This is a genomic window from Runella sp. SP2, assembly GCF_003711225.1.
Classification (GTDB): domain Bacteria; phylum Bacteroidota; class Bacteroidia; order Cytophagales; family Spirosomataceae; genus Runella.
Genome location: NZ_CP031030.1, coordinates 7,352,525 through 7,410,195 on the forward strand (window position 1 = coordinate 7,352,525; position 57,671 = coordinate 7,410,195).

Annotated in this window: 44 protein-coding genes (2 of these 44 running past the window's edge); 25 read left to right on the forward strand and 19 right to left on the reverse strand. The window is 46.3% G+C overall.

All coding sequences use genetic code 11. The annotated features are described in order from the left end of the window. Positions 1-14: the end of a hypothetical protein gene (locus DTQ70_RS29670; protein WP_122934158.1), read on the forward strand. 646 nt of this gene lie to the left of the window's left edge; the window shows 14 of its 660 coding nt (coding positions 647-660); the start codon falls outside the window, past its left edge; the stop codon is at positions 12-14. A gap of 41 nt (positions 15-55) precedes the next feature. After that, the gene (locus DTQ70_RS29675; RefSeq protein ID WP_122934159.1) at positions 56-1,669 is read left to right on the forward strand and encodes a GMC family oxidoreductase; all 1,614 of its coding nucleotides are present in this window, start codon (positions 56-58) and stop codon (positions 1,667-1,669) included. A gap of 190 nt (positions 1,670-1,859) precedes the next feature. On the opposite strand, the gene DTQ70_RS29680 is transcribed toward DTQ70_RS29675, so the two are convergent. After that, positions 1,860-3,017, reverse strand: coding sequence for a 2-isopropylmalate synthase (locus tag DTQ70_RS29680; protein WP_122934160.1), 1,158 nt, complete (start codon positions 3,015-3,017; stop codon positions 1,860-1,862). Between the two features lie 399 nt (positions 3,018-3,416). Between DTQ70_RS29680 and DTQ70_RS29685 the strand changes: the two genes are divergently transcribed. From DTQ70_RS29685 to DTQ70_RS29710, 6 genes are all read left to right on the forward strand, one after another. Beyond that, positions 3,417-4,265, forward strand: coding sequence for a glycerophosphodiester phosphodiesterase family protein (locus tag DTQ70_RS29685; protein WP_122934624.1), 849 nt, complete (start codon positions 3,417-3,419; stop codon positions 4,263-4,265). Between the two features lie 113 nt (positions 4,266-4,378). After that, a complete protein-coding gene (locus tag DTQ70_RS29690) occupies positions 4,379-5,875 on the forward strand; it encodes a GH3 auxin-responsive promoter family protein (RefSeq protein ID WP_122934625.1) in 1,497 nt (498 codons plus the stop codon). A gap of 155 nt (positions 5,876-6,030) precedes the next feature. After that, positions 6,031-6,612 (forward strand): LemA family protein, encoded by a 582-nt coding sequence (locus DTQ70_RS29695; protein WP_028522473.1) that lies wholly within the window; start codon positions 6,031-6,033, stop codon positions 6,610-6,612. Positions 6,613-6,734: 122 nt separating this feature from the next. Then, positions 6,735-7,166, forward strand: a complete 432-nt coding sequence (locus DTQ70_RS29700; RefSeq protein WP_122934161.1) for a TPM domain-containing protein — start codon at positions 6,735-6,737, stop codon at positions 7,164-7,166. 10 nt (positions 7,167-7,176) lie between these two features. Next, positions 7,177-7,947: a YgcG family protein gene (locus DTQ70_RS29705; protein WP_122934162.1), complete on the forward strand. Its 771-nt coding sequence runs from the start codon at positions 7,177-7,179 to the stop codon at positions 7,945-7,947. A gap of 106 nt (positions 7,948-8,053) precedes the next feature. Next, on the forward strand, positions 8,054-8,494 hold the full coding sequence (locus DTQ70_RS29710) for an NUDIX domain-containing protein (RefSeq protein ID WP_122934163.1): 441 nt from the start codon (positions 8,054-8,056) through the stop codon (positions 8,492-8,494). On the opposite strand, the gene DTQ70_RS29715 is transcribed toward DTQ70_RS29710, so the two are convergent. Further along, positions 8,438-9,853, reverse strand: a complete 1,416-nt coding sequence (locus DTQ70_RS29715; RefSeq protein ID WP_122934164.1) for a sodium:solute symporter family protein — start codon at positions 9,851-9,853, stop codon at positions 8,438-8,440. The two genes, DTQ70_RS29710 and DTQ70_RS29715, sit on opposite strands and share 57 nt — an antisense overlap. A 90-nt stretch (positions 9,854-9,943) precedes the next feature. Here DTQ70_RS29715 and DTQ70_RS29720 point away from each other — a divergent pair, with 90 nt between their 5' ends. Together DTQ70_RS29720 and DTQ70_RS29725 are read left to right on the forward strand one after the other, a co-directional pair. Beyond that, complete coding sequence (locus tag DTQ70_RS29720; RefSeq protein ID WP_122934165.1) at positions 9,944-10,783, forward strand: hypothetical protein; 840 nt, start codon at positions 9,944-9,946, stop codon at positions 10,781-10,783. Between the two features lie 9 nt (positions 10,784-10,792). Further along, positions 10,793-11,524: an esterase family protein gene (locus DTQ70_RS29725; protein ID WP_122934166.1), complete on the forward strand. Its 732-nt coding sequence runs from the start codon at positions 10,793-10,795 to the stop codon at positions 11,522-11,524. A 3-nt stretch (positions 11,525-11,527) separates the two neighbouring features. Here the strand turns inward: DTQ70_RS29725 and DTQ70_RS29730 are convergent, their stop codons facing one another. After that, on the reverse strand, positions 11,528-16,492 hold the full coding sequence (locus tag DTQ70_RS29730) for a C25 family cysteine peptidase (protein WP_122934167.1): 4,965 nt from the start codon (positions 16,490-16,492) through the stop codon (positions 11,528-11,530). Positions 16,493-16,656: 164 nt separating this feature from the next. Between DTQ70_RS29730 and DTQ70_RS29735 the strand changes: the two genes are divergently transcribed. Further along, positions 16,657-17,835 (forward strand): acetyl-CoA C-acyltransferase, encoded by a 1,179-nt coding sequence (locus tag DTQ70_RS29735; protein WP_122934168.1) that lies wholly within the window; start codon positions 16,657-16,659, stop codon positions 17,833-17,835. A 151-nt stretch (positions 17,836-17,986) separates the two neighbouring features. Here the strand turns inward: DTQ70_RS29735 and DTQ70_RS29740 are convergent, their stop codons facing one another. Both DTQ70_RS29740 and DTQ70_RS29745 read right to left on the reverse strand, forming a co-directional pair. Next, a complete protein-coding gene (locus tag DTQ70_RS29740; protein WP_122934169.1) occupies positions 17,987-18,370 on the reverse strand; it encodes a RidA family protein in 384 nt (127 codons plus the stop codon). Between the two features lie 96 nt (positions 18,371-18,466). Continuing rightward, positions 18,467-19,183 carry a pyridoxine 5'-phosphate synthase gene (locus tag DTQ70_RS29745; RefSeq protein WP_122934170.1) on the reverse strand — a complete coding sequence of 239 codons (717 nt, stop codon included), beginning with the start codon at positions 19,181-19,183 and terminating at the stop codon, positions 18,467-18,469. A gap of 146 nt (positions 19,184-19,329) precedes the next feature. On the opposite strand from DTQ70_RS29745, the gene DTQ70_RS29750 reads away from it, so the two are divergent. From DTQ70_RS29750 to DTQ70_RS29765, 4 genes are all read left to right on the forward strand, one after another. Beyond that, complete coding sequence (locus DTQ70_RS29750; protein ID WP_122934171.1) at positions 19,330-20,040, forward strand: esterase family protein; 711 nt, start codon at positions 19,330-19,332, stop codon at positions 20,038-20,040. Positions 20,041-20,116: 76 nt separating this feature from the next. Further along, positions 20,117-21,184: a RimK family alpha-L-glutamate ligase gene (locus DTQ70_RS29755; protein WP_122934172.1), complete on the forward strand. Its 1,068-nt coding sequence runs from the start codon at positions 20,117-20,119 to the stop codon at positions 21,182-21,184. A gap of 88 nt (positions 21,185-21,272) precedes the next feature. Continuing rightward, the gene (locus DTQ70_RS29760; RefSeq protein ID WP_122934173.1) at positions 21,273-22,370 is read left to right on the forward strand and encodes a carboxylate-amine ligase; all 1,098 of its coding nucleotides are present in this window, start codon (positions 21,273-21,275) and stop codon (positions 22,368-22,370) included. Between the two features lie 147 nt (positions 22,371-22,517). After that, positions 22,518-23,324, forward strand: coding sequence for a hypothetical protein (locus tag DTQ70_RS29765; RefSeq protein WP_122934174.1), 807 nt, complete (start codon positions 22,518-22,520; stop codon positions 23,322-23,324). An 18-nt stretch (positions 23,325-23,342) separates the two neighbouring features. Here the strand turns inward: DTQ70_RS29765 and DTQ70_RS29770 are convergent, their stop codons facing one another. Together DTQ70_RS29770 and DTQ70_RS29775 are read right to left on the reverse strand one after the other, a co-directional pair. Beyond that, on the reverse strand, positions 23,343-23,735 hold the full coding sequence (locus DTQ70_RS29770; protein ID WP_122934175.1) for an HIT family protein: 393 nt from the start codon (positions 23,733-23,735) through the stop codon (positions 23,343-23,345). Positions 23,736-23,791: 56 nt separating this feature from the next. Beyond that, entirely contained in the window at positions 23,792-24,532 is a 741-nt protein-coding gene (locus DTQ70_RS29775) for a DUF6089 family protein (RefSeq protein WP_122934176.1), read from the reverse strand. A gap of 277 nt (positions 24,533-24,809) precedes the next feature. Between DTQ70_RS29775 and fusA the strand changes: the two genes are divergently transcribed. The 4 genes from fusA to DTQ70_RS29795 all read left to right on the forward strand — a co-directional run bounded on the left by fusA (position 24,810) and on the right by DTQ70_RS29795 (position 28,247). Continuing rightward, positions 24,810-26,918 carry an elongation factor G gene (gene fusA, locus DTQ70_RS29780; protein ID WP_122934177.1) on the forward strand — a complete coding sequence of 703 codons (2,109 nt, stop codon included), beginning with the start codon at positions 24,810-24,812 and terminating at the stop codon, positions 26,916-26,918. Between the two features lie 131 nt (positions 26,919-27,049). Beyond that, positions 27,050-27,355 (forward strand): 30S ribosomal protein S10, encoded by a 306-nt coding sequence (rpsJ, locus tag DTQ70_RS29785; protein ID WP_028522456.1) that lies wholly within the window; start codon positions 27,050-27,052, stop codon positions 27,353-27,355. Between the two features lie 112 nt (positions 27,356-27,467). Beyond that, positions 27,468-27,872, forward strand: a complete 405-nt coding sequence (locus tag DTQ70_RS29790; protein WP_164490268.1) for a hypothetical protein — start codon at positions 27,468-27,470, stop codon at positions 27,870-27,872. An 18-nt stretch (positions 27,873-27,890) separates the two neighbouring features. After that, positions 27,891-28,247 carry a hypothetical protein gene (locus DTQ70_RS29795; RefSeq protein ID WP_122934179.1) on the forward strand — a complete coding sequence of 119 codons (357 nt, stop codon included), beginning with the start codon at positions 27,891-27,893 and terminating at the stop codon, positions 28,245-28,247. 12 nt (positions 28,248-28,259) lie between these two features. Here the strand turns inward: DTQ70_RS29795 and DTQ70_RS29800 are convergent, their stop codons facing one another. The 4 genes from DTQ70_RS29800 to DTQ70_RS29815 form a co-directional block, all read right to left on the reverse strand. Further along, positions 28,260-28,868, reverse strand: a complete 609-nt coding sequence (locus DTQ70_RS29800) for a dihydrofolate reductase family protein (protein WP_122934180.1) — start codon at positions 28,866-28,868, stop codon at positions 28,260-28,262. Between the two features lie 178 nt (positions 28,869-29,046). Next, complete coding sequence (locus DTQ70_RS29805) at positions 29,047-30,288, reverse strand: DUF4153 domain-containing protein (protein WP_122934181.1); 1,242 nt, start codon at positions 30,286-30,288, stop codon at positions 29,047-29,049. Between the two features lie 94 nt (positions 30,289-30,382). Further along, positions 30,383-30,721 carry a potassium transporter KefB gene (locus DTQ70_RS29810; RefSeq protein ID WP_122934182.1) on the reverse strand — a complete coding sequence of 113 codons (339 nt, stop codon included), beginning with the start codon at positions 30,719-30,721 and terminating at the stop codon, positions 30,383-30,385. Between the two features lie 170 nt (positions 30,722-30,891). Continuing rightward, positions 30,892-32,064 carry a hypothetical protein gene (locus DTQ70_RS29815; RefSeq protein ID WP_122934183.1) on the reverse strand — a complete coding sequence of 391 codons (1,173 nt, stop codon included), beginning with the start codon at positions 32,062-32,064 and terminating at the stop codon, positions 30,892-30,894. A gap of 258 nt (positions 32,065-32,322) precedes the next feature. On the opposite strand from DTQ70_RS29815, the gene DTQ70_RS29820 reads away from it, so the two are divergent. The 3 genes from DTQ70_RS29820 (at position 32,323) to DTQ70_RS29830 (ending at position 35,394) form a co-directional block, all read left to right on the forward strand. Continuing rightward, the gene (locus tag DTQ70_RS29820; protein WP_122934184.1) at positions 32,323-33,675 is read left to right on the forward strand and encodes a hypothetical protein; all 1,353 of its coding nucleotides are present in this window, start codon (positions 32,323-32,325) and stop codon (positions 33,673-33,675) included. 76 nt (positions 33,676-33,751) lie between these two features. Next, on the forward strand, positions 33,752-34,963 hold the full coding sequence (locus tag DTQ70_RS29825) for a serine hydrolase (RefSeq protein ID WP_122934185.1): 1,212 nt from the start codon (positions 33,752-33,754) through the stop codon (positions 34,961-34,963). Positions 34,964-35,013: 50 nt separating this feature from the next. Further along, positions 35,014-35,394, forward strand: coding sequence for a hypothetical protein (locus DTQ70_RS29830; protein WP_122934186.1), 381 nt, complete (start codon positions 35,014-35,016; stop codon positions 35,392-35,394). A gap of 104 nt (positions 35,395-35,498) precedes the next feature. On the opposite strand, the gene DTQ70_RS29835 is transcribed toward DTQ70_RS29830, so the two are convergent. Both DTQ70_RS29835 and DTQ70_RS29840 read right to left on the reverse strand, forming a co-directional pair. Beyond that, positions 35,499-37,001: an arylsulfatase gene (locus DTQ70_RS29835; protein WP_122934187.1), complete on the reverse strand. Its 1,503-nt coding sequence runs from the start codon at positions 36,999-37,001 to the stop codon at positions 35,499-35,501. Between the two features lie 48 nt (positions 37,002-37,049). Beyond that, entirely contained in the window at positions 37,050-40,379 is a 3,330-nt protein-coding gene (locus DTQ70_RS29840) for a VCBS repeat-containing protein (protein WP_122934188.1), read from the reverse strand. Positions 40,380-40,732: 353 nt separating this feature from the next. Here DTQ70_RS29840 and DTQ70_RS29845 point away from each other — a divergent pair, with 353 nt between their 5' ends. The 3 genes from DTQ70_RS29845 (at position 40,733) to DTQ70_RS29855 (ending at position 50,424) form a co-directional block, all read left to right on the forward strand. Beyond that, the gene (locus DTQ70_RS29845; protein WP_122934189.1) at positions 40,733-42,802 is read left to right on the forward strand and encodes a tetratricopeptide repeat protein; all 2,070 of its coding nucleotides are present in this window, start codon (positions 40,733-40,735) and stop codon (positions 42,800-42,802) included. Then, positions 42,799-43,551, forward strand: coding sequence for a LytTR family DNA-binding domain-containing protein (locus DTQ70_RS29850; RefSeq protein ID WP_122934190.1), 753 nt, complete (start codon positions 42,799-42,801; stop codon positions 43,549-43,551). The genes DTQ70_RS29845 and DTQ70_RS29850 overlap by 4 nt, the downstream gene beginning before the upstream one ends. A gap of 120 nt (positions 43,552-43,671) precedes the next feature. Beyond that, on the forward strand, positions 43,672-50,424 hold the full coding sequence (locus DTQ70_RS29855) for a hypothetical protein (protein WP_122934191.1): 6,753 nt from the start codon (positions 43,672-43,674) through the stop codon (positions 50,422-50,424). Here the strand turns inward: DTQ70_RS29855 and DTQ70_RS29860 are convergent. The 6 genes from DTQ70_RS29860 to DTQ70_RS29885 all read right to left on the reverse strand — a co-directional run. Beyond that, the gene (locus tag DTQ70_RS29860; protein WP_122934192.1) at positions 50,347-52,404 is read right to left on the reverse strand and encodes a SusC/RagA family TonB-linked outer membrane protein; all 2,058 of its coding nucleotides are present in this window, start codon (positions 52,402-52,404) and stop codon (positions 50,347-50,349) included. The genes DTQ70_RS29855 and DTQ70_RS29860 overlap by 78 nt on opposite strands. 21 nt (positions 52,405-52,425) lie before the next feature. Beyond that, positions 52,426-53,445: a FecR family protein gene (locus tag DTQ70_RS29865; RefSeq protein WP_164490269.1), complete on the reverse strand. Its 1,020-nt coding sequence runs from the start codon at positions 53,443-53,445 to the stop codon at positions 52,426-52,428. A gap of 59 nt (positions 53,446-53,504) precedes the next feature. After that, the gene (locus DTQ70_RS29870) at positions 53,505-54,110 is read right to left on the reverse strand and encodes an RNA polymerase sigma factor (protein WP_122934194.1); all 606 of its coding nucleotides are present in this window, start codon (positions 54,108-54,110) and stop codon (positions 53,505-53,507) included. 177 nt (positions 54,111-54,287) lie between these two features. Next, positions 54,288-55,319, reverse strand: coding sequence for a hypothetical protein (locus DTQ70_RS29875; RefSeq protein ID WP_122934195.1), 1,032 nt, complete (start codon positions 55,317-55,319; stop codon positions 54,288-54,290). An 18-nt stretch (positions 55,320-55,337) separates the two neighbouring features. Further along, positions 55,338-56,060 (reverse strand): hypothetical protein, encoded by a 723-nt coding sequence (locus DTQ70_RS29880; RefSeq protein ID WP_164490270.1) that lies wholly within the window; start codon positions 56,058-56,060, stop codon positions 55,338-55,340. Between the two features lie 238 nt (positions 56,061-56,298). Further along, positions 56,299-57,671, reverse strand: partial view of a T9SS type A sorting domain-containing protein gene (locus DTQ70_RS29885; protein ID WP_164490271.1) — the 3' portion only. It continues 154 nt past the right edge of the window; the window shows 1,373 of its 1,527 coding nt (coding positions 155-1,527); its start codon lies off the right edge, out of view; the stop codon is at positions 56,299-56,301.

Consider the following 57,671-nt stretch of genomic DNA (forward strand, 5'->3'; position numbering starts at 1 on the left):
AAAATTTACAATAAAAAATTGTACATTTCCTGCAAAATAAACCCTTTTCACGGAAATGACATTCGATTACATCATCATCGGGGCGGGCTCGGCGGGTTGTGTGCTGGCGCATCGTCTTTCGGCAAATCCAGCCATCCAAGTATTGTTGTTGGAAGCAGGAGGGCCTGACAAAAAAATGGAAATTCATATTCCAGCGGCTTATTCCAAACTCAATCGTACGGAGGTCGATTGGGGATTTGAAACTGAGCCTCAGCCCCATGTCCTGAATCGAAAAATGTATTTGCCGCGCGGAAAAGCATTAGGCGGAAGTAGTTCCACCAATGCCATGGCCTACGTGAGGGGAAACCGCGCCGATTATGACGAATGGGCAGCGCTTGGGAATGAGGGCTGGAGTTATGATGAGGTGTTGCCTTATTTTAAAAAATCAGAACATAACGAGCAGATTCACAACGAGTACCACGGGCAAGGTGGACCGCTCAACGTAACCTACGCGACGGGCTATCGTACTCCCGTGGCGGAGGCGTTTGTGAAAGCCTGTGCCGAAAAGGGAATTCCCGAAAACCCCGATTACAACGGAGCCGAGCAAGCAGGAACGAGCCTGTTTCAGTTTACCATCAAAGACCAAAAACGGTGGAGTACGGCAACGGCATTTTTGAAACCTATTTTGCAGCGTTCTAATCTGAAAGTCATTACGTTTGCGCACACAACTCAACTCATTTTGGAGAATGACCGTGCGGTGGGCGTGGAGTTTTTGACGGGAAAAAATACGACCGAAAAAGCGTTTGCCAACAAAGAAATCATCTTGTCGGCAGGAGCGTTTAATTCTCCTCAAATCTTGATGCTGTCGGGGATTGGCGACAAAGACGAGCTAAAAAGGCACGGAATAAAGGCTAAAAAACACTTGCCAGGGGTGGGTAAAAACTTACAAGACCACTTATTTACGGGGGTGAGTGCCTTGGCGAATGTGCCTACCGCCAACGATTATCTGTCGGTGTGGGGACAGGTGAAGGGATTAGCGCAGTACGTATTTATGAAAAAAGGGCCGATGACGATTAGTCCGTTGGAAGCCAATGCGTTTACCAAAATTCATACAGGCCCCGACCCAGTCGATTTTCAGTTTCATTTTGCGCCAGTTCACATGGGCAACGACGGGAAAGCTGATTTTTATAACATTGAAACCTTTCCACACACCAGTGGTTTTACCGTTTTACCAACGCTCCTCAAACCAAAAAGTGTAGGATTTGTAGGTTTACGTTCGTCAAATCCGTTGGATGCACCACTCATTGATCCTCGCTTTTTATCGGAGGAAGACGATGTGCTAACGCTGTTGAAGGGTACCAAAAAAGCGTTGGAGATTATGGATGCCAAGGCATTTGATGTGGTGCGAAAAGAAGTAATTCTACCACTTCAACGTAGTTCCGATGAGGCACTTATTTTGCACATCAAAACGCTATTGGAAACGGTGTATCACCCCATCGGGACGTGCAAAATGGGCAATGACGAAATGGCGGTGGTGAACAGCAAATTGCGGGTGCATGGCATCGAAGGGCTTCGGGTAGCCGATGCGTCGATTATGCCGCGTATCATCGCGGGCAATACCAACGCCGCCTGCATTATGATTGGTGAAAAAGCTGCTGATTTGATTTTGGGGGATATTCGTCATAGTTAATTGGGAAACACATAGCTCACAATAGAATTTTTCACAATAGGGTACATAGCTATATCTTATGTTTTCTATGTGTTTATTCTACTGTTTTCTATGTGTTTTAAAAAAATGACAAAACAAAACCCCCGCAAAAGTGATTCTGCGGGGGAGGAATGATTTTCGGATAAACAGATAATGGTTAACCAATAACTGTTTAATCAGCAACAACTAGCTCACGAGCAAGCTCTACTAAGTCTTTGTCGTTTACTTCTTTTTTGATGTCGGCTACGTCCAAGAACTGCTTGTAAATAACGTCCAACGTTGCTTTATCGAACGTATAACCCAACAATTCCAAACGGTGCTTCAACGCGTGGCGACCGCTACGAGCCGTCAACACAATCATTGATTTATCCACGCCCACGTCGGTAGGGCTCATAATTTCGTAATTGAGGGTATGTTTCAAGAAACCATCTTGGTGAATACCCGAAGAGTGTGCAAACGCGTTACGCCCTACAATCGCCTTGTTGGCTTGCACAGGCATACGCATCATTTTTGAAACCAACTGGCTAGTAGGGAAAAGCAATTGCGTATTGATTCCCGTTTCGTATCCTAATTCTTTGTGTACGTTGAGGGCCATTACCACTTCTTCCAACGACGTATTTCCAGCCCGTTCACCAATTCCGTTCATCGTTACTTCTACCTGACGTGCTCCGTTCATAATACCTGCCAAAGAGTTGGCCGTTGCCAAACCGAGGTCATTATGGCAGTGAATTGAAATGGTTGCTAAGTGAGCGTTTGAGGTATTTTCAAAGATATACTTGATTTTGTCGCCGTACTCATTAGGCAAACAATAGCCCGTTGTATCTGGGATATTTACAACCGTAGCTCCTGCTTTGATTACTGACTCTACCAAGTGTGCCAAGAAAGCCACATCCGCACGTCCCGCATCTTCACAATAAAACTCCACATCTTCCACGTACGACTTGGCGTGTTTTACGGCGCCAATCGCTTGTTCTACGATTTTCTCACGCGTGCTGTTGAATTTGTGCTGAATGTGAATATCGGACGAACCAAGTCCTGTGTGAATCCGTCCGCGTTGAGCGTATTTGAGGGCTTCTCCAGCGGCATCAATATCCCCTTTTACGGCGCGTGAAAGGGCGCAAATAACAGGCTGACGAACAGCTTTTGAAATTTCTACCACCGAACGAAAATCACCAGGGCTCGAAACAGGAAAGCCCGCTTCGATGATATCAACACCCAGTTTTTCGAGTTGTTGTGCTACCACAATCTTTTCATCGGTTGTCAATTGGCAGCCAGGCACTTGCTCGCCGTCCCGCAACGTGGTGTCGAAAATTTGGACTTTTTGGCTCATTGTGTGTAAAGAGAAATTATAAATTGGTTAGATTTCGACTTTTGGGATTTTTATTCACAAAAAACCCTTTCTCAACGTGAGAAAGGGCCTTTTTACTATAAAGGTTTCCTTTCTCACATGACCTGTGTGAGAAGAAGACCGAGAATATTATTAGATGCTAATGTCATAAATTGTGTTGCGAATTTTCGCTGTACGCGTATTTCTTCTACAAAAATAGCGGAATAATTTTTTGGTGCAAAAAGTTTTTTAAAAAAATGTAGCGGTATATAAATTTTGTTCTTGCAGGAGATTTACCTATTTTTCTACAAATAAAGCAGAAATACCTAGTTTTGTAAAAGACATACGTTCCCGAATCAGATGAAACCCCGCTTTTTGTTTATTTTTCTCCTAACTATTGGTATGGAAGTTACTTTTGCCCAAACGCCACTTTTCAATTGGCAAGGCCACCGTGGCTGCCGTGGATTGATGCCCGAAAACACCATTCCCGCGTTTTTGAAAGCACTCGACTACGGAGTGAATACCTTAGAGTTGGATGTCGTTATTTCTAAAGATAAGAAAGTAGTCGTTTCGCACGACCCTTATTTTCACGCCGACTTTTCGATAAAACCCGATGGTACACCCGTACCAAAGAGTCCCAAAATTGTGTTGTACGACCTCAATTACGACGAAATTAAACGCTACGATGTGGGCAGCAACGGAAACCCGAATTTTCCTGAACAACAAAAACAGAAGACCTACAAGCCGCTTTTAAGCGAGATGATTGAGGCCGTGGAGGTGTACCGAGTTAAAAACAAACTGCCGCTTTTTTTGTACAACATCGAAATCAAGAGCGAAGAAAAAGAATACGATAAGTCGCAGCCACAACCTGCAGAGTTTTCGGACTTGGTCTATCGGGAAATCATGGCTCAATTACCACCCGAACGGATTGTTCTCCAAAGCTTTGATTTCAACGTTTTAAAACATTGGAAGAAACAAATCGACGCGGGCAAGTACAAAAAAGTAGCCTTGTCGGCGCTGGTCGCCAATGCCAAAGGGATTGAAAAAAACATCGAGGATTTAGGGTTCACCCCCGACATTTACAGTCCTTACTATTTATTACTTTCGACGGAACGGGTGCAGCAGCTTCACAAGATGGGAATGCAAGTGGTGCCTTGGACGGTAAATACGACCGAAGAAATGCGCAAAGTGAAGGCCATGGGCGTCGATGGCATTATTACGGACTATCCCAATCGCATCCCGAAATCCTGATTTTTGTCAAAACCCATTAGGAGGGTAGTGTATGATTCATTGCTTTTATTTATGTTTGAGAAAATAAAACCTGATTTTCTGTGTCTCTACTGAACGACATAATGGTCTTTTTTATGAAGCGTCGTGCCGAGCGTATCGAACACTTCAAGGCGAATCCCATCGAGGTTCAGTACAAAGTATTCCACGATTTGCTGGAAGCGTCTCGCTATACTGATTGGGGACGAAAGTACCGCTATGATTCGATTCAAACCATCAAACAATACCAAGAACGCGTACCGATTTCGAGCTACGAAGATTTGTATCCGTCGATTGAGCGGGTGTTGCACGGCGACCAAAACGTTCTTTGGCCGTCGGATGTAGAATGGTTTTCAAAATCGTCGGGAACGACCAATGCCCGTAGCAAATATTTGCCCATTACGCCCGAATCGTTGGAAGAATGTCATTACCGAGGTGGCCGAGATGTAATGACGTTGTACGCCCAAAACCGCCCAGGAACATTGGTTTTTGAGGGAAAAGGGTTGTCGATTGGCGGAAGTTTGCACGATAACCCCTTCAACAGCGAGGGCGGAATGGTGGGAGATGTGTCGGCGGTGATTATGCGGAATTTACCCGCGTGGGCTGATTACATTCGCACGCCACCCATCGAAATTGCTTTGATGGATAAATGGGAAGAGAAGTTGGTCAAGATGGCTGAAATTTGTGGCAACGAAAACGTAACAAGTATATTGGGTGTACCAACTTGGACGATTGTCCTCCTCGACCGCATCATGGAGGAACGTGGAGCGCAGCACATGCTTGATATATGGCCTAATTTTGAGGTGTTTATCCACGGAGCAGTTGCCTTTCAGCCTTACCGTGAGCTGTTTATGAAAAAATACTTTCCGAGCGACAAAGTAACCTACATGGAAACGTACAATGCTTCGGAAGGATTTTTTGCGGTGCAAGACGACCTTGCCCACCCAGGCGAAATGCTGTTGATGCTCGATTACGGTATTTTTTACGAATTTGTACCCGTAGAAGAATGGGATAAACCGCACCCCAAAGCCGTCACGCTGGATGAAGTGGAGCTGGATAAAAACTATGCGCTTATCATTTCGACCAACAGCGGTTTGTGGCGTTATCAGATTGGAGATACCATTAAGTTTACCTCAAAATATCCTTTTCGTATCAAAATAAGCGGCCGTACGAAGCACTTCATCAATGCGTTTGGTGAAGAAGTCATCATCGAAAACGCCGACGAGGCCGTTACCTTTGCTTGTGAAAACACGGGAGCCGTGATCAATGACTACACCGCAGGGCCTGTCTATATGGAGGATGGCAGTAAAGGCCGCCACGAATGGGTGATTGAATTTAGTACAGCCCCGTCTGACTGGCAAAAGTTTTGTCATTTGCTCGACAAACGCCTTCGGGAAGTGAACTCCGACTACGATGCCAAGCGTTATCAAGACCTTGCGTTGTTGGCGCCGCTCATGCACAATGTTCCGTCGGGCACATTTTATGAATGGATGGGTCGTCGAGGAAAATTAGGCGGCCAAAATAAAGTACCACGCTTGAGCAATTCGCGGGAATATTTAGAAGGAATTTTACAAATGGTGTATCAAATGGAGTAAATGAGCCGAAGGTAGCCCCAAAAACTAGGCTTGGTCATTTTTTTGAAACGTAAAAAGCCTATTTTGCCACGAAAAGAAACCATCGGTGTAAATAGTCCACCAGAAATTTTAGAATTACACAACTTTGCAACCGTTAACTAAAACCTAACAAAACCATGTCAAAAACCACATTAATTGTCATTGTCGTCCTTGCCATTTTTGGAATGTACGGCTGTAGTACTTACAATGGCCTCGTGAGCAAAGACGAAACTGTCAACAATGCGTGGGCCAACGTTCAAAGCGCCTACCAACGTCGTGCAGATTTGATTCCAAACTTAGTAAATACGGTCAAAGGAGCGGCTGATTTTGAAAAAAGTACGCTTACCGCAGTGATTGAAGCTCGTTCAAAAGCTACGTCTATTCAGTTGAAACCTGATGAGTTGACTCCTGAAAACATGCAGAAGTTTCAGGCGGCTCAAGACCAATTGAGTGGTTCTCTTTCGCGCCTTTTGGTATCGGTAGAGCAGTATCCGCAACTAAAAGCCAACCAAAACTTTTTGGAATTGCAGGCACAGTTGGAAGGAACCGAAAACCGTATCAAGGTAGAGCGTGACCGTTTCAATGAGGTTGTGAAAGGCTATAACCAATCGGTACGTACGTTTCCTGCCAACATTTTTGCTGGTATGTTTGGCTTTGCGCAAAAGGGCTATTTTGAAGCCTCTCAAGCAGCACAAACGGCACCTACGGTGAAGTTTTAATTTAGAAACTTTCCGAAAAACAATCTTCCCGAAAGTTTAAGAATCTTCCCGAAAGTTTTAAACTTTCGGGAAGATGTGCCTTCCCAACCGTAAACTTGTAAACTCTAAACCGTAAATTGCTCATGTCTCTTCTTCTGACTCCTTCCCAACAAGAGCAAGTAGTAGCGGCGATTCGTTCGGCCGAACTGGTAACTTCGGGCGAAGTACGTGTGCATATTGAGACCAATTGCCTCGAAAGCGATGTCATCGAACGCGCCAAACAAGTCTTTGCCGACCTTGGAATGCACCGCACTGATTTGAAAAACGGGGTGTTGTTTTATTTGGCCACAGACGACCGAAAGTTTGCCGTGCTGGGAGACAAAGGCATTAACGAACGAGTCCCTGATAACTTTTGGAATAATGTGCGCGATACAATGCGAGCTCATTTCAAAAACAATGAATTTGCCGAAGGTCTCAGTAAAGGGATTCAGTTGGCAGGTGAGCAACTGAAAACGTTTTTCCCTCGCCAAGCAAACGACATCAACGAACTCTCCGACGATATTTCGTTCGGGTAACTTTTTTCCAATGCGTCATTTCTTTTCTCTTTTGTTGATAACCTTGTGTACCATTCGTGTTTGGGCACAAGATATTCCTGAACCGATGAATCCTCGGCGTTTGGTCAATGACTACGCGGGTATGCTAAACGGGACAGAACGTGAAACCCTCGAACAAAAACTGCGGGTTTTTAATGATTCCACTTCGACACAAATTACGGTGGTGATTGTGAAATCAACGTTGCCGTATCCTCCAGGCGACTATGCGTTTGAGCTGGGACGACGTTGGGGTGTGGGACAAAAAGACAAAGACAATGGGGTAGTGTTGTTGTGGGCGTCGGACGACCGCAAGATTTTTATTGCTACGGGTCGAGGCATAGAAGGCGCTCTCCCCGACGCGATAGCCAAACGGATTATTTCGACGGTTATATCCCCCGAATTTAAACAAAAAATGTATTACCGTGGCCTTGACCGAGGAACGGATGAAATCATCAAGTACACGGCGGGAGAATACAAATCGGATGGCACCGAGGGCGGTGACGGAGAGTTTCCTTTAGGTGTTATTATTTTCCTAATCATTATTGTCATCATTATTATTATTATCATTTCCAAAGCCAATAAAGGCGGTGGCGGTGGTGGCCTAAGCCGACGTGGCGGCGGCTGGTATCCTTACACGACCTACACAGGCTGGGGTAGCTCGTCGGGTAACTGGGGCAGTAGTGGCGGCGGTGGCGGCGGTTCAAGCTTTGGTGGTTTTGGCGGGGGAGATTTTGGCGGTGGGGGCGCTGGAGGAGATTATTAGGAGTATCGAGTGAGGGAGTGTAGAATGTCGAATAAAACCGTGTTATGGGTTACAATAACTGTGTTTTCGGTTGCTTACTACCGAAAAAATAACAAAAATATTCTTTATGAAAGTACGGCCTGCGGCGCTTATTATTGAAAATAACCATTTGCTTTTGCTGCGTTACAACTACAGTGGCAACGACGTATTTGCTTTGCCAGGCGGTAATCCCGACCGTGGGGAAGCTCTCCCACAAACGATTGAACGCGAACTAAGCGAAGAGTTAGGAATTGAGGTAGAAGTTCAGGGAATGCTTTTTTCGGGCGAGGTGCTGTTGTCACACCAAAAAGACGATGTACTTCATGTGATTTTTGGAGCACAAATCATCGGAGGAATCCCGCGACTCAACCCCAATGAGACGACAGCCCTGGAAATTTGTTGGAAGCCTGTGAATGTGCTACACCAATTAAACCTCTATCCCAACGTTGGGCAATACATTCAGGATGGGTTACTAGGCAGTCCGCCCCATCCCTACATCGGGCAAATCAATCAACCTTTTTTTAGTTAACAACGACCCTCCAAGCATTCCTAACAAGCTTGCGGCTGTTCCGTAGAGAATGGCAGGAAACGTTGTGTGCCACACAAATGCGCACAACACCCAAACGACAAGCCCAAGAATCATTGATGCCATACATCCTACGGCATTGGCGCGTTTCCAATAAAGTCCAAAAGTAAGTGGTACAAAAAGAGAAACTAAACTAAAGGCCGACGACTCTCCCACTAATTCAAAAATATCCTGCCGTGTTTGGGCCATCCAAATAGAGGCAAACGTCACCAAAACGACTCCCAAGCGAATGACCAACAAAAGGCGGGTATCGGATAGATGAGGAAGGTAAGGTTTGACAAGGTTTTCGCCCAATACTGCCGCAGGGGCCAAAATAGCGCCACTACTGGTGCTCAATAAAGCCGAAATCAACGCCCCAAAAAACAAAATTTGAATCCATAACGGCGCGTGCTGAAGCACCATGTTGGGGATGATTAGGGAAGTATCTCCGTTCATTAATTCAGGGTAGAGCGTTTTGGCAGCCAAGGCAATAAACAATGGCAAAAGCGCCACCGTTAAGTAAAGCCCCCCCGCAAAAACCGAAGACTTCACGGCAGTATCGGCATCTTTAGAAGCCATAACGCGCTGGAAAATATCTTGTTGCGGAATAGAACCTAGACCTACCGTAATCCAAGCCGCAAGGTATTCAGCGTAGCTTTGTAAACTCATTTCTTTGGGGGTAATGCGGAAAAAATCAGCAGGCTGTTGGCTCGTGACAGGTGTGATTCCTCCCGTTTTGGAAAAGAGAATAATGGCCAAAATGATAAGCCCAAAAATCAAGATAATATTGTGTAAAAAGTCAGTAATAGATACCGACCACATCCCGCCCATAAACGTATAGAACATAACGAGGATGGCGCCAACCCAAATGCCAGTGCTCAACGGTAGCCCAAACACCACTTGCCCCACAATGCCCATGGCGACAAACTGAGCAGCAATCCATCCAAAGTAGGAAGGGATAATCATCACTGCCGAGATAAACTCCGACGCTCTGCCAAAACGCATCAAGAAAAAATCACAAAAAGTAATGATGTTCCAACGATAAAAAGTTCGGGCAAAAAATATACCTACAAGTATCAAACATAAGGCCGCGCCGAAAGGCTCTTCAATGACATTTAAGAAACCACCTTCGATAAATTCTTTGGGAGCCCCCATCATGGTTTCGGAGCCAAACCAAGTCGCAAAGGTAACCATCGTGGCCAATCCCATGGGTAAACGGCGCCCAGCCAACACAAAATCTTGGGTGCTGTGTACTCGCCGAGACGCCCAAAAACCGACGGCGACGTTGATAAGAAGATATATACCAATGGAAAAAATGAGCATAAATCAAGCGAAAATGTGGGAAGGAGACGAATTTGGGAACATTAACTGGTTTTTGCAATTTTGTTTGAGTAAAACAATAAACTTGAACCTGTGGCAAACGATTACGACAAGATTTTTAAAGAAAATATCGAAAATTTGATTCCATTTCTTGCCCGAAAAGTGCTTGGAATTGATGTTGATATTTTGATCGAGCTTCCCGATGATATTCAGTTGACGGTAGAACGAAAACCTGACTTTTTGAAGAAAGTCGTACCAAATGATGGCTCTGAACCCTACTTACTTCATTTGGAGTTTCAAACGGCATTGGACAAGGATATGCCTTACCGAATGCTGGAATATTATGCACTTCTTTTACGAAAATATCGTTTACCAGTACGACAGTACATCGTTTATCTTACAAAAAATGGAGGTGATAAATGGGAAGTGAAGCATGATTTTGGCACTTGTCAGTTTGAGTACAACCAACGTAGTCTGCAATCTTTCGACTATGAGCTGTTTTTAAATAGTACTTCGCCTGAAGAGGTATTGCTGGCGATTTTAGCAAACTTTAAAAATATTCCACCCATTGAAGTCGCGCATAGGATTATTACAAAACTTCAAGAATTGGAGCCTAACCATTTTTCTTTGGGGCGGTACGCCAACCAGTTGGTAATTTTATCAGGAATCCGTAATTTAGATGAGACAACCTTAAAACTTTTAGAAGATATGCCAATCACAGATATTTCACTGGAAGATTTCTACAGCTACCGCAAAGGAATGGAAAAAGGAATGGAAAAAGGGGTGCAGAAGGGGATGCAGCAAAAGCAACGAGGAATTATTACTAAAATGCTACAATCAAACCTACTGACGATAGAGCAAATCGCTGATATTGTGGGGGTAGAGGTGTCGGTGGTAGTAGAAATTCAATCTGCAATTAAATCAAACGATTAAGGTTTTTATATGCAACGTTTTTTAGATGGATGGCACAGCCCATCTCTTAATAAACACATGGAAATCGCGGTGTATGGTCACTACGGATTCGCTCTATTGATGATTCCAACCGCCGCCGCTGATTACCTCGAATACGAACGTTTCCAACTCATTGATACGATTGCAAAACCTATCAACGAAGGGAAAGTGAAAGTTTTTTCGGTCAATAGTATCAATACCGAGAGTTGGTTAAACAATCACATGAGCGGACGCGACAAAGCGGTGCGTCATCAACAGTTCAATGAGTATATTTTTAACGAAGTGATTCCGTACATCAAAAGCCAAACAAGCCCTGATACGCCGATTATTGCGGCAGGAGCGTCGTTTGGGGCGTTACATTCGGCCAACCTTTTCTTTCGCCGTCCTGATTTGATTAATGGGGTGATTGCCATGAGTGGGTGCTATGACCTAACAGCTTATACCAAAGGGCATTATGACGACAATGTCTATTTCAACTCACCTGTTCATTATTTGCGAAACCTTTCGGATGAAGCTTATTTGGCAAAGTACCGTGCGAGTAAACACATCCACATTGTCACGGGCTCGGGTAGTTACGAAGACCCTGATTCGTCACGCTACCTTTCGAGCGTGTTGAACTCTAAAAATATCCCGCATGAGTTAGACGTTTGGGGGCACGATATTCCGCACGATTGGCCATCTTGGCGAAAAATGTTGCCTTATTACCTCGAAACTCGCTTCTAACTCTCAGCGAATTACCACGATTTTTCCTGTTGCCTTGACTCCGTCGGCAACAGGAATATCTTCTCCGTTTTTCTTGACAGTCACCCGATATATGTACGTTCCTGCGGGTAGGTCGGCGGTATTTGTCCAAATCCATTCATTAAAACCAACGCGGGGCACAAACGAAGCAGTTTTGAAGGTTCGTCCCGTCATATCTACCAGTGCAATTGTGGCTTCGGTGGGGTTTTCTTTGCCCGAAACCGTAAACGAAACTTTAATAAGATCACTAGCTGGGTTGGGAGTGGCTTCTACCGAAACCAGTTTTTGTTCATTTATCACTCGGAAATTGATTTGATAAACGCCTGTTCGGTTTAAAGTGGCATCGGCGCCCTGAAAACGAAGGGTATAAACTCCGTCGGGAAGGGCTGAGGGGCGAAATTCAATCCGAGCTACGTTTTGGTTGTCGGCGGGTACAAATCGAATGACTGAGCTAGAAAAAGCAATGCGCTGGAAGGTCGTTTGTGAGGGGCGTTGCAAAAACAAATCCATGCCCAACGTATCTCTTTTGAAAAGAAAACGATTCTCGTCTTTAAGTTGAAACAAAATCGTTGGTGTAGCCGAAACTACTTCTCCGTCGCGGATGCGCTGTCCGTCAAAAAACACATCAAGCGTAGGTGCAAAGCGGTCGGGTACAACCGTAAACGGTAGATTGATGGTGTTGTTGTCATAGTTTTGCTCAGGCTGACGGCGTGGGTTTATCGTTACCAACAAACGGTTATCTCCGCCTTTTCCCAACGTAGGCATTGCAACGGTAAACGCCGCTTCTTCATTGGGCTGTAAGCGTCCCAATTTTCGCTCACTCATTTGGGGCGCACCTGTGGGACTAAAAATCGTTTGCTGAACAACCAGCGAATCGCGAAAAGCAACAGGAGAGATATTTTTGAACGAAACATTGACTGAAACCACTTCCCCTTCTTGACGTTCAAGCGCGCCGTTCAGGCTTGCGGTGGCACTTCCTTCGGGAACGGGAGTATAATTGACCCACCAATTTCGTAATTGCAAGGGTGTACTCACTCGGGCATCATTGTTGGCCAGTTGAAGCCTTAAACGAAGGTAAGGATACGTATTGGCGTCAACGTCTTGGAGAGAAACGGGTCCCGTGGATACGCCTGTTTTTACTACCTTTTCAGTACCGTTGAGGGCGACGCCAATAACCTCTAAGGTCGCTTGTGTTTGCTTGGAAGTGAGCGGTTCTGTGTTGTAATTCAGCATTTTCCATTGACTAGCTGGCCCCACCAATGAAGAGGTAATTTGCCCTTTTCCACTGTTACTTTTCAACGTAAAGTTATCCAATGTAAGTCTCCTAAGGCTTGGGGCAAGGTCATTGGGGTCAGGAACAACCTCAACGGCAAGTTGTTTGGCTCCTTTCTGAACAATCAGCAAATAAGGGCTTTGAAGACGTGCCATACTCGCCTGCGTCAGTCCCAGCTCAGCCAGTTTAGTAAGCTCTGAGGTAGGCCATAAATCAAATTGAATACCGTTGAGCGTCATCAGTACAATCCAATCACCGTCAGGAACGGCATCTACCCATTTACTAAAAAGCTTATCGTTTACAATCTCGCGTTGGCGGAGGGTATTCATAACGTAAGGCGGATTTCCGCAATTACGGCTGGGCATCACCGAATAGGCTTGCAGGTTGTCGCGGTGAAGCGCTGTAACCGCAAGATTGGCGCCAGGTCGCCAATTGTCGATTTGGTCGAAGGTGGTGCAATTGCCTTCCACTACTAACAAAATGTCGTTGATGGATAATTGTGACGCTTTATAACCCTCATTAAAAGCCCCGACGGAACTTCCTGCCACTACGGCTTTTACATTGGTGGAAACGGTTTTGTACGACCAAGTAGGTTGGGCGTTGACAGATAAATTTACCTCCAACGGAGTAGCTTTGGTAAACTGAGGAGGCTGACGCTGTGCCCAACCTTCGCCGCCATTTTTGACAAAGGTAAACGAACTTTCGGTCCAGACGTTGTCGCTGTTTGCGGGGCGGTCGGCATAGCGAATGCGCCAATAATAGGTCGTTGAGTCGCGGTTAAGAAGTGTTACTTTCCAACTTGGGAGCACCGTTGCAGAGACGGCTTGGGTACGTTTGAAAGGACTGTCAAAACGGGCAGTAGTATCAATTTCAAAGGTGTAATTTCGGTTACTATTATCAATTTGCTGCGCTACAAGCAGGGTAGTTGGCAGACCATTTTCGGTCGTAGAAACCACGGAATACTCAGCAGGCAACAAAGGGTAAGCCCCTGCAACGGGTAAACTTAGCTCAACAGAAGCTACATTATTCGTACGACTGTTTTCGGACAAAATAGTGTTGGGGTCAATTTGAACCTCAAAACGATTCAAGCCACTCTGGCTACGGTCGTGGGGAAGGCTGAAGGTAAGTGTATCAAGGTACGCAACGGCTGAGAAACTAGCGTCATAGGCCGAAACAATTCCGTCGCGGGTAGTACGGGTAAGGCGAATGGGAAGTTTTTCGTTGCGATGAAGTCCCAAGTTAGAGACTATTACCTTGATTTTAAGCGAGTCACTAAACGCAGAAACAGCAGCTCCGTTTTTGCCTTGAACCAAAATACTTTGGCTGTTAACAGCATAGTCAGGTTTTTGGGTGGGGAAAATCACCACGGCAGGGTCGCCTTGAAGTGTCATTTGTTGGGCATCTGCTTGGTACGTAGGGTCTTCGGGGTAAAGCGCCAACGTTTTACGGATAATTTGCTGGTAAACCTCCCCAAACGGACGATTGAAGTTGGTACTGTCACCCAGCATGACGTTGTAAAAGGTATTGGCATAATCATTCAGCGAGTACACATAAGCCACGTTGGAATGTGCTAAAAACAAAATAGCCCCGCGGTCTTTGGTCGTAATCCAGTCTTGGGCGTAGGTTCGGCTGTAGCCAAACGTAAAATTCCCCACCACGCAGCCATTGGCAAATACCAACGGATAGCGGCCTTTGTTGCGGTAACCAAACACGTCGTTGGACACCATGCCCAAGTCAATATCGGTGACGTTGAGGGCCGAATGACCAAATAGCGTCATAATCCCCGCTCCTTCGTTGACTTCGTTGGTAATGCCCACGTACTCAATGGCTTCGTCAGTTTTTTTGGTGATGGTTGTTACTTTGGCACCTAAAAATTCTTTTTGGGCTTTTTTCCTGAAAGACTCCATGATACCCAAAAATTGCCCTTGCTCAAAAGAATTGGTGCCACCACTCAAATGCAGGATGTTTTTTCGCCAAAGTGCATTCATCGGCGTGGCTTCGTGCTCTTTTACTTTTTCCAAATAGTTAAGCACTTCCTGCGGATTATCAGTCCAAATTCGCCCCGTCGGAAGGGCAGGCACGAGCGGGGGTTGCCCCTTCAATCCGTGTGAAAACAGATTGTCGGAGCCAGGCCATCCAAACGTTGGCACCATGTCCACATTCGCAAGGTTAGAATTGGTACGGTTAAAGTCAATTTGTTGGGTACGCCCTACAATAAACAAAAACTTGGGACTACCTTTTTCGACCATAAATTGTACAAAACGACGCACTGCCAAAGGGCTAAATTCACCATAATTAAACTGATTAACAAGCAAATCCATTTGCACGGTGAGGGTGTCGTATTTCCCTCCTGCGACAGACGCTCGGTAGCCACCAAACTGTTTGGCGACGTTGATAAGGTTACGGTGCGTCACCACCAGATAATTGGCTTTCGTAGGGTCAATGTTGCGGAACGAAACGCGCTGTATGCTCGGAACGGCCAATGTTGCACGTGTGGCAAAAAGCGTTTTTTCGGCGGCAGTTTCCCGCACTACGGCTTTGAGGGTGCTGTTTTCGAGGGTTGAACCAACGCGACCTACGTTGTTTTTATCGCTGATGTCAAATAAGCGTGTGGCAGCGGTAGCATTGGCAATTTCGAGGTACGATTTGTTTTGAGAATTGGGTAAAAGGTAAAAGTATTTCTGAGAAGTATTGAGTACATCAAAACGTTGGGGATAGCGGAGGCGGTAATAAGTCACGCTATAAACATCTTCGGCTTGGTTGGGAAAACCACCTCTTGAAACCGTGGCAATTGAAATACGATTGCTATCGAGCGAGACGTCCGAAAATGAAATAGGATACTGAACCAACAACGCATTTTGGTAACTAAACCGAACCGTATCCACCAATCGATTGGCATTGACCGTACTTCCAACGCTGATTTCGATAAAATGGGCGCGGTGGTCGCGACCCATCAAATGCAGCTCAAGCTGAGGTTGAAAAGCCGTTCGGACGGGATTTTCGAGGGTGAATCTTCGCTGGTTTCGTTTGTTGATGGAAATTTCTGGCCCTGTCCATCCTTCACCATAATCATAAAAAGAATTTTGTGCCCCACTAGAGGAACCTAAAGGGTACATCAACCCTTCTGACATGCCCGTGTAATTGTAACTAGCGATATTGGAAACCAGTAAATCTTCGCGGTGATAAGGCTCAGGACTGAGCGTCGGTGTTGGATTTTCCTGATAAAAACCCATGCGCTTGCCTGCTTGCCCATCAAGTCGCCACGTCAAAAAGTAGGCAGTAGTGTCTGAATAAAGATTGTATAGTTTGTGAGGTTGTGCGCTGTGGGGAAGATAGAGAAGCGAATCTTGCGTTCCGTCGTTGCCTTCCCCGTAAAACTCAAGATAATCGCCCTCGTCCAATCGATTATCGCTTTCACCTTGAATAAAAATAGCCTGTTCTTGCCCCCTGAAAAACAACTGAATGCTGGTAGGGTTGAGGGTCGAAACGGGAACGCCCGCTTGCCGAAGTTCATTGGTAGAAATACGATAAAGCCCTTTTTGCGCAACAGGAATTTTAAAATACGTTTGCTGAAAATTTATCCACTCGTTGCCGTAGCGCTGGGCGTTGGTTGAGAAAGCAACAATAAAAAAGAGAAACGTAGCAATTTTCGCCTCTACCTCAAATCTAAGTTTCATGGGTTTTACTCGCTGATATTGAAGATGCAAGTTAACGACTCAGCGAAGAAATGGCAAGTATTTAAAAATATGTTATGCTTGCAGAGTATTTTTTACAAAAAAAATGGTTGTTTTGTGGTAAGGAATCTAAAACGTTAAACAATAAGACGAAACAACCTTAAAACATGAACGCATACATTGTAGCAGGATACCGCACCGCCGTGGGAAAAGCCCCGAAAGGTGTTTTTCGTTTTACCCGCCCCGACGACCTTGGCGCAGAAGTAATCAAACACATGATGGCGCAGTTGCCGCAGCTTGACCCTGCTCGGGTGGATGACCTCATTGTAGGAAACGCCGTGCCCGAAGCCGAACAAGGAATGCAAATTGCGCGTTTTATTTCGCTGCTTGCTTTGCCTAAAAGCGTCCCTGGTTTTACGATTAACCGTTACTGCGGGTCGGGAGTAGAGGCGATTGCGATTGCAGCGGCTAAAATCAACGCGGGTATTGCGGATTGTATCGTGGCAGGAGGCGTAGAGTCGATGTCGATGGTGCCAACAACGGGTTGGAAAACAGCCCTTAACTACGAAATCGCCAAAGACCACGCTGATTATTACATTGGAATGGGGCTAACAGCCGAGCAAGTAGCTAACCAATTTAAAATTGGCCGTGAGGAGCAAGATGCGTTTTCGTTGGCATCGCATCAGAAAGCCTTAGCTGCGCAAGCTGCGGGTAAATTTGACGGAGAAATTGTGCCTATTACGGTAAAAGAAACGTTTTTCGACGCCAACTCAGGAAAGAAGAAAACAAAAGAATACGTAGTAAACAAGGACGAAGGCCCACGCGCTGACACTACCCTCGAAGCTCTAGGGCGTTTGAAACCTGTATTTGCGGCAGGTGGAAGTGTGACAGCGGGGAACTCGTCACAAACTTCGGACGGAGCGGCGTTTGTGGTGGTGATGTCTGAAAGAATGGTGAATGAGCTAAACCTCAAACCAATTGCGCGCATGATGTCGTACGCATCGGCTGGGGTGGAGCCGCGCATTATGGGTATCGGCCCCGTGGCGGCAATTCCGATTGCGCTTAAACAAGCGGGGCTTACCCTCAATGACATTGACCAAATTGAATTGAATGAAGCTTTTGCAGCTCAGTCGTTGGCAGTAATAAAAGAATTAGGAATTGACCCGACTAAACTTAACCCTAACGGAGGTGCTATTGCGCTTGGACACGCCCTTGGCTCAACGGGTGCGCGTTTGTCGGTGCAGCTTTTCAACGAAATGCGTCGTCGCGAGCAGAAATACGGCATGGTAACGGCCTGTGTTGGCGGTGGGCAAGGTGTCGCAGGAGTTTATGAGTTTTTGAACTAATACTGTGCAAGTTTGCAAAGAGCAGTTTGCAAAAGGCAAGTTGGCAAGGAGCAAAAGGCAGAATACCAACTTTGCCTTTTGCTTTTTTGCAAACTTGCCCTTTATTTTTACCCTTTGCCTATTTGCTTTTTTGCCTCTTGCCTTTTTGCCCTTAATCTTTCACCGCAATTACTGAAATCTCAACGTTGACATCCTTTGGTAGGCGCGAAACTTCCACTGTTTCACGGGCTGGGTAGTGTCCCGAGAAAAAGTGTCCATACACTTCATTTACTTTTCCAAAATTATTCATGTCCTTCAAAAAAATGGACGTTTTGATGATGTTGTGGTAGTGCAGTCCTGCTTCTTTGAGGATTGCTCCAATGTTTAACATCACCTGACGCGCTTCGTTTTCGATATTGCCCGTGACGAGGTCGCCGTTGTCAGGGTCAATGGGAATTTGTCCTGATACATACAACGTATCGCCAACCATCACAGCTTGCGAATAAGGGCCAATGGGCGAGGGAGCCGCAGTGGTGAAAATGATTTTCTTCGACATAACTATAAAATTATAAGGTTAATTTGGTCACTTCGCCTCCGAATTATCATTCTTAGGCTGGCTGGTACTATTGACTGTGGACAGTCAACTGTGGACTTACTCCAATTCGCGTAAATACATCTGGATGGTGTTTTCTAGGCCGTAGTAGAGCGCGTCGCAGATGAGCGCGTGGCCGATAGATACTTCGTCTAAGTGCGGTATTTGTTGTTTCAAAAATCGCAGGTTATCGAGGCTCAAATCGTGTCCCGCATTCAACCCCAAACCTACTTCTTTGGCAACGTTCGCCGCTCGTATATAGGATTCCACGGCTGCCTCACGGTTGTCAAAATACTCAGCGGCGTAGGGTTCGGTATAAAGCTCTACTCGGTCGGCGCCGCAAATTTTGGCACCTTCAACCATGGCTTCGATGGGGTCAACGAACACCGAAACCCGAATCCCTGCCGATTTGAAGGTCTGTACCAAATCCGTCAGGCGATCGCGGTGCGAAATCGTGTCCCAGCCTGCGTTTGAGGTAATCGCCCCCAAAGCATCAGGAACGAGCGTTACTTGAGCGGGCTGCGTTTTCAAGACCAACTCAACAAATTTCTTTTCGGTAGGATTTCCCTCAATGTTAAACTCAGTGGTGACGACTTCCTTGAGTTCAAGAACGTCTTGGTAACGAATATGACGCTCGTCGGGACGGGGATGAACCGTGATGCCCTGCGCTCCAAATCGCTCGCAATCAAGCGCAGTTCTCACGACATTTGGATTATCGCCGCCCCGCGAGTTGCGGAGGGTAGCAATTTTGTTGATGTTTACACTAAGACGAGTCATAAGCGGTAGTTAATTAATGGTCGAATAGACACACCCAAAGGTATTCGGAAAACGACTTTTTGACAATTTTTAGTTCAGAAACTTGATATTCTGAGTTTTTATCTATATTTCGTCAAAATATTTATTCATCAAACACTTTATCAACCTTGAAAGAAACCTATCACAAATGGTATTCCCCCACCTTGGGGCGCGACATTGAGATGCAGGTATTTGGGCATTGGGGGTATCCTATTTTGCTCTTTCCGACGTCGATGGGGCGTTATCACCAAAACAAAGATTTTGGACTGATTGAATCGGCGCGATGGTTGGTTGAATCAGGCAAAGTAAAGCTCTATTCGGTTGATAGCATCGACCGAGACAGTTGGTACGCCAAACACCTTCATCCTTCGGTACGCGTACACAATCACAGTATTTACGATAGCTTTTTGACCAACGAACTCGTGCCTACGATTCGCCACGAATGTAACGTTGACAAAATTGGGGTAGCAGGTTGTAGTTTTGGCGGGTACCACGCCCTCAATTTCGCCCTGAAACATCCCGAAAAAGTAGCGTATTTATTCAGCATGAGCGGAGCATTTGACATCCGTAGCTTTTTGGAGGGCTACAGCGACGAAACGGTCTATTACAACAATCCTGTCGATTTTATGCTCAACGAGGAAGGCTGGAAATACAACCACATGAAAATCGTGCTAGGGACGTCCGAATGGGATATTTGCCTCAACGATAACGTGCGGATGTCGCAAATCCTGAATTCAAAAGGCATTAATCATTGGCTTGACATTCGTGGATGGGAGAGCCACGATTGGCCACTTTGGAACAAAATGTTTCCGCATTATCTCTCATTAATGGGTTTATAAAAAAGCCCCCCTACCCCCGATGGGGGCTTAAAAAAATAACTAGACTCCCCCATTGGGGGTGGGGGGCTCAAACATCATGAAAAAAATAGGAATCTTACACGGAATGGAAAATACGTTTCCGCAGGCATTTGTGGAGCGTGTCAATCAATTGGACGGAAAAAATATTGTAGCTGAACCCGTACTCATCGACCGCGTAGTACAAGGTGAAGCCACGGATTATGCCGTCATCATCGACCGTATTTCGCAAGATGTACCGTTTTATCGGGCTTTTTTGAAAAATGCCGCTTTGTGCGGAACGGCCGTTATCAATAACCCTTTTTGGTGGAGTGCTGATGAGAAGTTTTTTAACAACGCCTTGGCCGTAAAATTGGGTGTTCCTGTGCCAAACACGGTGTTAATGCCTTCCAAAGAACGCCCTGACGACACGACAGAAATGTCGTTCCGTAACTTAAAAATGCCGATGGCTTGGGGAGAAATGTTTGACTATGTAGGTTTCCCCGCGTACATGAAGCCACACGCAGGTGGTGGTTGGAAGAGCGTTTATAAAATCAATGACATGGACGACCTTTGGCACAAACACGCCGAAACCGAGCAGTTGGTGATGCTTCTCCAAAGCGAAGTGACGTTTGAAGATTATTACCGTTGCTACTGCCTAGGTGGTAAATACGTTCACATCATGCCTTACGAACCACGCAATCCGCACCATCTGCGGTACGCGACGCAGCCAAAAACAACGGGCGAGGCACACAAAAAATTGATTGCAACCATTACCGATTACGTACTTCGTTTGAACAAAGCCTTAGGCTACGATTTTAACACGGTAGAATTTGCGGTACACAACGGCATTCCGTACGCGATTGACTTCTGTAACCCTGCTCCTGACGCTGATATCCATTCGGTAGGACAAGAAAACTTTGATTGGATTGTCGATAACGCCGCTAAAATGGCGATTGAAAAAGCCCAAGCCCACAAAGACGGCCAAACCAATTTGACATGGGGCTCGTTTGTGCGCACTTCGGCGATGAACTTGCCGATTAGCCATTTGGCCAAAGGCGACGTAGAAGCCACCGAAGAAAAGCCTAAAAAAGCAGCACCTAAAGCGAAAGCCGAAGCTCCTGCAAAAAAAGCGCCGAAAAAGAAATAAGTAAAAGATAGTCCGTAAGCGACGCCGTCATTTCGGCAGTTGCTTGCGGACTAGCCTAAACTGCAACCTGTAAACTATTCCAATACCTATGCACAAGTTTACTATCGGCATTGAAGAAGAATTTCAAACAATAGACCCCGAAACCCGTGCCCTTCGCTCGCACATGTCAAAGATTGTTGAGGATGGAAAAATCATTCTCAAAGAACGTGTGACGGCCGAAATGCACCAGTCGGTGGTGGAGGTAGGAACCAATATTTGTACCAATATTCAGGAAGCGCGCCAAGAAGTTACGTACCTGCGCAAGATGATTATTGACCTTGCAAAACAGCAAAACTTACGGATTGCTGCCGCAGGAACGCACCCGTTTTCGGATTGGCAAGACGAATTAATTACGCCCAACGAACGCTACGACAAGCTCATCGAAGAAATGCGCGACGTGGCTCGGGGAAATTTGATTTTTGGTTTGCACGTTCACATCGGGATTCCTGACCGCGATACAGGGGTGAAGTTGCTCAACTCGCTGACGTATTTTTTACCGCACATCTATGCCCTTTCGACCAATTCGCCTTTTTGGTGTGGGCGCAACACAGGCTTTAAATCGTATCGGTCGAAGGTGTTTGATAAGTTTCCACGAACGGGCATTCCTGAATACTTCGAAACGGCGCACGATTACGACGACTACGTCAATTTGCTCATCAAAACGGGCTGTATCGACAACGGTAAGAAGATTTGGTGGGATATGCGTTTGCACCCGTTCTACAATACCATCGAATACCGCGTGTGTGACATTCCGATGCGTGCCGACGAGACCATTTGTTTGGCGGCATTAATGCAGGCATTGGTAGTGAAGATTTACAAATTGATGAGCAAAAACCTCAATTTTCAACACTACCGTAAAATCCTCATTAATGAAAATAAGTGGCGCGCCGCTCGGTATGGTATTCACGGAAAACTGATTGATTTTGGGCGCAAAGAAGAAGTGCCTTATTTCAAATTGGCGGAAGAACTCCTTGAGTTTGTCGATGATGTCTTGGATGAACTAGGAAGCCGTAAAGAAGTAGAGTACATCCACAAAATCTTAGAAATGGGCACAGGTGCCGACCGACAGTTAGCCGTCTGGGAAGCCACCCACGATTTGAGTCGCGTGGTCGATTACATTGTCGAAGAGACATCTTATGGATTGTGAAAAAGTGTCAAACAAGTTGAAGAATTACATTTTTTGTAGTTCTTCAACTTAATTATTTCCCTGCCTAACTAAAAAAACTCAACAAAAAGGAGCGAATTTGCTCGTATGTATCGTTAACAATAGACGGTACAACAATTCATCCATTTCATGAAAAAAACGATTCTTTTCTTCTCTTTGCTCTTTGCTCTTTCCTGCAAAAAAAATGATGTTCCCACACCCGTTACAACTCCTGTTTGCAATATCAGCAGTGAAACTGGTAGAGACAATGCCTACCGACTCGACTACGTATATGCTCCCAATGGCGTGCCTGAAGGTGTCAATATTTCGGTAAAAGACAATGCAACTGGGCAATTAAAAGCTACTGGCAAAGCCGTATATACTTACGCAGACAACCGATTGGTAAAAGTAGTGGACGGAGACGTAGAAGAGACTATCGAATACAACGCCAATGGCTCCATTGCTCGATTAACTGTGGTAAAAACCCCCGAGGCGAATTACGTCAATTACGTACTGAACTTCACCACCGATGCCAATCAGCGCATTACGAAAGTCACTGACTCAAAGGGTATGGAAGCAACCATTACGCGTGACGCACAAGGCAATATTCTGGAAACCATCACCAAAGATACCCGTACCAATCAGGAAGTTTTTCGGGTTGTACTAATGGGTTATGATAACAAAAAGTCGATGTTTGATGCTTTTAAGGGCTGGCAATTTAGCGTATTAGGCTACTATGCCGATTATATCAAATTTCCACTTTTTACCACAAAAGCGGGAGGAAATGCCACCAAACGTACTGAATACGAATCAGGCAAGGCTGTGAGAGAAACGACTTACACATTTACTTATACCACCGATGGGTTTCCGTTGACGGAACAAACCCTTACACGGTTTTTGGATGGTTCGGGGATTTCAACCTACAGCAAAACATTTACCTATACCGATTGTAAATAAGTCAAAAAAGGAACTGCCCTAGAGCAGTTCCTTTCTGATCTTCGTGGCAATTTCTGCCAGTTCTTCTTGGCTCATTTTGAGCTTGTTATTAAAGTTCATGTCTGCCATGCTGTTGAGCGGGATAAGGTGTACGTGGGCGTGAGGGACTTCAAGCCCTACCACCGCAACACCAATTCGCTTGCACGGAACCGCTTTTTCTACGGCGGCCGCCACTGCTTTTGAAAACTGCATCAATCCCGTGTAAAGGGCATTGTCTAAATCAAAAATATAATCGACTTCTTGTTTTGGAATGACGAGGGTATGTCCAGGTGCGCAAGGGAAAACGTCAAGAAAGGCTAAAAAATCGTCAGTTTCAGCGATTTTGTGGCACGGAATTTCTCCATTAACGATACGAGTGAAAATAGAAGGCATAACGGTAATTGTTAAATTTGGGGAGCAATATACAAACAAAAATAGCTCCTTTGTGGCTACCATCGGCGACGAATTCGCATTTTGTATAACCCTAATCGACGGGTAATGTTGAAGGTAGCGACTTGATACGCGTCGTTTTTCTTGGCATTGCCAGCATAACTAACCCCGTCTAAATAATCAGAAGTTGAAAGCCTAAAAGACGCTTCAAGCCCTACAATCCACTCGGGAGAAACATCGTATTTGATACCCAACCCAACGGGGAAGGACAAATGAAAAGCACTGTAGTTGGCGGCGCGGTCGATGGCAATGCCTTCACGTATCCAAGTGTAGGGAGTTTGGCTTTCGTCGAAGTTGATTTGAGGTTTGGCATAAACTACCGATATGCCCGAAAAGAAATAAGGCGAAAAGAAGGATTGAAATCCATTTTGTTGACGATAAAAAATCGGGTTCATGTTGTAGAAATCCCATTCGAGCAAGAGCGAGTTTTCAACAAAATTGGTTTCCAAGGTCAAATTGCGAGAAAGGCGAGTGGGGTAGTGCTTATCGCGCCCCCAAAATTGCCCTCCTTGAACGTTGTAGCGAAGTGCTACCACGTCTCCAATGTACTTTCTTGCATAAAGATTGACGGAGGGACGAAATTCTCTTGGCCATAAATCGTGCCGATTGAGGTCGCCTAAATAACCTACTGTGCCCGTGCCGATACCTACTTCCCAGCGGTGCATCGACTGGCAAAATGCTGCACGGGCTGATAACAATAATAGTGCCGAAATAACGAATGAACCCAATAATCGCGTCATTAGGGGGATTTTGAGGGTTATGTGATTGAATGAATAGGGTAAGTTCTGAGAACGATAAATAGTAAGCAAAAATAGTACCAACGTCTATTAATTAAGTAGAGAAAATAAAAAAGAGGGCACTTTGAAGGGGTAGTTTTTAAATTTGTAAAAAACGACTTTTGGTTTTTCAGGACAAAACTTCTAATTTTGCGCTCTGATTTTCAGGGGTGTGTCAGAATAGACACATTTTTTTTGTCAAGAAACAGACTTAACAGATTCAATAACAATCACAAAAACCATGGCACGTGATTTAAAATTCACAAGAAACATTGGGATTGCTGCTCACATTGATGCGGGTAAAACCACCACAACGGAGCGTATTCTTTATTATGCAGGGGTAAGCCACAAAATCGGTGAAGTACACGACGGTGCAGCGACGATGGACTGGATGGCGCAAGAGCAAGAGCGCGGTATCACCATTACGTCTGCGGCTACAACAGTAGATTGGAAATGGAGAGACAACAGTTACCACATCAACATCATTGACACTCCAGGTCACGTTGACTTTACGGTAGAGGTAAACCGTTCACTTCGCGTATTAGATGGTCTTGTGTTTTTGTTTAGTGCGGTAGATGGTGTTGAGCCTCAATCTGAAACTAACTGGCGTTTGGCCAACAACTATAACGTTGCTCGTTTGGGCTTCGTGAACAAAATGGACCGTTCGGGTGCTGATTTCTTGAACGTGTGCAAGCAAGTAAAAGAAATGTTGGGTAGCTACGCAGTACCTTTGCAGTTGCCTATCGGTGCAGAAGACCAATTCAAAGGGGTGGTTGATTTGATCAACAACCGTGGTATGATTTGGAATGAGCACGATAAAGGAATGACGTATGAAGTTGTGCCTATTCCTGACGATATGAAGGAAGAAGCGGCTGAGTGGCGTGAAAAACTCCTCGAAGCAGTAGCAGAATACGATGAGTCGTTGATGGAGAAATTCTTCGATGATCCAGATTCAATCACGGAAGACGAAATCTTGACTGCTTTGCGTGCAGCGGTGATTGACATGAAAATCGTTCCAATGCTTTGTGGCTCTTCGTTCAAAAACAAAGGAGTACAAACCATGCTTGACTACGTGATGGCGTTGTTGCCTTCACCACTTGACAAAGAAAGCATCAAAGGTACAAACCCAGACACAGGCGCTGAGATTTCTCGCAAGCCAAGTGTTGATGAGCCTTTTGCTGCTTTAGGATTTAAAATTGCAACTGACCCTTACGTAGGTCGTTTGTGTTTTATCCGTGCTTATTCAGGGGTGTTGGAAGCAGGTTCTTATGTGTTGAACAACCGTTCGGGCAACAAAGAGCGTATTTCTCGTATCTTCCAAATGCACGCCAACAAGCAAAACTCAATCGAGCGCTTAGAGGCAGGTGACATTGGTGCGGTGGTAGGTTTTAAAGACATCAAAACGGGAGATACCCTTTCTGATGAGAAAAACCCAATTGTTCTTGAATCAATGGTATTCCCTGATCCAGTTATCGGGTATGCAATTGAGCCTAAGAAAACAGCTGACCAAGATAACTTCTCGAAAGCAATTGGTAAGTTGATTGAAGAGGATCCAACGCTTCAAGTAGAATCAAACGAGGAAACAGGCCAAACCATCATCAAAGGGATGGGTGAGCTTCACTTAGAAATCATCATCGACCGTATGCGTCGTGAGTTTAAAGTAGAAGTAAACCAAGGTGCTCCTCAAGTAGCTTACAAAGAGGCGCTTACGAAAAACTTTGAACACCGCGAAGTATATAAGAAGCAGTCGGGTGGTCGTGGTAAATTTGCCGACATCGTGTTCGAAATCGGGCCACGTGATGACCAGAAAGAAGGAGAAGAAGTTAAAACTGGTTTGTTGTTCGTCAACGAAATCGTGGGTGGTGCTATTCCTCGCGAATTTATCCCTGCGGTACAGAAAGGTTTCACTGACTCTATGAAGAACGGCGCATTGGCTGGTTACCCAATCGATTCAATGAAAGTTCGTCTCTTCCACGGTTCGTACCACGATGTTGACTCTGACTCATTGTCGTTTGAATTGGCAGCTCGTATGGGCTTCAAAGAAGCGGCTCGTCAGGCAGGTCCAAAATTGTTGGAACCAATCATGTCAGTAGAAGTAGTATCGCCAGACGAATACACTGGTCCTATCACAGGTGACTTGAACCGTCGTCGTGGTATGATGAAAGGAATGGATACAAAAGCAGGTTCGCAAGTAATCAAAGCGGATGTACCATTGTCAGAATTGTTTGGTTACGTAACTGACCTTCGTACGATTTCATCGGGTCGTGCAACTGCTAACTTGACGTTCTCGCACTATGAATTCTTGCCAAACAACTTGGCGGAAACCGTAATCGCTAAGTCGAAAGGATAAGCCCCTAAATCCCCAATGGGGACTTCAATAAAATAAATAGCTCCCCATTGGGGCAGGGGGGCTATTTCCTATCGGAGTTAATGGCTCTTTCGATGGGGAAATTAATAATCAATCAGAGCCAACCAATTATAATGAACCAGAAGATTCGTATCAAATTGAAGTCATTTGACCACAACTTGGTGGACAAATCGGCCGATCGTATCGTGAAAGCGGTAAAATCAACGGGAGCTGTGGTAAGCGGACCTATTCCATTGCCTACAGAGAAGCAAATCTACACAGTTTTGCGTTCACCTCACGTAAACAAAAAATCACGCGAGCAGTTCCAACTTTGCACTTACAAGCGCCTTATCGACATCCACTCGTCAAGCGCTAAAACTGTAGATGCCTTGATGAAACTTGAGTTGCCAAGTGGTGTTGATGTCGAAATTAAAGTTTAATGACATTTGGTTTCAAATAAAAAGCCGACGCTGCAAAGTGTCGGCTTTTGTTGTTTTTTGGGACTCAAAGATTTTTAGTATGTTCGAGGTTTATAGTAAACTTTGTCAAGTTATGGAAGACAAGCTACTCGAACTGCTACGGAATTTCTACCCAACTGAAACATTCAATGGTAGAAATGACCCTACTACTCAACGTATTCAAGAATTGATTCGAAAAGGATATAAAGAGGGCAAGCATAGCGCTTTTCTTGACGAAATTGAAAACAAATACGGCGAAAAATACCGAATCAATACCTTTAGGGAGTCTTCTTGGGCGCCGAGTTTTGGGTTTGTAATGGAATGTTCTAATGAAACAACCACACATCAAGTAAGCTTTTATGCCAGCATTTTGGCATCTCAGTACTGCTATTTTGTTAAATCTTACCAAAAAATCGGGAAGCCTGCCCCACCAAAAGATGAAAATGAAAAAGCTTTTTATACAAAGTTGGGAGGACTCCTTGACCAAGAACGCCGATAAGTCTTCCAGCACCTCTACTTGGACGAACACTTAGCGGCTAAACTTGACACATTGACCGAATGGCTGGCGAAAAATACCAACGTGCTTTCTATGTGGCATTCGACGAGTATGTATCAATGGCTGCGACAACACGCCGATTCTTACCAAGCGTATAGTCCACGAATTTATATCAATGAGACTCCCAACGATTTAACACAGGAGTTAAACTTCATTCTATGGCTGCAAGAGAAGTTTCTCAATTTTTCGCTTTTTTCTGCCTATTTGTTCGAGAAAAAAGTACATGGACTTGTCCACCATTATGACTCGGGCATTCCTACGTTTGGAAAGCTTCTGTTTGGACACAGCGCGCCCGACCAGAGAATAAAATTGCTGTAGGAACGTCGTTAATTATCCACCAATCGTTCCCGTTTTGACTTCTCCTGTTCGCTTATAATTAGCAAAAATGACCCCGTTGGAAGTAACTAGACTTTCGACCATCGTAAATGAAGTAGGAATAATCCCTTCTCCAAACAGCCGCTTACCTGTTCCGAGAATGACTGGAAAAATCATGAGCCAAAGTTCATCCACTAACTCGTGTTGAAATAAGGTTTGAGCAAAATTTCCACTGCCAATCACTTTCAAAATTGAGCCATCTCCCGCTTTAAGTTCTTTGAGGCGAGTCACGACATCCCCGCTGATTTGCTCAGAGTTTACCCAAGTAAGTTCCAGCGGATTGTTTGATACAACGTATTTGGTGACTTCATTAATACCAGGCCATCCGTCGGCACGTTCGGGCCAATAGGCAGCAAAAAGCTCATACGTGTTGCGCCCTAAAAGAAGATCGGTAGGGCTGAGGTTGTTTTGCATGAAGGCATCGGCTTCCTCGTCAGCCTTGTAGAAGAATGGAGCCGTCCAACCACCGTATTTGAACCCGTTGGATGGGTCTTCTTCGGGGGCTCCAGGAGCTTGGATTATTCCGTCCAATGAAATAAATTCTTGGATGATGATTCGTCGCATTTTCGTCAGATTTTAGTAAGACAAAGGTGGCTAACAAAGCTGACAAGAACGGAGTGTAAATGCGACAATCTCAGCGGCTAAATGCGACAGATGTTGAAAAGGGAAGCTCATTTGCACAAAAATCACTAGCACAGGCTAAACGACCCGTGCTAGTGATTAAAGAGGAACCCCGTAGTGCTTACTTAAACCCAAACAAAAAGGGAAACAAGAACGTCACGACGATGGTCCAGAGGCTGTAAATAGGTAAATAAATCGCAATTGTTTTTCCCACGTTGGCGAGAGTAGCCTTTTGGGTCAGTACTTTGGAAAGCTGTATCATTACGAGCAATAAATTCACCAAAATAAGCAAGTTTCCGCCCAATACGGCCGTACGGTTGGGGGTAATGCCCCATTCCGAAATCCGAAACAAAATCGCCGAGAGTGCCACGCCATTGACCACAATTGTCAGCGCCGAGAGCAGAAACAGTACCCATACTTGGGCGCGGTGGTGAGAAGTTTTGGAGGTTTCGGCAATCGAAAAGAAAATGAGCGCCATCACTCCAATGAGCAGGGCATTAAATACCATCAAAAACTCACGGTTGTTGTACGGGTCTTTGCCCGAATAAATGATGGCACCGAGGTACACCACTAGCATCACCAACACCAACGGACTGAAAATTTTGGCAATAACGGGTGATACTTTGCCTACCAAATGCGGATTGGTTTGGGTAAGGTAAGTGCCTACCAAAGGCGCGGCGGCAAGTCCAAAAACACCGATGTTTTCAAAATAAAACTTACCGATGTCAAGATTTATCAACGAAAACAGACCGACAGTAATCATACTTAATATGCCGCCCGAAATGACAATCAGCGTGGTCATCACCACCAAGTCGCCGTTGTATTTGAGATAGCCCAACCGTTTTTCGGGGTGGTTGGAGTCACCCACAAAGGCAAACCCAAGAATAGACCACGAAAACAAAATAAGGTGAATGCAGGATAGCGTCAGGGTATCGCTTGTGGGTTGGTCGGGAAGACTGTTAATAAAGACAACTGCCACAACAAATGCTCCTGCAAGTAGGGCCATTGTCTTTGTCGAAACGTTGTTTTTCCAACCAAAATAGGCGGTCAGAAGCGGGAAAATGATAAATCCGATGTTGCGGGTATAAAAAAACTCTTCGTTGAGCTGGGCAAAAGCAGGGAGTTTGGCAATGAGACCCGCCACCAAAGATGCCCCCACCAGAAGGGCAAGGTCTTGGCTTGTACCCCATTGAATATCGTCGCTGTCGTAGCTTAATCGTTCATGCCAAACGTCGGCGATGGAGTTCCCTTTCAGTTCGGGATAAACGGAGTTAAAAGTACGTTTGAATAATGCTTTATTGGAGCGGTACAGCTTCTCAAGCTGCTGCGGCTCGTTGATATGCGCTGTGATTAGGTCTTTCATAGGAGATGGAGGTTATTGGTGTATCTGATAACTGTTATTGGTGTATCTGTTATCGAGTACACTGATAACCGATAACGAATAACAGTTACACGAATTAATTCCACAAAGTACCGTTGAGACCTAGTACAATTCCTAACCAGAGGGCGATAATGTACCCTACCACACTCACGAGAATAGCAAGTGCTTTTTGCCAGCCGTTTTGTGTACCTAACAGACTTACCAAGTAAGTAGCTCCACCGCCCGCTGCTCCAGCCAAAGGGGTAATAATGAGTGGTTTTACCATCCAGAAAGTACCCCATTCTGGTCTTGGCGTATTGACACTAAAAACAAAAAAAGCAATGATGGCGAGCGCAATACTCGCTCCGATGACAGAGCGCTTGATAAAAGGTGCAGGCTGAAAGGGCTGCGGGGCGAAAGCGTTGGTTGGTGTCATAAAAATGAGGTGTTGACGGATGATAAAATGACTGTGATTGAGATAATCAAAAGTACTTTGTATTGCAAAGTAAATAGGTTCACAAACTATAATCCAAACAAAATCTCAAAATTATTTTTTTGAAGACTTTCTATGCTTTCGATAGGTAGTTGAATCCGACTTTTCAAGTTTCATTCAGCCTGCTTTATGGTCGCGCTTTTCTTGGGCTTTTGGAACAAATAACTTTCTTCCCTAGGAAGAAAACGTTCGAGCCAAGGTGCTTCGGCGGTGGTAAGGCTTTTAGCGTTGATTTTGAGGGAGTCGAACGACGCGCTAGGTTGACGGATGAGGATTTCGCGACTGGCCAAAGGTTCTCCCAAGTGGCTGTCGCTGAAATTGTAAGAAGTACAAATGCAACTTAGGGTGTCAGCGTGCATCCAATCGTTGTTTTCTCCCCAAATTCCGCAGTTGAAATGCCGATACCCCACGGGGTTTTTGTAACCACTGCCATTGGGATAGACGTTCAAGAAAAAATGAAGTTGCGGCGAACTGCCTCCAATAAACTCTGTCCAGCCGTCAAATTCAATGGCCTTCCAATAGCGTTTTAAGCTCAAAAAACCGTGTTTCTCCACCGAAATTTGCCACGCAATGCGGTTAAATGTATAGCCATCATTTTTGCCGCGGGCCTCGTAGTTTCGGTTGTAACTGTACCAATTGCCTACAATGCCTTTGGCTAAAGTTGAAGTGTCGGCTACTGAGCGAATGATTTTGCCTGCTGTATTTTGCCTCGTAAAGAACAAATTCCACAAAGTCATAGCTACTAAGCCCGCACAGGCAACGGCAGTAGCTATTTTCCAGCGTTGTTCGGAAGATTGGGGGGCTTTGGTTTCTTCCGACGGAGAAGATTCTGCGGAAGGTTTATTGATATTGGTTCGTACGGTGGTGGGCTCAAAACCATTGGCTTGTCGGTATTCGTCGAGGGTAGCATATCCGAGGGTGCGAACCAAGGCCAACATAAAATGGTCGGTGGTGCCAATAAATGCTTTTGTCGATTTTAGGAGGTCATCGTGGCGGTCGCGGAAGGTACTGCCGCCAAATTTATAGGTTTCGGGGCCAATGCCTTTTTCGTGTAGTTCGAGGCTTTTTTGGTGGGTGGCGTTGCCAACAAAAGCGGGTAGTTGTCGCTTATGTTGTTTTTCGTAATTACTGCTTTTCGACCAATTGGCGTTGCCCAACACCTGATTCATCGAGTGCGGAGGGGTTCGGAAATCGGTATAGGGCAAGCCCAGTTCTTCTTGAAAATACCGTTCGAGGACTTGGTTCCAAAGCTTTTCAAACAAAGGGCGGGCTACTTCAATGTTCATGGTGATGATGGTTTACAACGGTCAGACGGTAGTCAGACCGTTTTGCCGTAACCTCCGTCGTACGACGGTCAGACGGTAGTCAGACCGACTCCGTCTGACTATCGTCTGACGGAGTTGCAAGTTATCTTTTTTTTAGAAAAAGCTGTGTAATCCCGCTGTAACTACCCCTTACACAGCGAGTCACTAGCGGTTACCCTTGACTTTTGGGTAGGAAAACCTCCAATTTTCGGTCATAAACATAAACCGAACTCTTATCCGATGAACACCCAACTTTCCCAACCCTCGCTCTGGCAAAAATTGAGCGATTTTCAATTAGACGATTCTCCAGAGGCCGCTGTGCAGTTTTCTGACAAGTTAATCAACGAACAAAAATGGTCGCCTGAGTTTGCCAAACGGGCGATGGCCGAGTATAAAAAGTTTTTGTATCTCTGTCTTACGATGCCCCAAGGAGCGTCGCCCTCGGAGGTGGTCGATGAAGTCTGGCATTTGCACCTGACCTACACACAAAGTTACTGGCAAAAACTCTGCGGAGAAGTACTCCAACGACAACTGCACCACTACCCCAACAAAGGAGGCTCTTCCGAAAACCAACGCCACCGAGATTGGTACGCTGATACCCTAATTGCTTACGTCAAAGAATTTCAAGAACTGCCTCCTGTCGATTGCTGGCCTTTGCCCAAAGGACTAGAACTGGAAAGCTATCTGGCACCGAACTCACCCTTCCGAACACCAACTTTGCAAGTGACACCTCAGTGGGAAGGCCACAAGTATTGGCCAGTTGGAGCGGTTGTCATTGGGCTATGCGCGCTCGGAATGTTTATGCTGTCGGGGCCTCAGTTTTTGTTGACTTTTCCACTTTTGATGGCTTGGGCTTGGTGGGGAACGTATCAGAAAATCCAGTATAAAAAACGGGTTATGGGAGAGGCTGCAAGGCAATTACACCCGTATCATTTTGCGGCTTTGTTTAAAGATACAGAAACCCTATTCCGAACCCTCGTGGCTGATTTTGCCGAAAGGGGGTGGATTCGCTACCAAGACGAAGGAAAATTTGGGTGGGATGAGCAAGCACAACAACCGATGATGTATTCGTTGCAAGCCCAAGATAAAAAGGAACTGCAAGCGGGACTTCTGAGGGCGTTTTTGTATCCGTTTGCCGAAATAATGTCGAAAAAATCCATGGCCCTGAGAAATGAGCTTGCCAAAGATGTGGCGGTTGGCTTGTTTCAATGGTGGGTAATCATGGTTGGACTGGCGCGCGTGGCGCAAGGGATAGTGAATGGCAAGCCCGTGATTTTTTTGCTATTACTGTTGATTATTTATGTGTTGGTTTGGATAGTGTTGGGGCAGTTGCCGTTGATGGACAATGAAATGAAAAAAACGTACCAATCGAAGGCTTGGGAAGGGTATATTACAGCGGGAGCGCTCACTTTTCTATTATTTGATTCTTCATATAGTTTGGGTAGTAATCAAACCCTTCAGCGCGTGTTTGATAAACCCACCAAAAATAGTGGTGGAGGAGAAGGGGGGGCAGGATGCAGTAGCGGCGGTGATGGTGGCGGAGGTGGCTGTGGAGGCGGATGCGGTGGCTGTGGGGGGTGCGGAGGAAGTTAGAAATAAGTTTTTACAAACACTTCAACTTAATGTATCTTCGTGCAAAAGCTATTATAACACCTTGATTGTTGTCTGAATGAAACCCGCCCTTTTTCTTTTTTTATTCGCTGTTCAAATCGTTTTTGCCCAAAAGAACGCCTCTCAATTATTGGACAGTGAGGTTAGCACTGTCGTTGAGAAATACATTGCCGAAAATAAAATTCCAGGGGCGGTAGTAGCCATCAAAAAGGGAAATAAGGTGTTGCTCAAAAAAGCGTTTGGATACGCAAAACTGAAGGAATTTGACGGCTCAGTGTCGGACCATCCCGAAACGATGACGGTAAATCACTTGTTTGATATTGCTTCATTGACCAAAGTGATTGGGACAACCACGGCCATCATGAAGCTACACGACGAAGGAAAACTCAACGTGGACGACCCCGCATCAAAATACGTCAAAGGCTTAGACGAAGGAGACAAAGCCAAAATTACCCTCCGTCATTTGTTGACGCACACGTCGGGGATGTACGAGTGGTATCCGTTGTACTATTTTTCGCAACAACGCGCTACTACTTATGAGTTTATCAAACAATTACCGCTGAAATATCCCGTGGGTGAAGGGCGTCATTATTCGGATTTGGGCTTTACGATTTTGGGCGAAATTATCGAAAAGGTGTCGGGGAAATCGTTGGATGTTTACGTTAAAACGGACATTTTTACCCCGCTCAAAATGACTAAAACGACCTATAAGCCTGATAAAAAGGCAAATATCATCGCAGCGACGTCATTGGGAAATCCCTACGAAAAACGGATGGTGGAAGACCCTTCTTTGGGATTTGTGCTCAAAGACCTTGACCCGAAAAGCTGGAACGGCTGGCGACAGTACGTTTTGCAAGGAGAAGTAAACGACGGTAATGCGTGGTACGCCAACGAAGGAATTTCGGGCGCGGCGGGGCTATTCTCGACCGTAGATGACCTGCAAAAATTGGTAGATATGCTCAAAAACAACGGCAAAGTCAGAGGGAAATCGTTTATTTCAGAAAAAACTGTAGCACTTTTTTTGACCCAAGATACCTTCAAGAACGGCTTTGGCTGGATGATGGATCCGATAAATTCCTTCATGAAAAATGGCCCAGTGGGTACGTTTGGTCACACGGGCTTTACGGGAACGAGCATTTCGGTAGTTCCTGAAAAAAAACTCTCCGTGATTATTCTCATCAACCGTCAAAACATGGGTTTACAAGCCACCAAAGACTATTTTAACCCAAACCCAATTCGCGACGCCATCTTTAAAGCCGCAATGAAGTAACAGAAAAATTTAAAGAACAGTTTTAACTACTAAACACACCTTTTCAAACCATGAAAACTTCTCAAAAGTACCTCATTTTTAGCCTAATGTTACTCACTGGTTCCTTGGTTGGTTGCAAAGAAAATTTCAGCTATCAAGTGCTTGAATCAAATTATTTTATCGGCAGTTGGGAGTGGAGCAATGCGTTCACACCTACCGTTATAATCAAACGTAAGCTTATTTTTGATGCCAATGGAACAGGAAAAATAGCTTCTCCCGATGGTCTTGTTCAAAGTGCCGACGGTCGCCTAAGTAATTTTGAATGGGTGTTTGACAAAACAGACAGCACGCTACTTGTCAACCAAGAGACATACAAGATAATAGAGCACGGAAAAGATTATTTTGTGTGGACAAAAGGAGGGGGAAATAGTCAGAAAGTTGTGCGAAAATAATGTAGCAGTAGTATCTTGCTCACAAATTTTTATCAAAAAACAACAACCGCGTCAGAGACGCAATGTCTTATTTCGCCCCGAACTACGATTCGGGGCGAAAAAGGTTATTTCTTCAACTCCTTGACACTTTTTAGCAATTCCTCCAACTCTTTCAGCTTTGTAGGGTTAGCCTCGGCTAGGTTATTTTTTTCTCCCAAATCCGTTTTTAGGTTATACAACTGAGGTTTTGTATCGTTCCCTAATTCTGTATTCGTTTCAACGCTCATTTTAGCGCGGTTGCTGGGTTCAATGTACTTCCAATCGCCTTGAATGACCGAAAACGTCCCCGCGTGTTCAATCACGTGGTCGCGGCCTTTTTGGTCTTTGCCCAACAGCGCAGGCAAGTAATTGCGCGTGTCGGGGGCAGTAGTGGCATCAAACGTTTGCCCTGTCAAACTAGCAAACGAAGCCAACAAGTCGATTTGACTCACCAGCGCGGGAGAAACCCCCGCCTTGATTTTTTGTGGCCAACTCACAATAAACGGCACGCGCGTTCCTGCGTCAAACGCGCTGTATTTGCCGCCCCGCAGCGGTCCCGCAGGCGTATGCCCATTGAGCAGTTCGACGGCTTGGTCTTGGTAGCCATCGTCCACCACAGGGCCATTGTCGCTCGAAAAGACAATCATTGTATTTTGGGTGATGCCCAGTCGGTCGAGCGTTTCTAGCACCTTGCCTACTGCCCAGTCCAGTTGCAGAATCACGTCACCGCGTGGTCCCATGCCACTTTTCCCCGCAAACCGTTCGTGAGGTACGCGTGGTACGTGGATGTCTTGGGTGGCGAAATACAAGAAAAAGGGCTGTTTGGCGTGGTTTTCGATGAACGAAACGGCTTTTTGAGTAAAAATGTCGGCCATGTCTTCGTCTTTCCAACGGGCACTTTTCCCTCCCGTCATGTAGCCAATGCGCCCAATTCCGTTGATGATGGTAAAGTCATGCCCGTGCGAATGTTTCATTTTGAGCAGTTCGGGGTTGGCACGGCCCGTCGGCTCGTTGCCAATAGGTTCTTTAAAACTCACCTTGATGGGGTCGTTGGGGTCGAGGTTAACCACACGGCGATTATCGACATACACACAGGGTACGCGGTCGCCCGTAGCTGCCATGATAAATGACTCATGGAAGCCAATGTCCAGCGGGCTTGGTTTAACTTCGCCATTCCAATCGGGGCCACCTTGCGGCCCTAAGCCCAAATGCCATTTCCCAACAACTCCCGTTTGGTAGCCTGCTTGTTGGAAAACCTGTGGCAACGTACTACGACCTGGCAAAATCAGGGCGGCGGCATCGCCAGTGGCCACCCCCGTCCCAGGCTTTCGCCAAGCATACTCGCCCGTCAGCAACGAGTAGCGCGAAGGCGTACAAGTAGCAGCAGTGGTGTGGGCGTTGGTAAATCGGATTCCTTTTTTAGCCAGTCGGTCGATGTTGGGCGTAGCGACTTTTTTTGCACCGTAACAACTTACATCCCCGTAGCCGAGGTCGTCGGCATAAATGATAATGACGTTGGGTTTGGAGGCTTGGCCATGCGCCAACAAGCAAAGGCAAAACAAGGCAAAAGACCAGAAAATTTTTCTCATAAAAAGGTTGGGATAACTAGGTTTAGGAGGAGGCAAAAATAGGCCTGCTTACTGCATTATCTCGCCCCGTCCGTTGTTTTTTAGAAAAAAATAAAAAAACTGATTTTCTACTACTTTCAACCTAATAACCCTTCTATAATCTCCATCAAGATACAACCCAGAACGGTGGGCAGGAACGGGCGTAAAGTGTCCTTTTCCGTTACCCAATAAAAGTATCCCAGAAGACGCATCTTGCCGCCCCGAATCAATGTCGCTTCCGTACTCATTTCCGCAAAGCAGCACATCGGCGCGTTTGTCGGCATTGAAGTCACCCACCAATAGGCTTTGCACTGTCGAAAATTGCGCTTCAACGGGAAGAGGAGTGAGGCGAAACGTCAGGTTTCCATTGTTTTGGAGGTAAGAACTAGAAAAAGTATGGGTGAGTCGTACTTCAGTAGCATTGGTTTCTTTGGTGCCAATTACCTGCTCAATGCTTGCATTGGAATAGGTGGCGTACCGAGTCATTTTCTTTTTAATCAACGGAATTTGGTTCGCCAACTCATCCAAGCTGTGTTTGGGATACGCGCGCCCATCTTTAAAGTAGTAGCACGGAATGGCATCCAAGCGACCATTTTGGTCGTAATCTCCCGCGTACAAACGCGCAGGCTGAGCGGGGTTTGCTTTGAAAAACGAATTTTCTCCTCGATTTCCTACCACAAAGTCAATGTCTCCATCTTGGTCAAAATCAGCTCCTTCGATGCAATTCCACCAACCATTCGATTGAGTCAATTGCGTTTTGGAAGTAATATCTAAAAATTGACGCGACGAATTTTTGAGCACGGTAATGGGCATCCATTCGCCTACAACCACTAAATCAGGAAAACGGTCGTTATCTAAATCGGTCCAAAGCGCGTCGTTGACAATGCCTAATTTGCCACCATCGGGCAGCAAATGAGAGGCGTCTCGAAACCGTCCTTGGTCATTGAGAAGTAGCAAGCTTTTTTCACACAATGGATACGAATGAGGTGTAACTCCCCCGCCAATGAAGAGGTCTTGATCGCCGTCTAAATCCAAATCTTGTGCCTTCACACAAGTAGCATTGGAAGCAAACGGCTGTGGAACGAGCACGAACTGTCCTTTTCCATCGTTGAGATAAAGACGGTGGCGGTAAAGTGGCGAAGAATGTTCGTGTTGATAGCCTCCGCTGTTGACCCATAAATCCAAATCTTTATCCCCATCAGCGTCAAAAAAGAGTGCTCCCGCGTCTTCATATTCCGCATCTTTTTCAAACGCAGGCTGTACCGATTTTTTAAAACCACCCTTTTGTTGTTGTAGAAAAAGCGTGCCCGATTGCCCTGCCGCTCCTCCAATAAAGAGATCTTCCAATCCATCTTGGTTGACATCGGCCTGTGCCGTGTAGGGGCCTTTATTGGAATAAAGATGTTCCAGCAAGGGCTCATCCTTAAAATCGATATAGTTGTTTTCGAGCTGCGTATAGGTGTCAAGCTGCGTTAAAGATGCTTTTTTAAAAATGAATTTTGGCGAAAAACTGCGAGGGGCGGCGGGTTGGGTATCTTTCTGGGCAAGAACCATCAATTGATCCGCGGGCGGTTTTGAAATCGACTGCATCGTCCCATCTGGCCACGTCACTTTCAGTTCTTTTATCATCGTAGTTGTTCCTAAACCAAAATGAAGGGGCGTACTCGTAGAAGACAGAAATCCGCGAGTTGATGCTACCACTTGGGTTTGTTGGCCTGCGTCGGTGACTAACGTTACTTGAGCACCAATCCCCGTTGGATTCGGCGGTGTACCTTTCAATTTTACCTGTAAATAGTGATTTGCGTTGTGCGAACGACTGTTATTTTGGTATAAAAAAGCCTCACTGTTGTAATTATTTACCACTAAATCTAAGTCTCCGTCGGCATCTAAGTCGGCATAAGCGGCGCCGTTAGAAAACGAGGGAAGGTTGATTCCCCACTCCGCTGACTTATTTTCAAAACGCAAATCATGGGTGTTGCGAAATACATAATTGGTTAAGGGCGTACTTGTCATCGATTTCAATAACTCCAACGGGTTGATATTTTTTGCGTTTCCCGCTTTTTGCAGGGCTTCCACCGAACGGTATCGAAAATAGTCCAGATCAGTGACGTCACGCGCGTAGCCGTTGGTCACAAAAAGGTCTTTCCAGCCGTCGTTGTCAAAATCCGCAAAAAGCGGCGACCAACTCCAATCGGTATGCGATACCCCCGCCAGTTGGGCTATTTCACTGAATACAGGGAGACCATCTGCGTTGAGTCCATTGTTTAGTTGAAGCGTATTGCGTACTACTTGGTGGTGTAGCCCCAGCCCCACGGCTAAGAAATACTTATCGTAAGGGCTGTTGCCTTTGAGTTGCTTTTGGCGGTAATTGTCTTCGGCTACCATATCGAGATTAATTAAGTCCAGCAAACCGTCGTTGTTAAAATCAGCGATGTCATTTCCCATGGCATTTTTGCTAATGTGCCTAAACATACGGTTGAGTTGATCCGAAAAACCGCCTTTTTGGTTGTTGATATAGAAGAAATCCTTGTCACCGTAGTCGTTGGCTACGTAGATGTCAGGCCAACCGTCGATGTTAATATCAGCCACCGAAAAACTCAACCCAAACGTACTCTTAGCAATCCCCGCTTGGGCTGATACGTCCGTAAATGAGCCGTTTCCGTTGTTTCGGTAGAGCTTGCTATGGGTCGCAGGATTGCTTAGGGGAGTCACCAACGTTTTTTTACCCGACGCATTAGTAGCGGTGTAAAGCGTCAAGGCCGATTCGAAATCGACGCGGTGATTGAGCAAAAACAAATCCAAATCGCCGTCTCGGTCATAGTCAAAAAAATTGGCATGATTGGAATAGCCCGTGTCAGCCAATCCGTATTCTTTGGCCCGTTCGGTAAAGGTATTGTCGCGATTGTTGATGAGTAGCAAGTTGGCCCTATTTTCAGGGTGTAAGTCTAACGAGCGACACAAATAGATGTCGAGCCAACCATCTTGATTGACGTCAACCATGGTCACTCCCGTCGTAAATCCCCCATAAAAGACGTTGGCTTTCTCCGAAATCTGTTCAAATTTCATGTTTCCTTTATTCAGGAATAGCCTTCCGCCAAAGAGGTTTCCCGTCAAAAACACATCGGGTAAACCATCATTGTTGATATCCCCAATGGCTACCCCTCCGCCATTGTACAGGTACTCATAGGTGAGAATATTGATTTTTTCGGTCTCATTCACTTCGTTGATAAAATAAAGCCCGCTTTCTTTGGGAGATAAAAGCGTGAAAAGGGAGGTGGGCGAAGAATGGGTCGTTTCGGACGACTGGCATCCTACCATAAACAGCATCCAACAAATAGCAATAAGGGAGCGTAAAAACATGGGGAAAACTAGATTTAGGACGATTATAAATCAGGTTAATGGTCTAAATCTACATTGCCTCTTGATGGATTAAAAACCTGATGCTTATTCGCAATGGTTTAATAGTCAACATTTTTGGATTTTTGAAGGGTTGTTTTGCAACAGTTGTTCTCAAAAAACAAACAGTTGTTTATTAAAAGATGACATTTATAAAAAAATGAGAGTTTGTCGGCCTCTACTAGCGTTAATTTGAAAAATGGATGCCATTACTACGTTGAAAAATTAGTTTGACTTCTTGGTTTTAACATCTTACTTTTATCGTCTGTGGGTTTCGTCCTGAAAAGGTAAAATTCAACATCAACGGTATAAAACTTATGCTTTTTCGGAAAATCACCCTACTCGTTATTTTAAGTGTTTCCCATGTTGCCTTACGGGGGCAAACCGTTGAAGAACCCAGAGCGTTACTTCAAAAGTTTTACGCCAATTCCAACCCCAATGCCCGAGGCGAGGCGTTGGTGCAGTTGTGTGACCTGTTTAGTGCAGCCAACCAAATCGACTCGATTCGGAAGTACGCCCAATGGGCTGGGCCGTTGCTTCCCAACATGACAGATGCGCCTACCAAAGCGTGGTTGGAGCACTACGTGGCTAACGCCATCGTACGTACTTATCCCGATAGTTCACTCCAATTAAATACCAGAAGCCTTCAATATTTTACCAAGACTAACGACCTCAAGGGATTGTTGAAAGTCAACCACGCTTTAGGCATTTACCAATCGTACCACGGCAAACCTGCCAAAGAGCGCGCTTATTATTACGAAGCGCTCAAGTACAACGAACTTTACAACAAAATCTATGAACCCAAACGCTACGCTCGTTTTCGAGCTGCGATGCACAATAATCTGTCGATTAGTTACGCCGCTGAAAACGATTATGAGAAATCGCTGGAGTCGATTCATGAAGTGGAAAAGGTGGCAAGAGAGAGCCAATCTGACGAGTTGAGTTATTTGGCTGCCCAAGGATATGGGAGTATTTATAGCAAAACAAAGCAATGGGACAAGTGTGAGTTTTATTACCGAGAGGCGTTGGCGTATGCCGAAAAATTAAATAGGATGCCCTACATTGCTGTGTGCCTGAATAACTTGGGGACGTATTATACTTTCACCAATAAGTACGATGACGCCATTAAAATGTACAAGCGTGCGCTCGATATTGCTTACCAAAGTAAAGATTGGTTAGGGGCTGCCAACCGCCTCAACAACCTGGGGAGCATCGAATCGGTGCGGGATAAGTTGAAAGCAGCGGAGCAGTATTTCCTTCAAAGTATTGAGTATGCCGATAAAATCAAGGCAAAAAAACCGCGTTTGAATGCAATGTCCAATTTGGCGCGTATTTATTTACAGCTGGACCGAATTCCCGAAGCGCAAAAAATGGCCCAAGAAGCCATTGTCTTGGCCGAAGAACTCAATGACCGCGAAGTCCTCAGTAAGTTGTACAATACGTTGACCAAAAGTTACGAAAAGCAGAATGATTTTGCGAAAGCGCTGGTTTATCAGCGGCAAAAAGCCAAAATGCAAGACAGTATTTTGAACGAAAAGAGTTTGGCTAAGATTCAGGAACTGCAAGTAAAGTATGATACAGAACGCAAAGAGTTTGAAATTAGGGAGTTAAATCGCCTTAATCAAATCCAAACCCTGGAGTTACAGGAGCGGAACTTATGGTTTGCACTTTTGGGAGTTACCCTGTTTGCGGTGGTTGTATTCATGGCTTTTTTTGCGCGACATCAGATTTTGAAAAAACAAAACCAAGTCCTCGACATCAACCAAAAGCTGCTGCGTACCCAAATCAACCCTCATTTTTTCTTTAATGTTTTGTCCTCAATTCAAACCTTTTTGCTTGAACAAAAAGAGCCGGTGCAAGCAATTTCGTATTTGTCAAAATTTGCGAAGCTGATGCGTTCAGTACTGGAAACAAGTCGAGTAGAGTTCATTTCGGTAGAAGAAGAGGGGGCGATGATTAAAAATTACCTTGATATTCAAAAGATTCGTTTTGGTAATCAGTTTGACTATGAAGTGATGGTGGAGGATAATCTACGTGCCGACGGAATGGGGGTGCCGCCGATGCTCGCCCAGCCATTTTTGGAAAATGCCCTCGAACATGGTATCCGAACATTGAATAAAAAGGGGAAAATTGAGGTGCTTTTTCAACGCGAAGCCAAAGGAATACGCTTGATTATTAAAGACAACGGCATTGGACGCCAGAAAGCAGCAGAATTTACGGTCAATGCTGAAAAACAGTCGTTGGCGACCCAGATTACGCAGGAACGGGTGGCTATCTTGAACAAACAAGTGCGGGGAAAAATAGATTTTAACGTCGAAGACCTTTTGGATAATCAAGAAGTAATAGGCACCCAAGTAACTTTCCATTTACCCCTAATCGAGGTATGAAATGTTTTCTGATTGACGATGAAGAAACGCATCGGCGAGGGTTGAGGCAACTATTGACGTTGTTTTTTTCCGAAATAGAAATTGTGGGAGAGGCAAGTTCATTGTCGGAGGCCAGAGAATGGCTGAATTACAACGAGACGGACATTGTTTTTTTGGATGTCATGCTGGGTGACGGAACGGGGTTAGACCTCCTAAAAACGATGCCTTTTCGTTCGTTTCAAGTGGTACTCGTGTCGGCACACAATGAATTTGCGGTGGAAGCTTTTCGGCTTTCGGCTTTGGACTATTTGTTAAAACCCATTGATACCGATGAACTTAGAGAGGCTATTCGACGAGCAAAACAGCAAATTCAACTCAGTCAAACGCACCTTCAACTTGAAATTTTACGCGAAAACCTTGAAAAACTAACCCACCAAAATCGAAAGATGGTGCTGCGAGATGCTGATACGATTTACGTCGTGACGCTTTCGGAAATAGTTTATTGCCGCGCGGAAGGTAGTTATACGATTTTCAAACTGACGGACGAGCGCGAGATTTTGGTTTCTAAAAACCTAGGAGAATACGAGAAACTACTTGAAAGCGCGCACTTTGTTCGATCTCACCATTCATACATTGTGAACCTCAATCAAATTAAAAAGTTTGATAAAACGGACGGAGGACAACTCATTATGAATACAGGGACAGTCGTTCCCGTGGCCGTTCGCCGAAAAGAAGGGCTATTAAAAGCCATGAGCGAATTTTTACAATAACAAGTCATACAGTTATTGGATTTTTGAGGGCACTTACCTACTTGCTCTAAGCAACTATCAATCTCCCCAATTCTGCTAAAGACGGGCATCTATTTTCGTAGAAACCTTTTTGCTTCGTCTATGAAAAACTATGTACTGGGGGTATTTTTTATACTTTTAGGGCTACTGCAAAGCCATGCCCAATGTCCCAAAGGAACACAAACTTTTGTTAGCCCTAATTTTACTACCCCCGATGGCCTAACTGTGGGAACGCGGGCAGAGTTAGCCAATAGCATGTGGCCAGGAGAGTATGTGGAGGTCAACCTCACTGCGGGGAATAGCTACCGATTTGACGGTTGTGAAAACGTGGGAGAGGATACTTACTTGACAATCCGAAATCCGTCAGATGTGGTAGTAGCTTGGAATGATAACACCTGTAATAATAACCCACAAATCAACTATACACCTACTGTATCGGGGAAATACTCCTTCTCAATCCACAGAAACGGATGTGGTACTACAATCAATCCAACCCCCCCAATGTTTTATATCCACGCTACGTTGGTGTCAGTGGCGGGTGGTGGAGCGGCCACCGTCTCGTCCATTGTGCGGGCATCTCCTAGTCCTTCCAATTCGAGTGTCGTGAATTATACCGTCACTTTTTCAGGAAGTGTAACTGGGGTGTCTGCTAGTAATTTTTCGCTCACCACCACAGGTAGTGTTACGGGAGCGAGTGTAGGGACACCCTCTGGTTCAGGTACTACCTGGACGGTGCCTGTCAATACAGGTACGGGCGACGGTACGATTCGATTGGACATGGTAAATGCAACGGGGGTAAACCCAACGGTCACGGTTCCTTACAACTCAGGAGAGGTCTATACAATTGATAAATCACCTCCGACAGTAAGTATTGGCGCTCCAAGTTCAACGGCCGTCGCCTGTGGTTCAGTCAATTACACCGTTACTTACACGGGAGCTTCCAACGTTACTTTAGCCGCCTCCAACATCACACTTAATACCACGGGCTCGGCTACTGCCACCGTAGGGATTTCAGGAGCAGGAACAACAACTCGAACGGTAACTTTGAGTGGAATTACAGGGGCAGGAACAATAGGGATTAGTATAAACGCGAATACGGCTACCGATGGAGTCGGCAATAGTGCGGCGGCGGCGGGGCCAAGCGGTACTTTTACAGTTTCGCCCCCAACCGCCTCCATCACAGCAAACAATAGCCCCGTTTGTTCCAACAACACTGCCACCTTTACCTTAGGCGGCACCAGCGGCGCGACGGTGACTTACAAAATAAACGGCGGCAGCAACCAAACGACTACTTTGACGGGCGGAACGGCAACGGTCAGCGTACCAAGCGCGACGGCGAATCAAACACTGACGCTGGTCTCAGTAACTGATGGAAGTTGTAGCCAAAACCTCACAGGGGCTTCGACGGTGACGGTCAACAATTTACCCACGGCGTCCATTACAGCAAACAACAGTCCCATTTGTGCCAATAGTACCGCCACCTTTACCTTAGGCGGCACCAGCGGCGCGACTGTCACGTACACAATAAACGGCGGTAGCAGCCAAACCTCTACTTTGACAGGCGGAACGGCAACGGTCAGCGTACCGAGTGCGACGGCGAATCAAACTTTGACGCTGGTCTCAGTAACTGATGGAAGTTGCAGTCAAAACCTCACAGGAACTTCAACGGTGACGGTCAACAATTCCCCTACGGCCTCCATTACAGCAAACAACAGTCCCATTTGTTCCAATAGTACCGCCACCTTTAGTTTGAATGGCACCAGCGGCGCGACCGTCACGTACATAATAAATGGCGGTAGCAACCAAACCACGACTTTGACAGGTGGAACGGCAACGGTCAGCGTACCAAGCGCGACGGCGAATCAAACTTTGACGCTGGTCTCAGTAACTGATGGAAGTTGCAGTCAAAACCTCACAGGGACTTCGACGGTGACGGTCAACAATTTACCAACTGCCTCTATTTCAGCAAACAACAGTCCCATTTGTGCCAACAGTACCGCCACCTTTACTTTGAGTGGCACCAGCGGCGCGACGGTCACCTACACAATAAATGGCGGTAGCAACCAAACTACTACTTTGACAGGCGGAACGGCAACGGTCAGCGTACCGAGTGCGACGGCGAATCAAACTTTGACGCTGGTCTCAGTAACTGATGGAAGTTGCAGTCAAAACCTCACAGGGACTTCGACGGTGACGGTCAACAATTTACCAACCGCCTCCATTTCAGCAAACAACAGTCCCGTTTGTGCCAACAACACCGCCACCTTTACCTTGAGCGGCACCAGCGGCGCAACTGTCACGTACACCCTCAACGGCGGCAGCAACCAAACAACTACTTTGACGGGCGGAACGGCAACGGTCAGCGTACCAAGCGTGACGGCGAATCAAACCTTGACATTGGTCTCGGTAAGCGACGGAAGTTGCAGCCAAAACCTCACAGGAACTTCAACGGTGACGGTCAATAGTTTACCCACGGCTTCCATTTCAGTAAACAACAGTCCCATTTGTGCCAATAGTACCGCCACCTTTACCCTGAGCGGCACCAGCGGCGCGACGGTCACGTACACAATAAACGGCGGTAGCAGCCAAACCTCTACTTTGACAGGCGGAACGGCAACGGTCAGCGTACCGAGTGCGACGGCGAATCAAACCTTAACTTTGGTTTCCGTAAGCGACGGAAGTTGCAGCCAAAACCTCACAGGAACTTCGACGGTGACGGTCAATAATTTACCCACGGCTTCCATTACAGCAAACAATAGTCCCATTTGTTCCAACAACACCGCCACATTTACCCTGAGCGGCACCAGCGGCGCGACGGTGACTTACACAATAAATGGCGGTAGCAACCAAACGACCACTTTGACAGGTGGAACAGCAACGGTCAGCGTCCCGAGCGCGACGGCGAATCAAACCTTGACGTTAGTCTCTGTAAGCGACGGCAGTTGTAGCCAAAATCTAACGGGAACTTCGACGGTGACGGTCAACAATTCCCCAACCGCCTCCATTACAGCAAACAACAGCCCCATTTGTGCAAACAACACCGCTACCTTTACCCTGAGCGGCACCAGCGGCGCGACGGTCACGTACACAATAAACGGTGGCAGCAACCAAACGACCACTTTGACAGGTGGAACGGCAACGGTTAGCGTACCAAGTGTGACGGCGAATCAAACTTTGACGTTAGTCTCAGTAACTGATGGAAGTTGCAGCCAAAACCTGACGGGAACTTCAACGGTGACGGTCAACAATTCCCCAACCGCCTCCATTTCAGCAAACAACAGTCCCGTTTGTGCCAACAGTACCGCCACCTTTACCTTGAGCGGCACCAGCGGCGCTACGGTCACGTACACGATAAACGGTGGCAGCAACCAAACGACCACTTTGACAGGCGGAACGGCAACGGTCAGCGTACCGAGTGCGACGGCGAATCAAACTTTGACGCTGGTCTCAGTAACTGATGGAAGTTGCAGTCAAAACCTCACAGGGACTTCGACGGTGACGGTCAACAATTTGCCTACCGCCTCTATTTCAGCAAACAACAGTCCCATTTGTTCCAACAACACCGCCACCTTTACCCTGAGCGGCACCAGCGGCGCGACGGTCACGTACACAATAAACGGTGGCAGCAACCAAACGACCACTTTGACAGGTGGAACGGCAACGGTTAGCGTACCAAGTGTGACGGCGAATCAAACTTTGACGTTAGTCTCAGTAACTGATGGAAGTTGCAGCCAAAACCTGACGGGAACTTCAACGGTGACGGTCAACAATTCCCCAACGGCCTCCATTACAGCAAACAACAGTCCCGTTTGTGCCAACAGTCCCGCCACCTTTACCTTGAGCGGCACCAGCGGCGCTACGGTCACGTACACGATAAACGGTGGCAGCAACCAAACGACCACTTTGACAGGCGGAACGGCAACGGTCAGCGTACCGAGTGCGACGGCGAATCAAACTTTGACGCTGGTCTCAGTAACTGATGGAAGTTGCAGTCAAAACCTCACAGGGACTTCGACGGTGACGGTCAACAATTTGCCTACCGCCTCTATTTCAGCAAACAACAGTCCCATTTGTTCCAACAACACCGCCACCTTTACCCTGAGCGGCACCAGCGGCGCGACGGTCACGTACACAATAAATGGCGGTAGCAACCAAACCACGACTTTGACAGGCGGAACAGCAACGGTTAGTGTCTCGAGTGCTACGGCGAATCAAACTTTGACGCTGGTCTCAGTAACTGATGGAAGTTGTAGCCAAAATCTAACGGGAACTTCGACGGTGACGGCCAACAATTTACCAACCGCCTCCATTACAGCAAACAACAGTCCCGTTTGTGCCAACAGCACCGCCACCTTTACCCTGAGCGGCACCAGCGGCGCGACGGTGATTTACACAATAAACGGCGGCAGCAACCAAGCGACCACTTTGACGGGCGGAACAGCAACGGTCAGTGTCCCGAGTGCAACGGCGAATCAAACCTTGACATTGGTCTCGGTAACTGATGGAAGTTGTAGCCAAAACCTGACGGGAACTTCGACGGTGACGGTCAACAATTCCCCAACCGCCTCCATCACAGCAAACAACAGCCCCGTTTGTTCCAACAACACCGCCACCTTTACCCTGAGCGGCACCAGCGGCGCGACGGTCACGTACACAATAAACGGCGGTAGCAGCCAAACCTCTACTTTGACAGGCGGAACGGCAACGGTTAGTGTCTCGAGTGCGACGGCGAATCAAACCTTGACGCTAGTCTCGGTAAGCGATGGAAGTTGCAACCAAAACCTGACGGGAACTTCAACGGTGACGGTCAACAATTTACCAACCGCCTCCATTACAGCAAACAACAGCCCTGTTTGTTCCAACAGCCCCGCCACATTTACCCTGAGCGGCACCAGCGGCGCGACTGTCACGTACACAATAAATGGCGGTAGTAACCAAACGACCACTTTGACAGGCGGAACGGCAACGGTCAGCGTACCAAGCGCGACGGCGAATCAAACTTTGACGCTAGTCTCGGTAAGCGATGGAAGTTGCAACCAAAACCTGACGGGAACTTCAACGGTGACGGTCAACAATTTACCAACCGCCTCCATTACAGCAAACAACAGCCCTGTTTGTTCCAACAGCCCCGCCACATTTACCCTGAGCGGCACCAGCGGCGCGACTGTCACGTACACAATAAATGGCGGTAGTAACCAAACGACCACTTTGACAGGCGGAACGGCAACGGTCAGCGTACCAAGCGCGACGGCGAATCAAACTTTGACGCTGGTCTCAGTAACTGATGGAAGTTGCAGTCAAAACCTGACGGGGACTTCGACGGTGACGGTCAATAATTTACCAACCGCCTCCATTTCAGCAAACAACAGCCCCGTTTGTTCCAACAACACTGCCACCTTTACCTTGAGCGGCACCAGCGGCGCGACCGTCACGTACACAATAAATGGCGGTAGCAACCAAACCACGACTTTGACGGGCGGAACGGCAACGGTCAGTGTCCCGAGCGCGACGGCGAATCAAACACTGACGCTGGTCTCAGTAACTGATGGAAGTTGTAGCCAAAACCTGACGGGGACTTCGACGGTGACGGTCAACAATTTACCAACTGCCTCCATTTCAGGAAACAATAGCCCCATTTGTGCCAACAGCACCGCCACATTTACCCTGAGCGGTACCAGCGGTGCGACGGTCACGTACACGATAAACGGCGGTAGTAACCAAACAGTCGTATTAACGGGCGGAACGGCAACGGTCAGCGTACCGAGTGCGACGGCGAATCAAACTTTGACGTTAGTCTCCGTAAGCGACGGAAGTTGTAGCCAAAACCTGACGGGGACTTCGACGGTGACGGTCAACAATTTACCAACCGCCTCCATCACAGCAAACAACAGCCCCATTTGTGCCAACAGCACCGCTACCTTTACTTTGAGCGGCACCAGCGGCGCGACGGTCACGTACACAATAAATGGCGGTAGCAACCAAACCACGACTTTGACGGGCGGAACTGCAACGGTCAGCGTCCCGAGCGCGACGGCGAATAAAACTTTGACACTGGTCTCAGTAACTGATGGAAGTTGTAGCCAAAACCTGACGGGGACTTCGACGGTGACGGTCAACAATTTACCAACTGCCTCTATTTCAGCAAACAACAGTCCCATTTGTGCCAACAACACCGCCACCTTTACTTTGAGCGGCACCAGCGGCGCGACGGTGACTTACACCCTCAATGGCGGTAGTAACCAAACCACGACTTTGACGGGCGGAACAGCAACGGTCAGCGTACCAAGCGCGACGGCGAATCAAATCTTGACGTTGGTGTCGGTAAGCGATGGGAATGGGTGTTCGCAACCATTGGTGGGAGTGGCGACAATTACTATCCAAACAAAACCCTCCATTGCGTTACAAGTTCAAAGCCAAGTACTAAACGAAGGCAATAACCAGGTATTCTGCGACACAGACGCTAATCCTGTCAATAGTTTACAGTTTAGTATTTCGGGTTCGTGCGTCTCGGTTTCTCCCGTTTGGCGAGTGCAGGTAGGCAGTGGTGCATGGAGTAATTGGTCCACCAGTCCACCAATTTCCCAATCCTCCAATAACCAACTCCACCGTTACCAAGCAGCTTGCGACGCCAATTGCCCCGCTACTTATTCGGGGGTGATTGAGGTCACTATCAATTATCGGGCTTCTGTTCCCCAAAATGTATCACTGACAGCAGATGGCGTAGTGGTGTCAGTTGGCGAAACAAAGGAAGTTTGTGTCCTATCAACGACTACGCTTTCATTCACAGCAACTTGTGGGGCGGGAGAAATCATTGTTTACTCCGTTGATGGTATTGAATTTATTCGAAATTTCTGAGTACCCTACCAATGCTTTCACTTCGTGCCGGCCAAACGTGTTGCTGTACCCTAACAAATTATTGAGGGTCGTTTCGCGCGTCACGCTGCGGATTTCGGTCAAACTACTGCGAGGAATGGTTTTTCTGACCAACGATGGGTTGTAATAATCCAAGACCGTATAAGCATTGGTGTAGTTTTTGTTTTGCTCTGCTGTATAACGAATCGCGTATTGGCTGCTAAATTTCAGGTTCGGAATGATTTCCCATTCTACTTTTCCACTTCCAAACAAATAGTCCTGCACATTGCGCGAAAGCCCTGCGATTTCGGCATACATCAAGGGGTTATTGCCTTGGGCACTCACGCCATAAGTACCGTCGGGATACTTTGGAACAGCCCACAGTGACCCGTGAAACATGGTATTAAATACGTTGAACTCACTGATGGGCGTTTGCCAGTTGTTGTTGCGGTAATTGATATCCACGCTTGCGCTCAACCGATTGGACACTTTAAAATCGGTATTGGCGCGAATTTCTTTCACATCGCTATCAAAATTAGGAGCAATTCCGCCTTGTTTTTGGTAACGTACCCCTACACGGCCGCGAAAAAACTCATTTCCCCCGCTAACCGACACGTTCTGACTAAACTGCGGCGCTGCCCGTAACACGGTTTTAAACCACGTATTAGGCAGAGGAAATTTAAGACGGTCGGTGGCATTGACGTAATCAGAAATTTGGGTTTCACTATAGCGCGCCGCTGCACCCGAGTTGATAAGCGCCACGTTCTGCAAGCGCATGTAAGGCTCCAAGTCCATCATTTCGGGTTTGTTAATGGCATTTTGAACGGCATAAAAACCGCTGTAATCCACCACTGCTTTCCCTGACTTGGCGCGTTTGGTGGTCACGAGCACAACCCCGTTGGCCGCCCGCGACCCGTAAATCGCCGTCGATGAGGCGTCTTTTAGCACCGAAATACTTTCGATATCATCAAGATTGATGGTGTTAAAAGGTTGTTCTACTCCATCTACAATAAACAAAGGGTCGTTTGAACTCAACGTAGTGATACCACGTACCCGCACTGTAGCACGAGAGTTAGGGCCTGGCGAACCACCACGGTCAAGAATCGTCACCCCAGGTGCAATCCCTTGCAAGACTTGGTTAGCGTTCGACACGGGGCGGCGCGTTAGTTGTTCGCTTTTTACCTCGGCAACGGCACTCGTCAAGCTTGTTTTTTTCTGAACGCCGTAACCGACAACAACCACTTCACCGAGTGCTTTGGTGTCGGCGACCAGCGTGATATTGAGGGCCGTGCGACCACCTACCACCACTTCTTGGGGTAAATAGCCCACGTAGCTAAACACCAGCACCGCTTTTTCGTCGGGGACGGCAAGTTGAAATCCACCATTGACGTCGGTGGTTGTACCACGGTTAGTGCCCTTGAGCAAAATACTTACACCAGGCAAACCTTGACCGTTTTCTTCTGCCACTTTTCCCGCAATTTTTATGTCCTCCAACACTACAGCACGGGCCGCTGAGGTTGGAAATTGAAGTTGCGAAGGCACCGTCCGAAGACTTGAGAAATCATTAGAAATCGTTCTAGTGCTGGGCAACGCTTCTGGACTTGGCTCGCTAGGTGTGAGAATTTCCTTACCCGAAGTTTTTACTTTTTGGGTTTTAATAATGTAGGTATTTCTCACTTTTTTGTAGGTCAAACCCGCAGGGTTGAGGAGGTTCTCCAACACCTGTTCGAGTTTGCCACTGAGGGCGTCGGCTGCAATCAACCGATTCGGAATTTCGTCGGTTTTATACACCAAATGAATCCCAAATCGCGTTTCGGCATCGCGTAGCGCTTCTTTCAAAGGAATAGACGCTTTGCGGTCGGGTTGGGTCTTATTTTGCTGTGAAATGGTTGTGTAATTGGCGGCAAACACTTGCGCATTTGCTTTTTGAACAAAACCTGTTATCCCACAGACCAAAAAGGATAATAGTAATGGTTTGTACATGGTTTATCTCAAAAGTTAGGTTTATTTAATCGTTAGTTTTTTTTCTGATAGTTGGCAGTCCGCTTTTAGAAGATCGGCCAAAATGTCTCGTACTTCTTCGGCACTGCCCGAAGGAATAGTTCCCGAGATTTTTTCGTTGGCAAGGGCAGGGTTTTCAAAACTTACTTCAATCCCGAAGTTATCCTCGATGCGCTGGGCTACATCACTCATTGCTTCGCCGTCCAAAATCCAGATGTTTTGTTGCCACGAACTGTACAACTCGGTTCTTACTTTGCGCTGCGTCAAGCTACGCGTATCGGCCCGAAATTCCACCATGTCACCAGGCCGCAAGACCGCCGATTGTTGGGCAGCTTTGATTTGAACTTTTCCCGACTGAAGCACCACTTGGGTTGTTTTGCGGCGGTCTGAGACGTTGAACTCCGTCCCGAGTACTTCCACCACGAGGTCGTTGGTATGTACCCGAAACTTCGCATCGGTTGGCGTATGTTTCACGTCGAAAAACGCTTCTCCTTGCAACCACACTTCCCGAATGGCCTTGTCTTTTAAATCTTCGGAAAACGACAAGGTGGTGTTGGCGTTCAAATTAACCACCGAACCGTCGGGCAACTCAACTTTGCGGGTTTCTCCGTAAGAAGTGGCGTACGACACCGTGGAGGGTTGCGACGTGTACCAAGCGGCTACCACACCACCAACCAGTAGCACCACCGCGGCGGCTACCCAACTCAATCGTTTCACAAACGAGCGGCGCAAAGGCACGACGGGAGCGTCTTGCGGCGATAATGGCAAGCCAATGGTTTGCTCAAGTCGGGTTTTGAGGGCCTGAACCTTCGCTTCTGGCATGTGAGGTAACCGAACATCGAGTCGTTGTACCAGCTGTCGGGCTTCTTCCATCGTCGTTTGGCGTTCAGGATAGGTGTGGAGAAATCCGTTCCAAAATTGGTCTGCATCTCCCGAAGGATTTCGTACCCAATCTTGGAAAAAGTCATCGGCTGCGAGTTGTACAGCGTCGAACGAGGCGTATTTTGTTAAGGGTTCAGGCATTCTCTCAGAGGCATTATACCCCATAGAGAAACGAAGTGTGAAGATTACCTCTTTCTTTTTTAAAAATTTTTATAAAAAAATTTCAACAGCCCAAAAACCGCTAAAAATATCCAATTATCGCGCAGTTGACCAAGGGCTTTGTAGATAAGATTATAGACCGAATGACGCGTGAGCGACATCATTTCGGCGATTTCGTCGTAGCTTAAATTATCGTAAAAACGAAGCAGAAGTGCTTCTTGTTGGCGCTTAGGAAGTTGAGCAATGTGTTTTTCGAGCTGATGTTTTTGGAGGGATTCAGTTTCTTGATTGACAAACCAGGTGTCAACAGACTCTATGTAGTCATCGCTTATTTCCTCAAATTCAGAAAGTTGCGTATGTCTCGACTGCCGATTGAGGTACTTGAGCAATTTGGTTTTTAGGGATTTGCACAAATAAAATTGAATGTTATTTGCCTCAACTTCACTCAACGACGCTCGGTATTTCCAAATATCCTCAAATACATCATGAATAGCGTCCGTTAGTAATTCTTCATCATTGCAAAGTCGGCGACCAAATTTGTACAAGATTTGTATATACCCATCGTATAATTCGCCCAAAGCATAGTTATCACCTGCCCTGAGTCGATTCCAACTTGTCAAATGTGTATCCTTTTGGTCAGAATTCATACCTGCATAAAATGAAAGCCGAGTTTTTCAAGGCAAAAATAGAATACATAAACAATAGGTTATATAAATTTCTTTTAAATCTTTTAAAATCGTGGAAAAGTACAAAACAACATAAACAAATAAAAACAAAAGAGGCTGTTTGGTGAAACAGCCTCTTTTAAAAGAAAAAACGAACAGTTACTTCAAGCCCAACAAGAAGCCAATGGTAAAGTTGGCATCCCAGTCAAAAACAAAGGTTTTGCAACCCGTGGCATCAGCAACGGCTTTGTAGATATTTCCTCCTGCTTTTGATTTGGCTTTGTCGAGTTTGTACGCCTCGGCGGCCTTCAAAACGGTATATCTTTCTTTGCCATTTCGTACCTCTTTGGCCAAATCAAACGGCACACCGCCAATGATGAAGCATATTTCTCGCTTGCTCTTTGGCACTTGCTTCGACATTGCCCCTACTTCTTCATATACCTTGTCGTCGGCTACTCCCTTTTCGTAGTACTTAGCGCCGTACGTTTCAAGGGTTTTGATACTTCCACCTTCTGTCCACGCGATTTTGGTATTTCCTGAACCAATGTCGGTAAAGAAGCCTTTATCGCTAAACGACGCAGGAAGCGCGCACTTTAAGCCCAGCGAACCTTCTTGGTCGGGCGTTACGGTATTGACCATGTACCCCATGTCTTTCAATACTTTGATAATTTTACCCGTTACTTCGGCCTTCAATGCGCCCGAGCTTACCACAAAATGAATGTCTTTACCACTTACGCCGTGGTCCATCATGTTACCGATGTAGCGTTTTAGGCCAATGCGAATGTCATAATCAGAAGCCATGTTTTCGATAACCATGCTATTACCAAACTCAGCGTGTTCGAGCTTCCAATTTTTGTCTTTGTCGATGTTCACCACAAACGAGTTAAACCCACTTGCTCCCAATTCGACGACACCTTTGAGCTTCCCATCCACGGGCTCAGGAGCGGTATAAGAAAAAGCGCCAGCCGTCGAAGTAGCCTCTGCCGATGACTCGCTGCTGGCCAAGGAAGACCCTTCGTCCGAGGCCGTCGATTCGGTTGTGGTACTTGCCGACGGGCCACCTTCGGGCGATTTGGTCGTCAGTTCTGTTATGGCTTTTTTAGGATCGGGGCCCAAGAAATAATACCCTGCGCCCAATAACCCCGCGATGAATAAAATCAAAAGGACTTTGCCTGCACCAGTTAGATTCATAGTAGTTGTGGTTAAATTTTACGAAATATACTGTTTTATGCCGTTTTCAATCAAGCTAATTTCACTGGCAACGCCTTCTTTGGCCGTCACGGTAGCCTGAATTTTTTGTTCAATTTCGGCAAACTTGTCCGTAAACTTACTATCTATTCCGTTGAGCGCCGCTAATTTCTCGGTTTGTATTTTTTCCAAATTGGCAATTTTCTGTTTCAAATCCGCCAACTGTTGCTCAATGCCGTTCACTTCGGTATTAAGCTGCTGTTGTTCTTTGGCTTTTTCAGTGGTGAGGGCGTTTTTCTTTTGTTCACCCGCCGCAATTGTCGCTTCAAACGCTTTTTGTAATTCTGTTTTATAGAAGGCCGCCGACTCCAACAAAAACTGTTGATTACAATTAGGGTTCAGGAGTTTAGCGCCTTCATAGGCCGTCTTAAAATGCTCTACGCTGGGGTTAGTGCTCGTCCGCAACAACATTTGCGAAAACTCATAAAAATCGAAACCAGGCTGATTTTTTTCTTCCAAAATCTTCCGAAAACGGTTTCGTAGGTCTTCCACAAAATCGTTGGAAGCGGGAGCCACAAACACAGGCGCACTCACGGGCGTGCTTTTGGGCGGCGCGGAAGGAGCGGGTGCGGACGCAGGTGCGGCTGGTTTTTCTTCGGTTTTTGGGTCGTCTAGTACCACAAAAACTCCTGCTAAATCGCGAAGCCAACCGCTCATTTTACTTTTTTGGGGTTCGTCTGCCACTGTTGTAAAGGTTTGATGTTTTCAATGATTGTTTCGATGCGAATGCGTATTACCACGAAAGTTATAAAAACCTTCGTATAAGGCCGATAAAGGTAGAAAAGATTTTATTGGGAGGGCATTGGTAAGTAGAAGAGTGGTTGAAAACGGGGCTAATTTTAGGATTTTTGAGGATGAAATGTGTACAAAAAAACCGCCACCTTCAAAAGGTGACGGTTGAGCACTACCTGTATGAAAAACCCTACTCTATTTTTAAAACTTTCAACGTACGAACCAATTGCGCTGTGTTTACGCTCAAAAAATACACGCCAGGTGCTAATTTATCCACTGAGATTTCTTCCGTATGTGCATCAGTATCAGCGGTAAATGCTCGGCTTAACACCTGACGTCCCGAAGCATCCATCAACGAAGTCTGTACTACTTGCCCCTTACTGCCCTGGACCTTCAAACGGAGAATGTTAGTGACAGGATTGGGCAGAACGGTGGCGAAAGACCCGTTATCGGTGGATTTTAGACCCTTCCAGGGTGACAAATTAGTTGCCGTGCGACGGTCCGACCCTTGCTCTTTGCCATTTGCCCCTTGCCCACTGCCCTTTGCCTCTTCTCTTGCTGCACCCACACCTACCCCGTCTCGCGATTGGATTCGGAACCAATATTCCTGATAAGCCAAGACATTGCCTTGCGCTTGGCGGGTGGAAGGATAAATACTGCCCCAGCCTTTTTGGTCCCAGTAACGAATACTCAATTTGTATAAACCTTTCGGTAACCCTGAATCATAGGCATTTCCTCCCGCCCCGTTATCGGCGTAGAAACCATAGGCTGGGTGATTTTGGGCGTATAGCTCCGTCCAGCCTTCACGATTGGCATACATAAAATAGGGGGCGTTGTTTTCATGAGTATTAAAGGAACGAACCACACCCATTTCGGGGGTTGCCAACATATCAAAAGTCAGCGAACCGCTTGTTCCCAAAGCACAGGCATCAGCATTGATTGTCCAAAAACGAGGAGCTATTTTGTTGGGATTTTCCACAAAAAAGAGCGTTGGGTTTTGCTGCGTGCTTTGTTCTAACGTAGGACCACCGTCGCGCGTAATGAATTGGCTAGACCACGCCGCTCGGTCGTTGGTTTTTACCGACGACCTTGATTCGCCAATGTTAATCAACGTAACCACGAAGGCGTTCCAATAGACCTCTTTACGGTTACTTTCTTGACTTTGGCAACCTCCGTCAAAAAGACATTTGGCCCAGTAGGTCTGTTTGGTTACGTTGCTGAATGCCACTTCAAAACTTGTCGCGGTGATACCTGTATTCCAGTACGTTCGACTTCCTGCGGGGCAATTGGCCGCGACAACAACGGTCGTTCCTGTACATACAATTTCTTGCGAAACAGTCACGACGGGCGCTTGAACAGTCGTTTGCAGCGTAAAAGTCACGACTTGGCTTTTTTCGCTTAGGCAACCCGTTTCTGTCTGACAACGAGCGTAGTAAGAAGTCGTTTCGGTAGGAATAGTAGAAGGTAGGTTAGGCAAAACCACGTTGGTAGTGGCATTGTACCAAACCGTTTTTAGGGAACTGCAAGATGATTGGCCGCTAAAACTTGCGGTTGGGTTGCAAC

What these genes read in the sequence shown, in the direction of transcription:
- DTQ70_RS29855 (WP_122934191.1), top strand. Translation starts at nt 43,672, where the DNA reads ATGAAAAACTATGTACTGGGGGTATTTTTTATACTTTTAGGGCTACTG.
- DTQ70_RS29800 (WP_122934180.1), bottom strand. Translation starts at nt 28,868, where the DNA reads ATGCGACGAATCATCATCCAAGAATTTATTTCATTGGACGGAATAATC.
- DTQ70_RS29820 (WP_122934184.1), top strand. Translation starts at nt 32,323, where the DNA reads ATGAACACCCAACTTTCCCAACCCTCGCTCTGGCAAAAATTGAGCGAT.
- DTQ70_RS29735 (WP_122934168.1), top strand. Translation starts at nt 16,657, where the DNA reads ATGAACGCATACATTGTAGCAGGATACCGCACCGCCGTGGGAAAAGCC.
- DTQ70_RS29725 (WP_122934166.1), top strand. Translation starts at nt 10,793, where the DNA reads ATGCAACGTTTTTTAGATGGATGGCACAGCCCATCTCTTAATAAACAC.
- DTQ70_RS29740 (WP_122934169.1), bottom strand. Translation starts at nt 18,370, where the DNA reads ATGTCGAAGAAAATCATTTTCACCACTGCGGCTCCCTCGCCCATTGGC.
- DTQ70_RS29775 (WP_122934176.1), bottom strand. Translation starts at nt 24,532, where the DNA reads ATGACGCGATTATTGGGTTCATTCGTTATTTCGGCACTATTATTGTTA.
- DTQ70_RS29875 (WP_122934195.1), bottom strand. Translation starts at nt 55,319, where the DNA reads ATGAATCTAACTGGTGCAGGCAAAGTCCTTTTGATTTTATTCATCGCG.
- DTQ70_RS29770 (WP_122934175.1), bottom strand. Translation starts at nt 23,735, where the DNA reads ATGCCTTCTATTTTCACTCGTATCGTTAATGGAGAAATTCCGTGCCAC.
- DTQ70_RS29870 (WP_122934194.1), bottom strand. Translation starts at nt 54,110, where the DNA reads ATGAATTCTGACCAAAAGGATACACATTTGACAAGTTGGAATCGACTC.
- DTQ70_RS29805 (WP_122934181.1), bottom strand. Translation starts at nt 30,288, where the DNA reads ATGAAAGACCTAATCACAGCGCATATCAACGAGCCGCAGCAGCTTGAG.
- DTQ70_RS29710 (WP_122934163.1), top strand. Translation starts at nt 8,054, where the DNA reads ATGAAAGTACGGCCTGCGGCGCTTATTATTGAAAATAACCATTTGCTT.
- DTQ70_RS29815 (WP_122934183.1), bottom strand. Translation starts at nt 32,064, where the DNA reads ATGAACATTGAAGTAGCCCGCCCTTTGTTTGAAAAGCTTTGGAACCAA.
- DTQ70_RS29845 (WP_122934189.1), top strand. Translation starts at nt 40,733, where the DNA reads ATGCTTTTTCGGAAAATCACCCTACTCGTTATTTTAAGTGTTTCCCAT.
- DTQ70_RS29695 (WP_028522473.1), top strand. Translation starts at nt 6,031, where the DNA reads ATGTCAAAAACCACATTAATTGTCATTGTCGTCCTTGCCATTTTTGGA.
- DTQ70_RS29705 (WP_122934162.1), top strand. Translation starts at nt 7,177, where the DNA reads ATGCGTCATTTCTTTTCTCTTTTGTTGATAACCTTGTGTACCATTCGT.
- DTQ70_RS29760 (WP_122934173.1), top strand. Translation starts at nt 21,273, where the DNA reads ATGCACAAGTTTACTATCGGCATTGAAGAAGAATTTCAAACAATAGAC.
- fusA (WP_122934177.1), top strand. Translation starts at nt 24,810, where the DNA reads ATGGCACGTGATTTAAAATTCACAAGAAACATTGGGATTGCTGCTCAC.
- DTQ70_RS29830 (WP_122934186.1), top strand. Translation starts at nt 35,014, where the DNA reads ATGAAAACTTCTCAAAAGTACCTCATTTTTAGCCTAATGTTACTCACT.
- DTQ70_RS29680 (WP_122934160.1), bottom strand. Translation starts at nt 3,017, where the DNA reads ATGAGCCAAAAAGTCCAAATTTTCGACACCACGTTGCGGGACGGCGAG.
- DTQ70_RS29860 (WP_122934192.1), bottom strand. Translation starts at nt 52,404, where the DNA reads ATGTACAAACCATTACTATTATCCTTTTTGGTCTGTGGGATAACAGGT.
- DTQ70_RS29755 (WP_122934172.1), top strand. Translation starts at nt 20,117, where the DNA reads ATGAAAAAAATAGGAATCTTACACGGAATGGAAAATACGTTTCCGCAG.
- DTQ70_RS29730 (WP_122934167.1), bottom strand. Translation starts at nt 16,492, where the DNA reads ATGAAACTTAGATTTGAGGTAGAGGCGAAAATTGCTACGTTTCTCTTT.
- DTQ70_RS29810 (WP_122934182.1), bottom strand. Translation starts at nt 30,721, where the DNA reads ATGACACCAACCAACGCTTTCGCCCCGCAGCCCTTTCAGCCTGCACCT.
- rpsJ (WP_028522456.1), top strand. Translation starts at nt 27,050, where the DNA reads ATGAACCAGAAGATTCGTATCAAATTGAAGTCATTTGACCACAACTTG.
- DTQ70_RS29675 (WP_122934159.1), top strand. Translation starts at nt 56, where the DNA reads ATGACATTCGATTACATCATCATCGGGGCGGGCTCGGCGGGTTGTGTG.
- DTQ70_RS29835 (WP_122934187.1), bottom strand. Translation starts at nt 37,001, where the DNA reads ATGAGAAAAATTTTCTGGTCTTTTGCCTTGTTTTGCCTTTGCTTGTTG.
- DTQ70_RS29700 (WP_122934161.1), top strand. Translation starts at nt 6,735, where the DNA reads ATGTCTCTTCTTCTGACTCCTTCCCAACAAGAGCAAGTAGTAGCGGCG.
- DTQ70_RS29715 (WP_122934164.1), bottom strand. Translation starts at nt 9,853, where the DNA reads ATGCTCATTTTTTCCATTGGTATATATCTTCTTATCAACGTCGCCGTC.
- DTQ70_RS29690 (WP_122934625.1), top strand. Translation starts at nt 4,379, where the DNA reads ATGAAGCGTCGTGCCGAGCGTATCGAACACTTCAAGGCGAATCCCATC.
- DTQ70_RS29865 (WP_164490269.1), bottom strand. Translation starts at nt 53,445, where the DNA reads ATGCCTGAACCCTTAACAAAATACGCCTCGTTCGACGCTGTACAACTC.
- DTQ70_RS29850 (WP_122934190.1), top strand. Translation starts at nt 42,799, where the DNA reads ATGAAATGTTTTCTGATTGACGATGAAGAAACGCATCGGCGAGGGTTG.
- DTQ70_RS29840 (WP_122934188.1), bottom strand. Translation starts at nt 40,379, where the DNA reads ATGTTTTTACGCTCCCTTATTGCTATTTGTTGGATGCTGTTTATGGTA.
- DTQ70_RS29745 (WP_122934170.1), bottom strand. Translation starts at nt 19,183, where the DNA reads ATGACTCGTCTTAGTGTAAACATCAACAAAATTGCTACCCTCCGCAAC.
- DTQ70_RS29790 (WP_164490268.1), top strand. Translation starts at nt 27,468, where the DNA reads ATGGAAGACAAGCTACTCGAACTGCTACGGAATTTCTACCCAACTGAA.
- DTQ70_RS29825 (WP_122934185.1), top strand. Translation starts at nt 33,752, where the DNA reads ATGAAACCCGCCCTTTTTCTTTTTTTATTCGCTGTTCAAATCGTTTTT.
- DTQ70_RS29765 (WP_122934174.1), top strand. Translation starts at nt 22,518, where the DNA reads ATGAAAAAAACGATTCTTTTCTTCTCTTTGCTCTTTGCTCTTTCCTGC.
- DTQ70_RS29685 (WP_122934624.1), top strand. Translation starts at nt 3,417, where the DNA reads ATGGAAGTTACTTTTGCCCAAACGCCACTTTTCAATTGGCAAGGCCAC.